The organism is Endozoicomonas sp. SCSIO W0465 (genome assembly GCF_023716865.1).
Taxonomy (GTDB): domain Bacteria; phylum Pseudomonadota; class Gammaproteobacteria; order Pseudomonadales; family Endozoicomonadaceae; genus Endozoicomonas.
Genome location: NZ_CP092417.1, coordinates 40,001 through 97,671, shown reverse-complemented (window position 1 = coordinate 97,671; position 57,671 = coordinate 40,001). Strand labels below are relative to the sequence as shown.

Genomic DNA, 57,671 nt, shown 5'->3' with positions numbered 1-57,671 from the left:
ACCGTAAAATACTTAAGGACGAGTTAAAAACCATTGGTCCCCATGTTTTTAATATGTATCTGGAGCTGGCAAAACAGCGACATACTCAGAATCCCTGTACCAATACCTCATACGACACCAGCATCGGTACGACTGATGAGTCGGCATACTTATCAGAAGAGATGGAAAAGTTGCAAAAAGCCCTCACCGATACAAGGAAAATCGGTATCGACAACCCTGCCTTTACCGATGATTAACCCCTCAGACAGATAAATCGGGTAAGGGCCGGTCTTTCTCCAGCCCTCCCCACAGCACCCGGCATGCGGGTCCGCACCGGGCGGTTCAACGATGATGGTGAAACCTGATCCATAAGTCTTTCAATGAAACAAGCCCAATTTTCGCGAGGTAACTGTTATTCAGTGCCTGTTGTACCGCATAGGTTTTACTCAGACGGTAATACCCTTTGCTGCTGGCTGCGATCTTGGCGGCGTTAATTTTATCAACGCCTAACCTGACCAGATTCTTAAAACGGGTTTTCGGCTTGCGCCATTGCTTCAGAAAGCAGCAACGGATTCGCCGACGTATCCATTGATCCAGCAGGGGAATTGGTCGGTGATATTCCGATAACCGGAAATACCCCATCCAACCCCGGATATATTGTGCCAATTTGCGTAACCGATGTTGCATTGAGACACCCCAGCGACGACTGGTCAACTTGAGTATCCGGTATTTGAATCGGTCCAGACACTTCTGGGCCCAGCGAACTTTCTTCCCTGTGAAGGTGAAACTCAGGAATTCGCTTTCTGTTGCTTTCACAACTTTACTTTTCCGGGAGTTAATCTTCAGTTTCAATTTGCGTTCAATGAATTGGGTAATGCTGTGCATCACCCGATCCCCTGCACGCTGACTTTTGACGAGAATCACAAAATCATCACAGTATCTTGCAAAGCAATGACCCCGATATTCAAGCTCCTTGTCGAGTTCGTCGAGGACCACATTAGACAGCAAGGGTGATAAAGGCCCACCCTGTGGCATGCCAACCCTGGTCGGGTAGACATTGCCCTCAATCATGACACCGGAGCGCAGGTAGCTACCAATCAGTTTCAGAAGGCGTTTGTCGCGGACCTTACGGGAGACCCTCGACATCAAAACGTCGTGATTAACCGTATCAAAGAATTTACTCAGATCAACGTCAACAGCGTAATGAAGCCCCCGGTTGATCAACTGCTTAACCTGACGGACTCCGTCGTGTGCTGACCGTCCCGGTCGGTAGCCGAAGCTGTTTGGAGAGAAACCCGGATCAAAGACAGGGGTCAGCACCTGCACAATGGCCTGCTGTATGACCCTATCCATCACGGTAGGGATTCCCAGCAAACGCTCACCGCCGTCCGGCTTTTCTATAACATGTCGGCGCACGGGTGATGGCTGGTAGGTTCCGTCCAATAAGGCTTGACGCACTGAAGGCCAATGCTGTTTGGCAAAGTCTGGATAAGCTTCAATAGTGACTCCATCAATACCCGGAGCACCCTTGTTGCTTTTGACCTGTTTCCATGCACTTGCCAGATTAGCCGGTTCAAGTACGCAATTTAGTAGATCATGGTTCAAAGCTGGTTAAAGATTCTGTCGCCAAGTACGGTGAGTCGCCGGACGGCTGCATCGCCTTGAGGGAATCAGTCTCCTCTTTGTCGTCGATGTTCGGCCCTTCGCTAACGACTTCCCATCCGTTAATGGCTTCTGTCGTACAGCTACTATGGCCTCTGCTGACTTCTGTCCAATCACCACGCGGAGTTACCTCTGCTGGCGCTATTGGTTGCCATCGGGTTTGCTCGAACAGGATGATGAGACCTGTTCGCCGAGCCTGTTGTAACCAGTGGCTGAGAACTGGGAATTACCAATCGCATGTTGAACAGATCTCCCCGGATAAGGACATGAACTTTCAGTGCACAACCGCCGCATTTACCGTGTCTCACGAACCATAGGGCTTTGTGATCCTTGGCTCACTCGCCCAGAGACTCAGCCTTATATGCGATTTCTGTACGTCGGCTCGCACCTTTGCACTCAGACTGCCTCCGCACAGCCCCTCGCGGGACTGCACTTGCCTTAAGCTAGTGGTTGTCATCAGCAGGCGTCTTTACCGCCAGTCAGATGTAGGTTCTCCCACAGGGGACTTTCACCCCATCAGTTCATGCCCATGCCGGGCGTACCAAGATATCGGCAACAGCATTGCCACTACCCTGAGTCCGTCATGATTAAAGGCCTGCCGCCTTGCGGAGCTGTTCCGCTTTATCGGTTCGCTCCCAGGTAAACTCTGCCTCTTCACGGCCAAAGTGGCCATAGGCTGCAGTAGCCTGATAAATGGGACGCTTAAGGTCCAGCATCCTCACCAGTCCACCGGCGCGCAAATCAAAATATTCACGAACCAGTTCGACGATTCGCTCATCAGACACCCTACCGGTTCCAAATGTATTAATGGAAATAGAGGTAGGCTCAGAAACACCAATGGCGTAGGACACCTGAATTTCACAACGATCAGCCAGACCGGCTGCAACAATGTTCTTGGCGACATAACGGCCAGCGTAGGCAGCAGAACGATCAACCTTGGACGGATCCTTACCGGAAAACGCACCACCACCATGACGGGCCATGCCACCATAGGTGTCTACAATGATCTTGCGTCCGGTCAGTCCGCAGTCACCGACAGGACCACCAATCACAAAAATACCAGTCGGGTTGATATGATATTTGGTATGTTCATGGAGCCAGCCTTCCGGGAATACAGGCTTGATAATCTGCTCCAGCACTTCACGGCGAATGTCATCCAAAGAGACATCCGGGGAATGCTGGGTAGACAGCACAACGGCATCAACACTCTGAACCCTGCCATTCTGGTCATAACGCATCGTCACCTGACTCTTCGCATCAGGACGCAACCAGGGTAACACTCCATTTTTGCGTAACTGAGCCTGGCGCTTAACCAACTCATGGGCATAGTAAATGGGGGCAGGCATCAGTACAGGTGTTTCATTGGTTGCGTAACCAAACATCAGGCCCTGATCACCAGCACCCTGTTCGCGTTCATTGGTTTCATCCACACCAACCGCGATATCCGGTGACTGTTTGCCAATGGCATTCAGAACCGCAACGCATTCACCATCAAAGCCCAGATCACCATGGTTATAACCAATGCTGGTGACTACGTTTCGAACCAGTTCTTCAATGTCAACATACGTTGTAGTTCGTACTTCACCGGCAACAATCACCATGCCGGTTTTCACCATGGTTTCTACAGCAACCCGTGCTTCCGGGTCATCCTTGATGATGGCATCCAGAATGGCATCAGAAATCTGGTCAGCAATTTTGTCTGGATGCCCTTCAGATACCGACTCCGATGTGAATAGCGAATACTCAGACATAGCCGTTTTATCCTCTTGAAAAAATTGAGTACGCCTCTTTATTCCATGAAACCGTCTTTTCATACAATAAACTTACCAACCGAGGCGTTGCCCAGGTCATCGTTTATTCGGATAGAAAGAAACGTCGGACCTGGATCTGAAAACCATTGCGTAACCCCAGATACTGGGATTCACCGCTGATCAATCCTGCTTTATCCGCCCATTGAGCCAACTCTTCTGCACTGAAACCAAGCCACAGGTCTCCGCAGGACTCTCTTACCCAGGCCTGATCATGATGGCTGAGTTCACTGATAAAAAGGCTGCCACCGGACTTCAATAGTCGGGATGACCAGTTAAAAATATCAGCCGGACTGGGGACATGGTGCAGCACCATATTGATGACGATACAGTCAAATGCGCCGGTCATGTTGCTCAGTGACTGGATCTCCCCATGAACAAAGGTGACATTGCCAATGCTTTGCTGTTTAGCCAGCTGCCGGGAGTAACCCAACATTTTTTCCGAGTTATCCAGCGCGTAGACCAGCTTGAACCCACCAGCGAGGGTTGGCAGAAAGTTTCCCTCACCGGGACCCAGCTCAAGGGCAAGGCTCCGTTCAGGAAAATCTGTAGCCGCAATAAGGTCAGCCACCGTTTCAGCATAGAGCTGGTGCTCAGCAATAAGCTCCTGGTGCTGACGAAATTCTTCGGTATTTCGGGCAAAGAATGCCAGAGACAGCTCCGACCGCTGTTGGCGAATAGCCTGAAACCGCCTGGCAAGATTATCGGGCAGCGTTATGCCATCAATGGCCTGAAACAAAGAGCACACTACTCCTTCGAGATGCCCTGCAGATGAGGGCAGGGCACGACGGTAGAATACCGTGTTCCCCTCCTTGCGGGTTGAGACTAACCCTGCCTGGGACAAAACCTTCAAATGATGACTCATGGCTGGCTGGCGCATATCGAACACACTACTCAGTTCCAGCACACCCAGAGAATCTGTGCTCAAGACCCTGAGGATCTGTAATCTCAGAACATCGCCACTGGCTTTGCTCACCACGGCCAGCTGCCCAAAAGCGTCCGTCAACACACGTCATCCTTTCCAATCACTTAACCGTAAATCATTGACTCATTTACCGGATATCCCAGTCGGTCATTTTAGCAAGGGCCAAAATCTACATCAAAATATTTTTATATACAATCAATAGACATAAGAGATCAAATCCCTGCACTATATTTATGTAGCACTCTTTATGTAGCACTCTTTGCACCCAAACTGCACCCAAACTGCACCCAAACTGCACCCAAATCAAAGCAACCTGTCGAACACAGGATTTGTAGGCAACAGCGGGAGGTAGGAAAGTACGCTGCCTATGGCTAACATTTTATCCGGGGACGCTGCTGGCAATTCAAACTTAATGCTTTATCTGCAAATTGCCATGATGTTCTGTTGCATCTTCAACTTTGACATACTCTGGAATCTGAAAGAGTCTTTGTTAATCACCCGGCTGGGCGCAGAAGCCATTCCCTTTATCAAGCTGGGTGTCGTCATGCCCATCGCTTGCATTTTTTTAATAACCTACAGTTTCCTGGCCAACCGGCTCTGCAAGCGCACACTCTTTGTCGTTGCACTGATCCCTTTTCTGGTCTGGATGCCTTTGTTTTCAGTGGTGATTTATCCAAATCTGGAGTCTTTCGCCCCCATGGCAGCGCTTGACCTGCTTTCCCCACTCATCCCTGAACACCTTCAATTTATTGTCGGCATCATCTATTACTGGCCCCTGACGCTGTTCTTTGCGCTGGCGGAACTCTGGGGATCTGCGGTCATCTGTATCCTTTTCTGGACAGCTGTCAATGATTTACACAATACACAGAGCGCTACCCGACAATATCCCCTGATCACGATGGTCGGAAGCAGTGCATCCATTATTTCAGGCCCTCTGCTTTATTACTGCGTTTCCAGAGAAGTCCTGACGCCTGGCTCGGGCTGGCAGGAGAGTTTGAAGACCTTATCATTTCTGTTCATGCTTTCCGGACTGTTGATTCTGCTGCTCAATGAATACTGCTACCGATTAACTCCGGAAAAACCTGCCGATCCTGCCAGCCAGCCAGCCACCACAACCCATCTGCCTTTGATGGCCAGTGCACGATACCTGTTACGCTGCCCATACCTGGCCAGCATTGCACTGGTTATGCTGGCTTATTGTGTCGCCATCAATATGGTTGAACTGGCATGGAAAAGCCAGCTGGTTCAGCAGTACCCAAATGAAGCGGACTATTCGATGTTTATGGGCAAGGTTGCCTTGATCAATGGCATAGGCAGTCTTGTATGCGGCCTGTTAACACCGACCCTGTTAAACATCAGCTGGTGGGCTGCTGCTTTCGCTACCCCGATCATTCTTACCACAACGGCTCTTCCTTTTTTTCTGCTGGCCATGTTTCAGAAATCACAGATCAGCCTTTTCGGCCTGGGTTGTGTTGATCTGCCCATGATCGCTTTGCAGATAGGGATGTACTGTCACGCTCTTGGCAAGTCGGCAAAATATACGCTGTTTGATGCAACCAAGGAGATTACCTTTGTTCCTCTTGATGCCGAGCGAAAATACAAGGGAAAGGCGGCTATTGAGTTAGTGGTTAGCCGTGTTGGCAAGTCAGGCAGCTCGTTTTTTCAGCAGATTTTAATCACCCTTTTCGGCTCACTCAGCCTTGCCATGTCCTGGCTGGCGGGGGCCTTCATACTGGCCATCGCCTTATGGCTGGTTGCAATCAGGCATTTGGGCAGGCATTACCATGATCGAACGGACCCATAAAAACTGCAGCAGGTAAGATTCAACGGCTGATTATTTACACCCAATGACCATTTAACAGCATTGCACCTCCCGGAGTATGACCTAAACAACCTTTCGCAAGACACTGGATATGACCTGACATTCGTGCGCCAGTTGCACTCCAGGACCACTGACCATGCTGCAAGTATAAATGCCTATCCTCTACTATTTCAGTGACATTGGCCTTGGAGCCATTCTGATATCTACCTTCATTATCACATTTTGCACAGTATCCGCCGGGTATTTTTCCATCGGTATTAACAGGTATGGCATTTATTTTATTGCTAACCTTGATACCGTAATTAGGCAACCTTTTCCGTTTAACCTGTTGCAAAGAACGCTTTGATTCTGTCGACATGACTTTCTTTTCGACAGTTTTCTTCACTATTTTATCCACCTTTGATTCTGGCTTTGATTCTGGCAAAGTAAAAATGTCTTTGGAAGGTGGTTGGTTACCAGCCAAGGGACTCATTCAGTTGGGCCTCCGGTATTTTTTTAAAAGCCTTACTCATCCGACTCGGACAGCAACCACCGTCGATAGTTCAGCATGTCAACGATAGGCCAATACCATAGCCATCCTTGTTGACCTGATACTGCAAATCCGACATTGCAAAATATACAGCTGACTTCTCCGGTTTTTGAAGTGGGTTATATAGAAAATCAATAGGGATGAAGAACGCTACAGGTTTCGTTAAAATAGCGCACGAATTTAAACAGACTGGATTCCCCGGAGCAAAGATTCCCATGTCCTCACGTCGTGAGCTTGCCAATGCCATTCGCGCCCTCAGCATGGACGCCGTACAAAAAGCCAAATCCGGTCACCCCGGCGCCCCCATGGGGATGGCAGATATTGCTGAAGTGCTGTGGCGAGACTTTATCAACCACAACCCCGCTAACCCAAAGTGGGTGGACCGTGACCGCTTTATTTTATCCAATGGCCATGGCTCCATGTTGCTCTACTCTCTGCTCCATCTGACCGGTTATGAGCTGAGCATCGATGATCTGAAAAACTTCCGTCAGCTGCACTCGAAAACAGCCGGTCACCCGGAATATGGCTACGCACCCGGGATTGAAACAACCACAGGTCCTCTTGGTCAGGGTATCGCCAACGCGGTAGGTATGGCTGCTGCGGAAAAAGCACTGGCTGCTCAATTCAACAAACCCGGCCACGATATTGTTGACCACTACACCTACGCCTTCATGGGTGATGGTTGCATGATGGAAGGGATCTCCCACGAAGTTTGCTCCCTGGCGGGCACTCTGGGGCTAGGCAAACTGGTAGCATTTTACGACGACAATGGCATCTCCATTGATGGTGAAGTGGAAGGCTGGTTTACCGACAATACCGTCAAACGCTTTGAAGCCTATAACTGGCACGTGATTCCTGCTGTTGATGGCCATGATGCAGAAGCGATCAAGGCAGCAATTGAAGCGGCTCGTGCCGAAAAGGACAAACCGACTCTTATTTGCTGCAAAACCGTTATCGGCTTTGGTTCACCGAACAAGGAAGGTAAAGAGGAGTGCCACGGGGCACCATTGGGCGATGATGAAATCAAGCTGACCCGTGAGCGTCTTGGTTGGCAGTATGCGCCATTTGAAATTCCTGCTGATATCTACCGTCAGTGGAATGCAAAAGAAGCCGGTACCGCCAAAGAAGCGGCGTGGAATGAAAAATTCGCAGCTTACCAGGCCGAATACCCGGAGCTTGCTGCAGAATTTACCCGCCGCCAAAAAGGTGAGCTGCCAGTGGACTTTGCAGAAAAAGCCTCGGCATACATCAAATCCTGCCAGCAGGAAGGTGAAAAAGTTGCCAGCCGTAAGGCCTCCCAAAACACCCTCAACGCTTACGGCCCGACCCTCCCGGAACTGCTGGGTGGTTCGGCAGACCTGGCAGGCTCCAACCTGACCCTGTGGAGTGGTTCCAAAGGTATCAAACGTGAAGATGCCGATGGTAACTATCTGTTCTACGGTGTTCGTGAGTTCGGCATGACGGCCATGATGAATGGTATTGCCCTGCACGGGGGCTTCATCCCTTATGGTGCAACGTTCCTGGTCTTCATGGAATACGCCTGTAATGCCGTTCGTATGGCGGCGCTGATGAAACAGCGTTCAATACTGGTCTACACCCACGATTCCATCGGCCTGGGTGAAGATGGCCCGACCCACCAGCCTATTGAGCAAATCGCCAGCCTGCGCATGACACCGAACGTGAATGCCTGGCGCCCATGCGATACGGTTGAGTCCGCCGTTGCCTGGAAACAGGCCATTGAGCGTACGGATGGGCCAAGTGCTCTCATCTTCTCCCGTCAGGGTCTGCCGTGCATGGCAAGAACCGACGAGCAGATCGCTCAGGTTGAACGTGGCGGCTACATTCTGAAAGCCTGTGAAGGTACGCCTGAACTGATTCTGATTGCCACCGGATCCGAAGTGGAGCTGGCCATGAAAGCCGGGACTGCTCTCTCTGAGCAGGGACGCAAAGTACGTGTGGTATCCATGCCATCGACGGATGTATTCGATGCCCAGGACGCGGAGTACAAACAGTCTGTTCTTCCTCTGGAAGTGCCTGCACGCATTGCCATTGAAGCGGCTGCTGCTGACTTCTGGTACAAGTATGTCGGGCTGGATGGCCGCATCATCGGTATGACCACCTACGGTGAGTCCGCCCCGGCAGAAGACCTGTTCCCATACTTTGGCTTTACCGTTGAGAATATTATCGCTACAGCGGAAGAACTGCTCGGTTAATGCCCTGCAGCCATCCCCGGAAAGGGATGGCTGTCCACTCACGGAACAACAAGACAATCAAACTGCCATCAGACAAATCTGCTCACGCCTGAGCAAATGCCCCACTATCCTGTCGTCATATTTCCCCTGAGATCACCTTGCTGCAGCACGGGATAACCTAAGATTAATTTCCGTGAACAGCCGTTTAACCATGAAGCCTGCCGTCAGTCATTTGGCTAACGGTTCACAGTTCCGCGCATTAGTCGGCATGCAACGAGTATTTGCGGTTCTTTTTATCTATCTACAGGGTTGGCAACAATGTACTGCGAAGAGACCTATCAGGAAACACTGTATTCAGGTTATGGACAGAATTTTTCGATCGACCGACGGTTATTTGAAACTAAAACCGAACACCAGCATCTGATCATCTTTGAGAACCGGTTCTTTGGTCGCATGATGGCCCTGGACGGTGTGATTCAAACCACCGAAAAAGACGAGTTTATCTACCATGAAATGCTGACCCATGTACCCATCCTGGCCCATGGCCAGGTCAAACGCGTCCTGATTATTGGCGGTGGTGATGGCGGTATACTAAGAGAAGTACTGCAACATACTGCCGTTAAAGAGGTCTGCATGGTGGAGATCGACCAGGCTGTAGTAGATCTCTGCCGCCAGTGGCTGCCGAATCACTCTTGCGGAGCCTATGATGATCCGAGAGTCACCCTGGTGATTGATGATGGCGTCCGGTTCGTCAACAATGCCGATACTGCCGGTAATCGCTTCGATGTGATTATCTCTGACTGCACAGACCCTATCGGTCCGGGGGAAGTCTTGTTCTCATCTGAATTTTACCGGGGATGCAAACGACTGTTGACCAATAAAGGCATTTTCGTCGCCCAAAATGGCGTGCCATTCATGCAGCTGGATGAAGTTAAAACTACCGTCCACCGATTGGGCAGCTATGTCTCGGACCTCCATTTTTACAGTGCTGCAGTTCCCACCTACACCTGTGGCATTATGACCTTTGCCTGGGGCACCGATAACCATGAAGCCCGTCACATTCCCCTGGTCGACATCGAAGCAAGGTTTGCCCTCAGCGGCATTACCACTCGCTACTACACGCCCGCGGTTCATCAGGCAGCTTTCGCCCTGCCCCGATACATTGAAACAGCCATCGCAGAATCAATGGGATAAGGATAATAAAGCAACAATGCTTTTTATGCTGAGGGTTAAGGTCGGTGATGGAGAAAAGAAAAGAGTTATCGGAAACATCGAACAAGCGCTGCTTCGGGTCTGAAGAGTTGCCCGCTGTAGATGATCTTCAATACTCTGGCGGTGCTGAGTGGGAACAATGGAACGTTAATGAAGCACGTTCCACCTATAACATCCGTTTCTGGAGCCAGAACCATTTTGACCTGAATGACCAGGGTCATGTAACGGTAAATATCAAGGGGACCCCACCGGTCGAATTGAACGTCATTGCCCGTCAGCTTAACCGCCAGGGTGTATCAATGCCGGTACTGGTTCGCTTTCCACAGGTCATCCATCAGCGGGTAGATAATCTGTGCAACGTGTTTAACCATGCCATCAGTGAGTACGGCTACAACAACCGCTATCTGGCTGTTTACCCGATCAAGGTCAATCAGCAACGGACGGTGGTTGAAGATATTTTAAGCAGCCAGACATCCAGCAAACATCCGCAGTTGGGCCTGGAATCCGGAAGCAAACCGGAGCTTTTGGCGGTTCTGGCCCTGGCGAAACGGGCCAGTTCGGTGATTGTCTGTAACGGCTACAAAGACCGGGAATATATTCGCCTGGCCCTGATCGGGGAAAAGCTGGGTCATCAGGTTTATATCGTTCTGGAAAAACTCACCGAACTGGACATAGTGCTCAGTGAAGCGGCCAGCCTGGGTGTCCGGCCCCGTCTGGGGCTTCGGGTACGCCTGGCTTTTCAGGGCAAAGGAAAGTGGCAGGCCAGTGGTGGAGAAAAATCCAAGTTCGGTCTCTCCGCCAGCCAGGTACTCCATGTCCTGGACCGGTTAAAGCATTTTCAGCAACAGGAGTGTCTGCAGCTACTCCACTTCCACCTGGGGTCCCAGATTGCCAATATCCATGATGTACGCAAGGGCGTCAGTGAATGTGGTCGTATCTATGCCCAACTGCACGGTATGGGAGTTCCGATTCAGTTTGTTGATGTGGGCGGTGGCCTGGCGGTGGACTATGAAGGTACCCGCAGCCAGAACACCTGCTCAATGAATTACAGCCTGCAGGAGTATGCCAACAATATCATCTATACCCTGGGCGATATCTGCCAGCAGTATGATCTGCCGGTTCCGGGTATCATTTCAGAGTCGGGCCGTCATCTGGTAGCTCACCATGCGGTGCTGATTACCGATATCCTGGGCGTCGAAAGCTATGAACCGGAAGTGCTGCAGCCACCCGCCGAGGACGCTCCCCTTCTGCTGCATAATATGTGGAGCTCCCGGCAAGACTTGCGTCACAGCCACAGGGAACGTTCCCTGGTCGAGATTTATCACGATAGCCAGGCCGACCTGGCGGAAGTCCATACCCAATTTGACATGGGACTGCTTGGACTTGAACACCGTGCCTGGGCAGAAAACATCTGCCTGAACATCTACCATGAACTGAAAGCCCAGCTCTCCCCCCGCAACCAGGCCCATCGCCCAGTGATTGATGAACTCAGTGACAAACTGGCAGACAAATTCTATGTAAACTTCTCCCTGTTTCAGTCCCTGCCCGATGCTTGGGGCATCGACCAGATCTTTCCGGTCATGCCGCTGTCCGGCCTGGATCGCCCCCCGGTCTGCCGGGCAGTGATGCTGGATATCACCTGTGACTCCGATGGCGTTATTAATCACTACGTAGACGGCCAAGGCATAGAAACCACCCTGCCAGTACCTCAATGGCAGCCGGAAAATCCATTTTTGATCGGGTTTTTCATGGTGGGCGCCTATCAGGAGATTCTTGGCAATATGCACAACCTGTTCGGTGATACCGATGTCGCTTCGGTACGCATCAACGGGCAGGGCGAAGTGGAAGTCACCGATTACCAGGCTGGCGATACCGTGGAAGATGTGATGCGTTATGTCAACCTGCAGCCAGAAAGCTTTCTTCGTACCTACCGGCAGCTGGTTCGGGAATGCCTGCCACCGGGGCAGCAACGGGCCATACTGGCAGAACTGGAGTCAGGGCTCCGGGGCTATACCTACCTGGAGTTTATCGGCGGGAGCCTGCAGTGATGTTTTTTGAAGGCTCGGAAAAGAAACTGGAGATGGTCATCAACAGGGAGTGGGGCTCGTTGCTGGCCATGGGAAGAAGCTTCTGGTCAAATGTGGTCACCAGGGCCAAAGCAGAGATTCTGGACACGCTCAGTAACGAAGAATGTGATGCCTATCTATTGTCTGAGTCCAGCCTGTTCGTCTGGCATGACCGGGTTGTGATGCTGACCTGTGGAACAACCACCCTCGTGGATGCTGCCCTCTACTTACTTGAACAGGTACCTCTGGAGCATATCCGCTTTGCCAGCTTCCGGCGCAAAAACGAGTACTACGCCCATCTTCAGAAGACCTCCTTTATGGACGATGTTAACCGGCTTGGCTTGCATATGCCCGGTTGCGCCTTTCGCCTGGGCAATCTGGATAGCCACCATAACTATGTCTTCCATCTGGATAAACCCTATGAGCCTGCTGTCGATAACACCACCAGTGAATTGCTGATGTACCATATCCGAGGTGAAAATGCCGACTACCTGTGCAGTGAACATCAGAAGATTAAACACATTCGTCGTTTGCTAAAACTGGAAGAGCTCTTCCCGGGCTTTGCCCTGAGCGACTGGCTGTTTGAACCCTCAGGTTACTCTGTGAATGCCATTCGGGATAACCGCTATGCCACTATCCATATCACACCACAGAAAAACAGCTCATACGTCAGTTTTGAAACTAACCTTGATCTGGTCAACTCGTCGATTGTGCCCACACTGCTGAAGCAGTTGAATCCGGGCTGCTGGGACCTGATCGGTTTTAATCCTCTGCTGCCGAAGAAAGTGCCGAAGAAAGTGCCGAAGAAAGTGCCGAAAAAAGTGCCGCTGCCAGAAAAGACACCATACCAGTGCCTGTCAACCTGTGAAATTCAATTAAGTTGTGGCTACCATATGGTCTTCAATCATTTTCAGCATCCAGATCACAGGAAAGTACAGGCCGAAAACTTATGGCGGGCAGAGTAACCGTTCAATCACTGCTCAAGAGATTCACAGAGAGTAGAAGCCATGCTTTTCCTGGATTTTTAGACAACAACCTTCGCTTAATACCCTTCCCGGGACTCAGTAAACCCCTGATACCGATAACTGAGAACCGGTCATTTTTTTAAAAAAGTCTTCCATTCCTCTGTTGTAAGTTCTTGGTAAGTACTATTTATACAAGTGTACTTATCTATTTATTGCTTAATAGTTTTATGAAAGAATTATTTATAGCCGTATAAACTATAAATCGATGTAGTTACCTTTTCGCTATCAACCATTGCTTTAGCGGACAAGACTCTCCCTCTTAAATGACAAACCAGTGTCGTACACTCCACAAGGCACTACAGCGGTTCGGCTCTTAAGTCAGAAGTACTGGCTATCACGCAACTTTTATGTAAATGCAGTCCCGGCCATTTCGGAACGGATAAAATCTTTCTGAGAGCTGTAACTATTCAGCACTGAGCAAAGGCATATTACAGTAATTCCGAACAGCTCTATGAAGTGATTGATATATGTCCATTCCCTGTTTTCTGGCAGACGACAAATAGCTGCGAATCCGTGCAAACATAGAACCACCGTCTGCACTCCTGAAGCAGCCTGAGATTTTCTGCTTTAACTTGGCCATTCGAACATCCCGCTCACTGCCATTGTTATCGAAGGGAATGGTAAAATCTGACATGAAGCGCAGTGTCTCAGCCTTGAACTCAGTGAGTCGTTTGAAGAGATTGTAAGCTTTAGTATTCTTGACTTTCTTGCGCTTAAGCTCCTCTCGTTGCTTCTCCATATAGACGACTTCTTTCATTAGAGCCCGCTGAAGCAACCGGTCATAAATCTTCTCGATTCGTTCACAGACAACACTTGGCATCTGTAGCATACCTATGGTCTTAAAGCCCTTGCAGTAATGCCAGGAAAGCCTCAGTAGCTTCATCAATCGCAACGCCAGTTGATTGCTGTCCCTATCAACAACACCCAAAAGCTCCCTCAGGTGATGGGCATTGCAAAGTACGTGAGTTGCCGCATATGCAAAATAGGATTTCCAATGATCATGAACCAGAACGCCTGCAAATGTTAGCAGTATGCCCATCGTGTCCATGGCCTCACGACCTCGCTTTTCAGACAAGTAGTAGAGCGTCCATTGTTCATCCCGCATAACGTGTAGCCAGTGCAAAGAGCCCTCGGCCCGCATACCCGTTTCATCGGCTCCGGCAACAGACGATTCCCGCAAGGCGTCACGAATAACCTCTTCAGTAGAAGCCAGATTTTCATAGGTTCTGGCCACAAAATTGGCGACAGTGCCTGCACTTACACTCATTTTATAGAGAGTATTAAAATACTCTGACACGCGCTTAAAAGGCAGGAAATGGTATTGGTTAAGATAGACGGCCATAGCCTGTGTGGCTGAGCCATATTGTGCGGCAGCGGTAACACCTTCCGGGAATTCAGCCTGATTCCGACAACCACAAGTGCAGATTTTTACTTCAGCTCTATGGGCCGTTACTTCAAATTCACCCGGTCTCCCTGGTTCAAACACCTGTCGTTCAATATATTTGACCGGCTCACTATCAAGAAGAGACGCCTGACATTTATTGCATTCTTTAACCGGAAGGTACTCAATATAGTCAGGGATATCGACCTGTTTAAGACAAGTGCCCTGATGCCCTTTCTTTCCACCGGCTTTATTACCAGAAGACTGTCTCAGACTTTTAGGATTGGGTTTTTCATCCGATGGATCGGTACCTTTATCTGCGGAAAGGTCGTCAGAATGATCTGGAGAATTACTGTTTTTACAAGGTTTTTGATAACCATCAGACGATGGCGGCTTGCTGCTGTTTTGACTGTTCTTGCCAACCTTTTCTTCCAATTCTCGACATCGCTCTTCCAGACAGGCAACTCTCATCCGCAGCTCTGCATTCTCTTTCAAGAGAATCTCAGCCGACATAGTTGCGGGTAGTTCTGGAATCATGCTGGCGAATATTGTGGAAAAATGGTGCTTAAGAGGATGGTATAAAAATCAGAAAATTCCAGATTTATGTGGGGGTGCTGAACAGTTACTGAGAGCTAAAGGAAGGCCCTTGGCTGCCCGACATCATGAGCCTGAAAAATGACAACGTTAACTCATCTTGGGAAAAAAAAAGAAGACAGGAGTGAACGTTTATTCCTGATTCTTACCCTGGGGGCACTAACAGCCCTTGGACCGCTGGCCATTGACCTTTACTTGCCCGCCTTGCCCGCCATCGCAAAAAGTATGGGTGAGCCATTAAACCGAATACAGTACACATTGAGTGCCTATACCATTGGCTTTGCCGTCAGCCAACTGGTGTGTGGCCCGTTATCGGATCGATTTGGCCGAAGAAAGGTCATGTTCCCGGGAATCATTTTTTATATATTGACCAAGGCTCTATTTTGATTACGAACTGCTCTACAGTGAAAACTGACTGTAGGTCACGAAAAACAAGGATTGGGCAACATTACCGGACAATATGCTGACAACCTTTGTAGATAAAGGGCTTCAGCAATGTTCAACCCAGTAGCAGTCTGAAATCCTACAAGAGCCTTGACCAATATTCTTGCCGCTCTCTGCACCAGTGCCACCCAGCTGATTATTGTGCGGGTACTTCAGGCCATGGCCGGAGCAGCCATCATGGTGACTATTCCAGCCATGATTCGGGACCTGTTCCCCAGGGAACAGATTGCCAAAGCACTGTCATCCATTCTCATGGTTATGACCGTGGCGCCATTGGCTGCGCCGCTTATGGGCGGACAGATTCTCAAGTTCTTTGGCTGGCAGAGCCTGTTTATCTTTCTGGCCATTGCCGCTGGTCTGTCGCTGATTCTGGCTTTTGTCCGGGTTAAGGAGACACTGCCAGAGGAAAACCGACTGATGGTGTCTCCAGTACAGCTGGTATTGAATTACTCCAACATCCTGAAAAACCGGGAAGCGATTGGCTGTATCCTCTGCCATTCCTTTTTCTTTGGTGGCATGTTTGCATTTATTTCCGGCTCTCCCTTCGTCTACATCGAGCTGTTTGGCATCCCCGCTGAACAGTACGGGCTTCTGTTCGCCATCAATATCCTGGCCATGGGAATCGCCAATATGGTGAATATCCGCCTGGTTGAGCGGTTCAAACTGTTTACGATTCTTCGTGGCGGCAGCCTGACCGCATCAGTCTGTGCAGCTCTGCTCTTGCTCAACACCGTCACCGGCTTTGGCAGCCTGCCCGGGCTGATGATCCCAATTGCCTGCTATATCGCCTGTATTGGCTTTACTGGTCCTAACTCCAATGCCCTGGCCCTGTCCCACTTTCCAAAATCGGCAGGTACGGCAAATGCTCTGGCAGGTGCGCTGCGTTTTACCTCGGGGGGTATTGCCTCAGTATTAGTCGGTTATTTTCATGATGGTACAGCCATTCCCATGGCCGCCGTGATGGCTGGTTGTGGAATACTTTCTGTTGCTTCACTGCTGCTGGTGAAGAAAGAAGGAGAGATGGAGACACCTGTTCCAGTAGGCTGAGCAGTAATATCAAGGCGCAAAAAGCAAGGAGGCTCAGTTATTAATTTCAACAGGGCTATTTCAGAGTTCAAGGTTCAGGGGCTCTGAAATAGCTCACTTCACCCATATTTTTTCAATCAGTTCTGTTTAAATTATTTTGACATTCCTTAATCGCTTCATCATTGTTACTTTCGCCAGATAGCAGGGAAAATACGGTTAAAACGAAAATCGACCCATAGAGCGCCGCTGCAAAAGGAAAGCCAGCAGCCAATGCAGACACAAAAGCAACGCCTGACAGAAAACAGGTCACCCCTTTGAGCACCTGGATAACGCGGCCAAGCCACTTGCCGGGACCAACAGATAAAGAAATCGAGTCTTCCTGAGCGGCTCCCACACCATTTTGGGCAGGTATTGGGTTTCCAGAAATCATCAATCATTCTCCGTTATTTTTCGGTACAATGCCTGACGCCAACAACAGCTGGAATCATCAAGCAATGACCTACAGGATAGCCATTAACGGGTATGGACGAATCGGCCAGTGTGTGCTGCGCGCACTTTATGAAAACGGTTATCGTGACAATCCTGTTCACGGGATGGAAGTGGTTGCCATCAATGAGCTGGCCAATATCGACACGCTGACCTACCTGACGCGATACGATACAACCCACGGCCGTTTTCCGGGCCAGGTGTCTGCAGACGAGACCCACCTGTTTATCGGCGATGACCGCATTCGGGTTTTGAACGAGCCGGATCCCCGGGAAATCAACTGGCAAGACCTGAACATTGACCTGCTACTGGAATGCTCAGGTTCATTTAATGATCGGGCAACCGCAAACCTCCACATTGAAAAAGGCGCTTCCCGCCTGCTCTTTTCCCAGCCAGCAAAACCCGACGTGGATGCAACCATCGTTTATGGTATCAATGAGGAACAGCTAAGCCCTGAGCACCGTATCGTTTCCAGTGCATCCTGCACCACCAATTGCATTGTACCGGTTCTCAAAACATTGAATGACGCCCTGGGCATTGAATACGGCACCATGACCACCATCCATTCAGCCATGAATGATCAGCCGGTTATTGATGCCTATCATCAGAACGATTTGCGTCTGACCCGCAGCGCATTGCAATCAATCATTCCGATTGACACGGGTCTTGGCAAAGGGATTAACCGTTTGCTGCCTGAACTCAAGGGACGATTTAAAACCAGTGCCATCCGGGTTCCCACGATCAATGTTTCCTGTATTGACCTTACCGTTCAAGTCAGCAAAAACACGTCAATAGTCGAAATCAATCGTGTCCTGCAGCAGGCAACCTATGGTCGCCTGGAAGGCATACTGGGCTTTACCAATGAGCCTCATGCTTCTGTCGATTTCAACCACGACACCCGGTCCTGTATTGTTGACGGCACTCAAACCCGGGTATCAGCCAACCGTCTCGTCAGGCTACTTTGCTGGTTTGATAACGAATGGGGGTTTGCCAACCGAATGCTTGATGTTGCCGGTTGCTGGTTAGGAACAACTGTTGCTACTTAAAGCATGACCGATTATTCAAATACCATTAACGTTTTTAAACAACATCCACCATAATAGTTGTGACCCTTCGAAAACCCTTGAAACACCGCTTGATTCAAGTCATTAGAGCGTATCAATGAATACCTGAGGCGTAATTTATATGCTATTGTCCCGACGTTTTTTCGTTGTTCCCTGATTTTTTGGACTTCGGTTATCCCCGGCAAATTTCTTCAGGGTAAGCATTAATACACAGTGCTTGCCACTGAGAAACTCAGCCATGAGTGAATATCAAGAGGGCTCCCCATGAACGTTTTAAAAATGACCGATCTGGACCTGGCAGGCAAACGCGTACTGATCCGCGAAGACCTCAATGTTCCGGTAAAAGACGGCAAGGTGACCAGTGACGCCCGTATTCTGGCGTCCCTGCCAACCATCAAACAGGCTCTGGAAGCCGGTGCTCACGTTATGGTGACCTCTCACCTCGGCCGCCCTACTGAAGGTGAGTATGAAGAGCAATTTTCACTGAAACCCGTCGCCGATTACATTGGTAATCTGCTGGGCAAAGAAGTTCGCCTGGTGAAAGACTGGGTAGATGGTGGCTTTGACGTGGCCGCCGGAGAGCTGGTTATTCTGGAAAACTGCCGTTTCAACGTCGGTGAAAAGAAAGATGACGAAGCCCTGTCCCGGAAAATGGCGGCCCTTTGTGATATCTATGTTATGGACGCCTTTGGCACCGCACACCGTGCCCAGGCATCCACTCATGGTGTTGGCAAGTTTGCCGCTGTTGCCTGCGCTGGTCCACTGCTGGCGGCTGAGCTGGAAGCACTTGGCAAGGCCATGGATAAACCGCAACGTCCAATGACGGCGATTGTTGGTGGCTCCAAGGTTTCCACCAAGCTGACGGTTCTTGAGTCTCTGTCTGGCGTTTGTGACCAGCTGATCGTTGGTGGCGGTATCGCCAATACCTTCCTGGCGGCTGCCGGCAAAAATGTTGGTCAGTCGCTCTATGAAGCAGACCTGATCCCCCAGGCCAAAGCCCTGATGGATAAGTGTGACATCCCGATGCCTATCGATGTGATCTGCGGCAAGAAGTTCGATGAGAACGAGCCAGCCATCAAGTCGGTTGACGACGTTGAAGATGACGACATGATCTTTGACGTGGGCCCTGAAACCCAGAAACTGTTTGCCAACGTTCTGACCGCTGCCAAGACCATCCTGTGGAATGGTCCGGTGGGTGTTTTCGAGTTTGATCAGTTTGGTGAAGGTACACGTTCACTGTCCATGGCCATTGCCAACTCTGACGCTTTCTCTATTGCTGGCGGTGGCGATACTCTGGCCGCTATCGACAAGTACGGAATTAAAGACAAAGTGTCGTACATATCTACCGGTGGCGGTGCCTTCCTTGAGTTTGTCGAAGGTAAGGTTCTGCCTGCGGTAGCCATGCTCGAAGAAGCAGCCAAACGTTAATCAATCGATGAAAAAGGCCGGAAGCAATTTATTTTCTTCCGGTACCTCCCCTCCTCCCATTGTTTACTTGCTTCCCTGATAAAATAGTCTTTCCTTACAGGACACTGCTGCTCATTGAGTATTGTCTGAAGCATTGAGTCCTGTAGAATGATTCCGTTAAACAACTGTAGATCGGATGATCCTATTGGTTACAGAAACTTCACCAAAAGGATTGAATATGTCATCTAAGGAAACCGTTTTGAAACACGGATGGTATCTGCTGAAAACCAAACACCGGGAAGAGATTCGCGCCCAGGATAACCTTGAGCACCAGGGCTTTGAGGCTTATTGTCCGCTTATTCAGGAAAAAAGTGCTCGCGCTCCCTTGTTTCCGGGCTATTTGTTCATCAGGTTAGGCAAGAAAGACCTTCCCTCTTATCACAAAATCCGTTCAACCCGGGGAATCATTCAAGTTGTCCATTTCAACAGGATCAGTCAAAAGCTCTATAATGAAGGGCGACTTCCCCAAGGGGATCTGGGGCAGCTACTACCCAGGCCGATACCGGATGGTGATCAGCTGATCGACCAGATTGAGGCATTTGTCTGGAAACACAATGGCTGCATTCCTGATGAAAAGCCAACCTCCATCCGCTTCAAACAAGGTGAGTCGGTACTTTATGACAACCCTCTGTTCCGACACCTTGAAAGTACGTTTGTAAAAGGTGTAAACATGGATCGCGGCATTATTCTCATCCAATTCATTGAAAGCCTGCGTACTGACGATGGCATTAAGGAACAGGTTGTCGCCATTAAAGAGATAGAAGTTCCTTTGAAAGACCTGCAGAAAGTTGCTGAAGAGGGTTAATGGACAAACTGAAGCTTATCTCTGATATGCGCCCGCTCTCGTATGGTCTGATGTCCCCACAACCTCACGAACAAGCGTACTTTAAGTATTACAACATTGATCTGGAAAACAGCATCGCTGATATCCAGCATTACCTGGGGTATATAAACAGCACGGATTACCGCATTGCCTGCCACTTATACACCAGGGCTAAAGCCAAAGGCTCTGTATTTCTGCTCCATGGCTACTATGACCATGTCGGCCTGTTTGAGCATATTCTCCGCTTCTTTCTGGAAGAAGGTTACAACGTTCTGGCCTACGATCTTCCCGGACACGGGCTTTCCAGTGGACAACCGGCCACCATTGAAGACTTTGAACACTATCGCCTGGTTCTGGAAGAGGTAATGCATCACACCGGGTCAACACTCCCCGGGCCATGGCTGGCGTATGGTCAAAGCACGGGCTGCGCCATTATCACAGAGCTGCTGAATCACTGCACCAGGCAAGGCATGCCCATGCCTTTTGAGCAAGTGATTTTCTCTGCACCACTGGTTCGGCCCTGGTTATGGCAGCTCAGCCGACTCCAGCTGTATCTGGTCAGGCCATTTATTCGCCAGATTCCCAGGAAGATCAAAGATAACTGCCGGGATAAAAACTTCCTGAATAAAGCACACAATGATCCACTGGCGCCAACCGTGTTACCCACACAGTGGGTCTCTGCTTTGGATCGCTGGATTCGAAAAATTGAGTCATCTGCCGAGCAAATCCCGTTAAGCCCGCTGATCCTGCAAGGCACAAATGACACCACCGTGGATGGACCCTACAATATTCAGGTTTTAGGGCAGCTGTATCGCACTCCCAGAGTACTCTGGCTGGAAGATGCCCGACACCACCTGCCCAATGAACTCACAGAAACCCGGATTCATTATATGCAATGGTTAGCAAAAGAGTTGAATGCAAGGAAGGCAGAGAATTGAAGATAAAAATTCCAATCAGATTGAGTGTATTGTTGATGGTGCCCGTTGTTGCACTAATTGCATAGAACCCACAGGAAGTCCCGATCAATGAAATACATTGGAGCACACGTCAGTGCCGCCGGAGGTGTCGAAAATGCCCCGGTAAATGCCCATGAATTAGGTGCAACCGCCTTTGCCCTGTTCACCAAGAATCAGCGACAGTGGCACGCCAAACCGCTCTCAATGAAAAGCATCGAGTTATTCAGAGAGCGTTGTGAGCAATACCATTTCACACCGCAACAAATTCTTCCCCACGACAGTTATCTGATCAACCTGGGCCATCCGGAGCCCGAAGCACTGGAAAAGTCCCGGCTGGCATTTATTGATGAGATGGAACGCTGCATGCAGCTTGGTCTTGACCGGCTTAACTTTCACCCGGGCAGCCACCTGAGAAAAATTGAGGTATCGGACTGCCTGAGCAAAATTGCCCAGTCCATCAATATGGCGCTTGAGCAAACTCAGGGCGTCATTGCGGTGATCGAGAATACCGCAGGCCAGGGCAGCAACCTGGGGTGGCAGTTTGAAGAAATCGCCGAAATCATTGATCAGGTTGACGACAAAAGCCGTGTTGGTGTCTGTCTGGATACCTGCCACACTTTTGCTGCCGGTTACGACCTTCGCACTCAGGAGGCCTGCCAGAAAACATTTGCCAAGTTCGACCAAGTCATTGGTTTTCACTACCTCAAAGGCATGCACCTGAACGACTCCAAAGGCGCGCTGGGCTCACGAAAAGACCGGCACCACAGCCTGGGTCAGGGCGAGATTGGCTGGGAAGTATTCCGCTATATCATGTCAGACAGTCGTTTTGATGGCATTCCCATGGTTCTCGAAACCATTGATGAAACGATCTGGGCTGATGAAATAAACGCTTTGAAAATGATGTCTGCATAGATGTCTGCAGTTATAGTGCCGGTAGCGAGCGATAAGCTTACTACCGGAGTTCTATCGCTTTGCGGAACAACCTTTAAAGCTCTTGAACTATTCCAGAAATTATCTGTCCAATCAGTCATAGAATAGATAATTTTTTGGAGCAAATATTGATGAATACTGCCCCCCTGCCGATTTGCATCGGCATTAACAGATTGGCACACCCGCTTAGCAGGCTGGCTTCGCACAATTTACGCAATGTAGAAGGTGCCTTTGGTTGTCGCTCGGTTATTACATGCAATGCCCGGCACTATAGCAACAAGCTTTCACGCGGTGACGAAACCACGGACCGAAAAAACACCATACGAAAAATAGGTAAAATCGGTGGGCAACAAAACCTGGTGCGTCTGCTAAGTGATGACCTGCTTAAACAAAAAGGATCAGCACTGGGTGCTTCATCACTCTCATTGGTGAACATCACTAATATCTTTGAATTCTCACATTGCCCGATAGTATTTTCTGCCTCCTTAGGGCTTTTGGTTGCGGGAAAATTCATCCAGGGGGTCAATACATCGATCAAACCAGAGTTTGATAACATGTCATCATCTGAGCTGGAGCAGGAGCTGGCACTTAAACAAGCCTGTCTGAAGGCACAAGTTAGAAAAGCCCTGGATAAATGGTTCTTTGATGACGAAGGTAATGCTGATATCGAGCTTAAGATCGAGCTTAATATTGATACCACCTCATATTACTTCGATAGCAATGATTATGGATTTGTAGAGCACTCTAGCTTCAAAAAGTTAGGCATTGATTTTGAGTCTTCATTAGGCAGGCAAGACGTATTGGATGCATTAGCAAATGATCAGGATGGTTTCGATGCCAAAAAGCGTCTTCTTGGTGAACTGCAATGAGTGAGGGTTAATTAAACGCTGTTACACGGCAACATGTCTTTAATGTTACTTCAGCTTGCAGACGCTAATACCTGAATCCGTCAGTTCTCAACTGGGAAATTAGCCTGAAAAGGCTACTGACGAAGGATCTTTATACAAAAGCTATTGATCCTGATTCAGGTTTTAATAACCTTCTATTCATAAAATCATCATTCAATTGCTTATCGATGACGTTTCAATCATTACACTTTGCAACCTCTATCCCATTAGTAAAGTGAATCGGTCTTTCACAAAACAGTCAAAAATTAAAATGAACGTTTTTATAAAAAAAATGTCTAATTTGTATCAAATTAGATTTTACCAACCATTTCAACAAATCATCAAAAACAAATTAGTTGATTTTATTAATTGGAATCAAACGGTTATTAAACATAGGGAACTGAAAAGACATGGATCGGGAAGCAATATCAAGCGGGCATAAACTCTATACGAGTGAATTGGTAAATAAAGTACTGCCTGAAATAACTGTATCCGATGAATTAGAGAGTAACAGGAAAAGCTTCAGTAAAGAACGAACACCTCGGACAGGCAAACCTCTGGATCATCACACACTCAAAGTAGTCTATGTTGGCATGGGCCCTAATGCCCTTTGGAATGCCTTGCAGACGAAAGCAAAGTGTTCTGATACGTATATAGAAATGTTTGAAAAGAGAACGGAATACGCTCGAAATCATACGGTTAACATCGATGATCAATGCTTCAGATCACTAAATTGTTATGACAATCAAGTCTTAAAAGAGGGAATGAATCAGCTCAGAAACAAAATACAGAGTCAGCATGGCCATATCAGTTGCCAGGAGTTTGAAACTGACCTGAAGTTAATTGCCCAAAAAATGGGCATAACAATGCATACTGGCAGTCATTACGAAGTGATTGCCATTGGTGACGGTAAAATAAAGTATCAATCAGGAGAAGCCCTGTTTGACGCCCTTGTCTGTGCCGATGGAGCGCATTCAAAAAGTAGAAAAGCGTTACTGAAAATGGCAGATCATCCCAACGACCAGGGAGAAGAGATTGCTTTCTCGCAATTGTCATCAATCGATGAAGACAGCGAGTTTCAAACTAAAAAAGACCTTCAATATCGAGTCAGAGTCAAATACCAGGTCCAGGGTCCGACCCGGAAACTGGTCAGTGGCTGGCTTATTTTTTTCCGCTATGCATATGCAACGTTCAAAGTGATGTTATCACCGGTTGAAGAGAGAATTCGCAAGCTCAATGAACAGACTAACGAAGTCACCATCGACTTTTTTATTTCAAAAAAAGAGTATGACAGCTTGTCTGGCTATAACCTTGGTCATGCAGCGACGCTTTCCGACAGTAAGGTGAGTGAAGCCCTGAAAGAAAAAATAAAAAACTGGCAAGTGATAAAACAGCAATTCTGTCAGGAGACCATTATCGCTGACACTGAGGAGTTAACTCCCTATACCCTGTCTATTTTCCATGCCAGAAAAGTTCACCATGTAACGCCATCAGGACAACTTATCTGCATTGTCGGAGATGCAGCCACATCGCTCCCCTATAACCGCTCGTTGAATAACTTTCTGGTTGTTGGTGCAAAACTTGGCAGAAAACTGGGATCTGCAACAAGGGCAGATCTTGCCATAACAGGAAAAGCCTATGCGCAATACGCTGGCCAAAGGGCTCGTTGGGAAGGCTTTAAGGCCATACTCAAAAATTTCATTATCAATGCAACGAGACTCTATCTAGAGGTAAGCAATAAGGTATGCTGGCAAACCAATGCATGGGACCCAAAGATGCTTAAGGAGCTGAGAAAAAAATTACCTGAACGGGAAACTCACTGGAATCACCCCACTACTGTGTTCAAGCTTGACGGAAACACTGGCTGACAGCATGAGCTGACAGCCAGACAGGAAGGGGATCAGAACTGTTTAAGAATCTTTTCCACACTGTCGGTCGCATCACCAAACAGCATGCGGCTATTCTCACGGAAAAAGAGTGGGTTCGAAACACCCGCATAGCCGGTGGCCATCGAACGTTTGAAGATGATCACTTCGCCAGCTTCCCAAACCCGCAGTACCGGCATGCCGGCAATCGGGCTGCCAGGATCTTCGGCAGCCGGGTTCACCGTATCGTTGGCACCAATCACCAGAACCGTGTCGGTATCGGCAAAGTCATCGTTGATCTCATCCATCTCTTCAACGATATCATAAGGCACTTTTGCCTCTGCCAGCAGTACATTCATATGCCCCGGCAGACGACCGGCAACCGGGTGAATACCAAAACGAACCTTGATACCGCGATCCCGCAGCTTATTAACCAGATCACGAACCGGGTGCTGTGCCTGGGCAACGGCCATGCCATAGCCGGGAGTGATAATGACACTGGAGGAGCTCTTCAGACGCTCCGCAACCTCTTCTGCGCTGACTTCAGTGTACTCACCCTGATCACCACCTTCGACAATCGTGCCTTCCTCGGTACCAAAGCCACCCAGAATCACCGAAATAAATGAGCGGTTCATGGCCGCGCACATCAGGTAAGAGAGAATGGCACCGGAAGAACCCACCATGGCGCCGGTAATAATCAGCAGGTTGTTGCCCAACATAAAACCGGTCATGGCCGCCGCCAGACCTGAGTAGGCATTAAGCATCGACACCACGACCGGCATATCGGCACCACCAATTCCCAGCACCAGAGTAACACCAAAGGCAAAGGCCAGGATGGTCACCAGTAACAGAGCCAGAATACTGTGCTGTTGAACATAGACAACACCCATCAAAACCGCCAGGCCAAGAATCACCAGGTTGGTCCAGTGCTTACCTGGAAGTGATACAGGACGGCTGGAAATCTTGCCATGAAGCTTGAGCGCTGCCACAACCGAACCACTGAACGTCAACGCACCAATGATAATCCCGATAAAAATTTCAGAGCTGTGAATCAGCTGCTCAGTGGACATGACCAGGTCTTTAAACTGTACGGCCAGGGAATCGTTTACTTCCAGCGCACTGGCAAAGCCAATCAGTACTGCCGCCAGACCACCAAAGCCGTTCAGTATGGCAACCAACTGTGGCATCTCCGTCATCTGGACTTTCATCGCCAGATAAAGGCCAACACCCGAACCGACAATCATGCAGAGCGTGACCAGGGTCATCCCGGCAATATGGGCATGGGCAAGGGTTGCCAGAACCGCAACCACCATACCGATGATGCCGTATATATTACCGTTTTTTGCGGTATCCTGTCGGCTAAGCCCGGCAAGGCTCATAACAAACATTAATGCAGCGACCAGATAAGCCGCTACCAGTAATCCTTCAGACATTGCAAGCGACTCCTGTTAATCCAGACGGAACATCTTGAGCATCCGCTGGGTAACAGCGAATCCACCCACGATATTGATGACAGCAACCGTGATGGCAATGCCCGACAGTGCAAGTACGATATTATTGTCACTGCCCAGCTGAACAAGACCACCAACAACCACAATACCACTGATGGCATTGGTGACACTCATCAACGGAGTATGCAGCGCAGACTTCACATTCCAGATGACGTAATAACCGACGATGGAAGCGAGTACGAAAACGGTGAAATGTTCCAGGAAATTACTTGGGGCAGAATTAGCCAGACAACCAAAGAGAACAGCGCCGACAGCCATCAGCAACGGCTTCAGCCAGGGTCTGGACTTTTCCTTTTTCTCAGGCTCCCTGGCCATAACCGGTTCAGGCTGTGCCGTCGGCGCAGCGCTGACTTTCACCGGAGGGGGTGGCCAGGTGATACTTCCGTCACGGATAACGGTTAAGCCCCGGATAACTTCATCATCAAAGTTGATATCAATCTGCCCATCCTTGTTTGGACAGAGCAGTTTCAGCAGATTGACCAGGTTAGTGCCGTACAGTTGCGACGCCTGGGTAGGCAGACGGCTTGGCAGATCAGTATAACCGATAACTTTTACGCCATGAGCGACCGTGATCTGGTCCTTGACGGTGCATGCACAGTTACCACCGGTCTGGGCAGCAAGATCGACAATAACACTGCCGGGCTTCATCGCCTTGACCATGTCTTCGGTGATCAGCCTGGGTGACGGTTTGCCGGGAATAAGTGCAGTCGTGATGATGATATCAACTTCTCGAGCCTGCTCCATAAAGAGCGCCATCTCAGCATCAATAAATGCCTGACTCATCTCTTTCGCATAACCATCGGCAGCGTCCTGTTCCTCCTCATCTTCCGATGAAAAGACCAGCTCAAGGAACTCGGCCCCCATACTCTCAACCTGCTCTTTTACTTCAGGCCGGGTATCGAACGCTCGCACAATGGCCCCCATGCTGCCAGCGGCACCAAGGGCAGCCAGACCAGCAACACCGGCACCAATGACCAGTACCTTGGCTGGCGGAATTTTACCAGCCGCCGTGATCTGCCCATTAAAAAAGCGGCCAAACTCATGAGATGCTTCAACCACCGCACGGTAGCCACCGATATTGGCCATGGAACTCAGAGCATCCAGAGACTGGGAGCGAGACAGGCGCGGTACGCTGTCCATCGCCAGAATGTTCACTTTACGCTGACTGAGCTTGTTCATCAGCTCTTCATTCTGGGCAGGCCAGACGAAGCTGGCCAAGGTGGAACCATTCTTAAGCAGGGCAATTTCATCATCAATTGGCGCGTTAACCTTCAGAATGATATCTGAATTCCAGACTTCATCACGATCAACGATCCGGGCACCAGCCAGAGTATATGCTTCATCCTCAAAGCTCGCTTTTACCCCTGCACCACGTTCTACGACGATGTTAAAACCGAGCTTCTGCAACTTATCCACGGTATCGGGCGTTGCAGCAACACGATTCTCATTTTCCTGGACCTCTCCAGGGATCCCTATGCGCATAACGGTCACCTAATAATGACTTACACTGTACGATGATATAAAAAAATATTACTTTATCATCAATCGCTTAACATCAAACTGAGACAAAACTTGCTTATCTGTATCACGCCATTTCCCCCCTGACACCTACGCATCGAACCAAGCAAAACAGTTCATGGAAACAATATTTGTCAAATCCAGCTACAACCATTATTTGCAGGGCCGTAGCTCCTATACGACAAAGGGCGGGGTAAGTATTGTACCCGCTCATCTTACCTGCGCAACCACCTGCGCATTAGTCTGTATGGACGATAGAAACGGTATAAAAGTTCATAAAAATCAAAAACGTCAGAGGTAAAAGACAATGAGAGAACAATCACAGAACAATCACAGAACAATCACAGAACAATGGCAAAACACAGAAAGAAAAGCAGAAGCACCAGAAAAGCCACTCCACAAAACGACAACTTTCACTCAAACGTTGGGCAACTTTAATAATCCACAACTAATCTTCCACAAGAGCCATCTAAAAGGGTTGAGTGATGAAACGTGTAGTTACTCTTGCTGGTATAGGGTTACTGGCAATCAGTCTTTCTACTACGGGCATGGGAAATAAGCCCGATTCAGACATCATGGCGTTAATGAGTAACCAGATCACCAACGGCAAATCCTTCCAGAGCCAGCAAATTTACAACCAATGGGGGTGTACAGGAAAAAACAGATCACCAGAACTGAGGTGGAACAATATACCCGAAGGAACCAAAAGCTTTGCCGTAACCATGTACGATCCGGATGTACCTACCAGCAGCGGTTGGTGGCACTGGGTGGTGATCAATATTCCCGGCAATGTCCAAAGCCTGCCGTTAAATGCAGGTTCGGAAGGTGGAAAGAACCTTCCCGAAGGGGCAAGCATGCTGAAAAATGATTATGGATTTAAAGGCTATGGTGGTGCTTGCCCTCCACCAAACTCTGCACCGCATAACTACCGTATTACCGTTTACGCTCTGGATATCCCTAACCTGGATATAAACAGCAATGCCACACCAGCAATGGCTGACTTTTATATTCTACAGCACACATTGGCTAAAGCGGTGCTCACAGCACCCACCAATGCCAGATGAGGTGATACATTACGGCAGACCGCCAGTGCTTAAAGTACAAATACGACCTAAGCCTGAACCTGAGCACTCCGGCCTTTATTCGTGATCTTCCCATTTCAGGCTGCGTTCTACAGCTTTCTTCCAGCCTTGGTACAGCCCTGTTCGCTGCTCATCATCCATCACCGGACGATAGACACGATCAACGCCGACTTTGTCCTTAAGCTCATCAATGCTCCTCCAGAAACCAACGGCAAGACCTGCCAGGTAAGCGGAACCTGCGGCTGTTGACTCGGTTACCGTTGGGCGAACGACTTCTTTATTCAGAATGTCCGACTGGAACTGCATCAGGAAGTTGTTGGTCACGGCACCACCATCCACACGAAGCTGCTTCATTTCGATACCGGCATCCTGCTGCATCGCTTCAATCAGGTCCCGGGACTGGTAAGCAATAGCCTCCAGTGTCGCACGGACGATATGGTTGCGGTTAGCGCCACGGGTCAGGCCAAAGATTGCACCACGGGCATAAGGGTCCCAGTATGGAGCTCCGAGACCGACAAAACCCGGCACCACATAAACACCATTGGTGTCTTGTACTTTACTGGCAAAATATTCGGTATCCGCCGCGTCACGGACCAGACCCAGTTCATCACGAAGCCACTGAACACAAGCCCCTCCCATAAAGACAGAACCTTCCAGTGCGTAGTGCACCTTATCATCAATACCAAAGGCGATGGTGGTTAACAGGCCATTTTCAGACTTGACAGGCGCCTCTCCGGTATTCATCAACAGGAAGCACCCCGTGCCATAGGTGTTCTTGGCCATACCTTTTTCATGGCACATCTGGCCAAACAGTGCAGCCTGCTGATCACCGGCCATACCTGCAACCGGAATCCGCGTTCCACCTTTACCGCCAATGTTGGTCTTGCCATAAATTTCTGAGCTGGACTTTACTTCAGGTAGCATGCTGCGGGGAATATCCAGTGCCTGCAGAATAGTGTCATTCCACTCAAGACGATTGATATCAAAAAGCATGGTCCGTGAAGCGTTGGTTACATCGGTAACATGGGCACGGCCATCGGTGAGCTTCCAGGTCAGCCAGGTATCCACTGTACCAAATAACAGATCACCTTTTCCGGCGCTTTCACGGGCACCCTCTACGTTATCAAGAATCCACTTGATTTTCGTGCCAGAGAAATAAGCATCCAGAACCAGACCGGTGGTTTCACGGATATGACATTCCAGACCCGCTTTTTTTAATTGTTCGCAGATGTCCGTTGTACGACGGCATTGCCATACAATGGCGTTATAGACAGGCTGACCGGTATTTTTATCCCAGACAACGGTAGTTTCACGCTGATTGGTAATACCAAGAGCAGCCACCTCATCAGGTCGAATATTGGTTTTTGCCAGCACTTCGGTCAGCACCGAACTCTGGGTCGCCCAAATCTCCATCGGGTTGTGCTCAACCCAGCCTGGTCGGGGATAGTACTGGGTAAACTCTCGCTGAGAAGTCCCTACGACATCGCCATCATGGTTAAAAATGATGGCACGTGAACTGGTTGTACCCTGGTCGAGAGAAACAATGTATTTCTTTTCAGTGGTCATTCTTCTGTCCTTAATTCCTTAACCGGCAGAATGCCTTAAGGTGTTTTCGAAGACCAGCTAACGATACGAGATCATAATGTTCCCCAGATTGGTAAAGCAGTTGTTACTGCATCCCAACCTGACGGACTCAGCAAGGTTTTTTATCGATAGGGACTTGTGCCAATGCCTCCCCCATCTTGATGGACAAGCCTGGCTGCCAGTTTTCCAGCCAATCTATCTGATTCTTGCCAAAGAGAACAATCGCGGTCGAGCCCAGCTTGAAACGACCCATTTCATCACCACGATCCAATTCAATGGACTGACTGGCCTCACCGTAGGTGGTGGTGGCAACCTGCCCTCTTTGTGGTGTTACCAGACCGGCCCAAACGGTTTCAATGCTGGCTACATTGATTGCACCAACCATGATAACCGCCATTGGGCCGTATTGCGTATCAAAAATACTGACTACCCGTTCGTTTCGGGCAAAGAGATTGGGGACGTTCTCAACTGTCCCCTGATTTACAGAGAAAAGGCGTCCGGGCACATGGATCATCTTATGCAGGGACCCTGCCGCAGGTATATGAACACGGTGATAGTCTCTTGGAGAGAGATAAATGGTGGCAAACTTACCCCCCATAAACTCTTGTCCAAGTTCCAGGTCACCACCGAGCAGTTCGACCAGACTGTAGTCATGGCCTTTGGCCTGAAACACTCTGCCGTAATTGATGTCCCCTATCTGACTGATGACACCATCAGCCGGACTGACAATCATCTGTGGATCTTCCGGTAAAGGTCGGGCTCCATCCTTTAATGACCGGGTAAAGAAGTCATTGAAGTGAATGTACTCTTCAGCGTCTTCTCGTTTAGCCTCACCCATATTGACGTGGTAGTGATCAATTGCCCAGCGAATCAGGCCATTTTTGAACCACGGAACCCGGCATTCGACAAAATAGTACACAGCTCTGGAGATCAGGTGATGGGGCAACACAAACTGAACAGCTGCAAACAGTTTCTCTTTCACGATGGTGGAGTATCCTGTAGTTAAAATACGTGTCTGATCAAAATCGGGGCAATAATGCTCGGAAAACAGGAAAGTGGCTGCCATTGTAATCCATGGCATGACGGCCTGCACCTGCGGTGATTATATCGGTGATAGCTAAGTTTGCTTATTGAGCTACCGGTGTATGAGGCAGATTCCCCCACTCAGACCAGGAGCCGTCATAGGCTCTGACCGATTTAAAGCCAAGGGTTTTGGCAACAAGATAGGTAAACCCTGAGCGGTGATGGGCCTGACAGTGGGTAATGATTTGCTGATCTCTTGTCAGACCAAGAGCCTCAAGCTCTGCAACCAGCCCTTCTTTGATTCGATAGTTCTTTTCCGGGTCCATGGCTCGGGTCCACTCAAAATTAACCGCCCCGGGGATATGACCGGCTTTCTGTGCCATGACCTTTTCTCCGAAGTATTCTTGCGGAGAACGTGCATCCCAGATAGTAAACTCCGGGCTGTCCAATGTCGCAAGAATGAAGTCACAGCTGGCAATAACACGGTCATCAATAGTGAGCGATACTTTTGTACTAGCTCTTTCGTTTGGCCTGGACTCTCCCGGATGCCCTTCTTTCAACCAGGCATGGATACCACCATTGAGATAAGAGTATTTCCGGTGACCAATCACATCGAGCGTCCAGATAAAGCGACCTGCCCAGCCACCGCCTTCATCATCGTAAACAATAAAGTGTTCTTCACCGGTAAAGCCCAGTTCACTGAATAATGATTCCAATTGGCTGAGTGCCGGAAGTTTACCGCGGGCAGGCGGTGTTCCTGCAACCAGTCGATGTGGCTGTACACTAATGGCTCCGGGAACATGAGCCTGCTGATATAACCGGGGATTACAAAGATCAATAATCACCAGGCGATTTTTTACTGACGCATTGTCTTCAGAAGTGAATATGTACTCCAGTTCTTCTGGTTCCAGGATAAGTGGCAGCTTGTTATTGTCAGTCATATCAGGTCCAGAGCGGTAAATTCAACATTCTATTGTCAAGGGTTAAATATTACTATCCTGGAAAAATCCCTTACACAAATGAGTCACTCTCATGGTGGCTTTCTAAATTTCAGTCCGGTAAACCGGCACGCCGGATCATTTTGCCTGAAAAGCCTTATCGACTACCAGCCCCTTTTCCCTTGCACCACTATCTCCCCTAAACCGCGATGGTCCATCCCTTAATGTGCCAGTACCATCGGTGCCCGTTAGCTTGGCTGATTCCGTCCATTAATGCAGGCCTTCGCTGTTGTCCTCACTGGCATTGCCGACTCGACCGATGCAACGAGTGCTTTTTTTTGCAGGTACCTTTCGGCTTTGGCAAGTGCCCGGAGACGATATCAAGAACGGAGTTATTGCCGGTCATTTTATATCTCCTTGTAAACAGCCAGCCTATGAATTGGGGGTTATTCTGAGAAAGCCATAAAAATTTCAAATATGGAACTTTTTCAGAAATTTGAACTCCAAACTATAGGACTAGAAATTTAATGAACTAAAACACTGAAGGGAGCCATCACTATGTTTAATATTGGTAATTTTGTTGCTACAAATCCCGGTTGTCATTCAACATTCACATCGACCAATGGCACTACTGTTGTTTCTAGTTCTGCTGGATCTGAGCAAAAAACGTACACCCATATAAATGATACATCTGTAAAAAGAGACGATGTCAATATTGCAGGTAATGTTCATTCTGAATCTCAAGTAATTCTTAATAGATCTCAGGTAGGAGGTTTTATTGAAGCAGGAATGTGTGTAGAACTGGATCAATCCCAAGTGAAAGGCAATATTAAAGCAGGAACGCATGTATCGCTGGATCGATCCCAAGTGGAAGGCAGTATTGAAGCCATGACATATGTGGCAGTAAGGAGATCCCAAGTGCAAGGTAGTGTCAGTGCTCAAAGTCCAATAACAATTGATCGTTCACAAATATCTCATAATGTAACTTCTCCTCATAAATTGACTATTAACAGTTCAAGAGTGGAAGGTTTTTTAAAAACAGGTGGTTCTTTTACCAAAATAGATCAAAATTCATATATAAATGAAGTGATTATCGAACCACACATACAGGAAATGATATTCAGTACTCAGCCAATTAAGCAAACAATTGAAATCAATCATCAATCGACAGTCGGTAACATCACTTTTAAAAGTGGAAATGGAGAAGTCCTGGTAAAAAATGGGTCAAAAGTTACCGGTAAGGTAACTGGTGGTCACATCAAATATGAGCAAGATGAAGCACAGCGTTATTCTTCTACACCATATGGATATGGCAGTATCTTCGTTGAACCAGGGGGAACAGTTCGTTTCACTTCGGTTTCTTCAGGTGGTCGATTTACCTTTACAGCGGGAGGAAGCTATAAGCCTAAAGAACCTAGAGAAAGAAGCCATAAGCCTAGAGAAAGAAGCCATAAGCCTCAAGAAAACCATAAGCCTCAAGAAAGCCATAAGCCTCAAGAAAACCATAAGCCTAAAGAAAGTCATAAATCAGAAGTCAAAAAGTACACACGTCAAAGTATTGCTAAAGAAATTGGTTATGATTTAAAAAATGCTCCAGCCACAGATTACAGAATCATGGCATTTAAGGCTCACCCCGATAGAGGAGGTTCTACTGAACTAATGCAAGAGTTAAACAGGCTCTACAATAAATAAAGTGGTTTTCATTCTGGCTCTGCCTGACATACTTAGCCAGGCAGTGATTATGGCAAGGGCTACCTTGGCTAAATCAAAATCTGGATAATGATATTAAGAACGGTTTTTGTGCTGCCAGGATTTGGATTCCTGTAGGATACCCGGTCAGCATGGAGAAATGCTAGTTTTTTGCAGGCAGAAAATTTCCGTAGATGGAACTTTTGTAATTTCTCAAAAAGTGCTGGAAGCAGGATAATTTCGGTCAGTCGTCTATCCTCTCACCATGGCTTTTCTAGAACACCAGCAGTTACAACCTGAAGATCTACTGAGATTCATCACTCAGCAGCAAGAGCAGATCATTCAGCTCAAAGAGCAGATAGAATTGCTTGAAGCAGAGATTCGTCGTCTAAAAAAACTGCCCGCAAAGCCTGACATCAAACCAAACACCAAACCTCCCGATGATGACACCGGCAGCCCTGATGGAGATCCATCCGCTCCTGAGGGTAACGATGGAGCCAGCCCAGACACCTCGTCAAAGCAGAAGGTTAAGAAGCCCAACGAGAAAACCAGAAAGCAGCGTAAACAGCCCCGAAAGCCATCGGCGGAAAAATCCATACCCATTGCTGCCACTGATGTTCCGGAGGGATCAATCAGGAATGGAACCACCCCTTTTCATGTTCAGGAACTGACAATACAAACATCCAGTATTGAATATCTTTTAGAGCAATGGGTGACACCCGATGGACAAACCATTACGGCCAAACCGCCAGCCAGCCTTCATGGACATCATTACGGGCCAATGCTGCAGGCCTACGTTCTGCACCAGTATCATGGTTGCTCCGTTACCCAGCCAGAACTGCTGGACTGGCTATGGGACATTGGAATCTCTATTTCCAGCGGGGAACTCAGCCAGCTTCTGACGAAAGGACACGAGCAGTTCCATGCTGAGAAAGATGAGCTGTTGACTACAGGTATTCGCTGTTCAAGTTATATCCAGACAGACGACACGGGAACAAGGCATAAGGGGAAGAACGGTTACTGCACCATCATCAATAACGAGTCCTTTGCCTGGTTCGAGAGCACAGACAGCAAAAGCCGGGAAAATTTCGTAAGCCTACTGCACCGCCCATGGTCAACTTACACGTTCACCGACGATGCCTTGATCTATCTGGAAAAACTGGATTACCCCAAAAAGTGGCTACGCGTTCTTAATCCATACAGAGGCGTCACCTTCCTGAGCCATGAAGCCTGGGAAGAATGTATGAAAGACCTGAGACTAACTGGTAGACGGCGCCAGCAGGCCAGTGAAGCCATGATTTATGGCAGCCTGATACAGCATGGAGCAGGACATCTTACCACCTTCAGTGATGGGGCAAGGCAGTTCGACGTTTTCAAACACAGCCAGTGCTGGATACATGCAGAGCGAGGGCTGGCAAAAGTTCATCCGGTCAATGATCAGCAGGCCATGGCTCAGAAATGGCTTCGGACATGGTTCTGGGCCATTTACGATGACCTTAAAGACTTCAAGACAGAGCCAACTGAAAAAAAGGCAATAAAAGTACGACAGGGGTTCCAGGCGCTGATCCAAACCCAAACGTGCAGTGGGCTTCTTCAGGATGCTCTGTCAGGGTTGGCTGTAATCAAGGAAGAGCTATTACTGGTTCTGGATGACCCGAGCTTACCGCTGCACAACAACCTGAGCGAGAGTCAGATACGAGAATATGTTAAACGACGAAAGATCAGTAGTGGGACGCGAAGCGATTTGGGGCGGCAATGTCGCGACACCTTTGCCAGCCTGAAAAAAACGTGTCGCCTGTATGGTCTCTCTTTTTGGGATTATCTGAAAAGCCGACGTAACTATTCAGCACTGAGCAAAGGCATATTACAGTAATTCCGAACAGCTCTATGAAGTGATTGATATATGTCCATTCCCTGTTTTCTGGCAGACGACAAATAGCTGCGAATCCGTGCAAACATAGAACCACCGTCTGCACTCCTGAAGCAGCCTGAGATTTTCTGCTTTAACTTGGCCATTCGAACATCCCGCTCACTGCCATTGTTATCGAAGGGAATGGTAAAATCTGACATGAAGCGCAGTGTCTCAGCCTTGAACTCAGTGAGTCGTTTGAAGAGATTGTAAGCTTTAGTATTCTTGACTTTCTTGCGCTTAAGCTCCTCTCGTTGCTTCTCCATATAGACGACTTCTTTCATTAGAGCCCGCTGAAGCAACCGGTCATAAATCTTCTCGATTCGTTCACAGACAACACTTGGCATCTGTAGCATACCTATGGTCTTAAAGCCCTTGCAGTAATGCCAGGAAAGCCTCAGTAGCTTCATCAATCGCAACGCCAGTTGATTGCTGTCCCTATCAACAACACCCAAAAGCTCCCTCAGGTGATGGGCATTGCAAAGTACGTGAGTTGCCGCATATGCAAAATAGGATTTCCAATGATCATGAACCAGAACGCCTGCAAATGTTAGCAGTATGCCCATCGTGTCCATGGCCTCACGACCTCGCTTTTCAGACAAGTAGTAGAGCGTCCATTGTTCATCCCGCATAACGTGTAGCCAGTGCAAAGAGCCCTCGGCCCGCATACCCGTTTCATCGGCTCCGGCAACAGACGATTCCCGCAAGGCGTCACGAATAACCTCTTCAGTAGAAGCCAGATTTTCATAGGTTCTGGCCACAAAATTGGCGACAGTGCCTGCACTTACACTCATTTTATAGAGAGTATTAAAATACTCTGACACGCGCTTAAAAGGCAGGAAATGGTATTGGTTAAGATAGACGGCCATAGCCTGTGTGGCTGAGCCATATTGTGCGGCAGCGGTAACACCTTCCGGGAATTCAGCCTGATTCCGACAACCACAAGTGCAGATTTTTACTTCAGCTCTATGGGCCGTTACTTCAAATTCACCCGGTCTCCCTGGTTCAAACACCTGTCGTTCAATATATTTGACCGGCTCACTATCAAGAAGAGACGCCTGACATTTATTGCATTCTTTAACCGGAAGGTACTCAATATAGTCAGGGATATCGACCTGTTTAAGACAAGTGCCCTGATGCCCTTTCTTTCCACCGGCTTTATTACCAGAAGACTGTCTCAGACTTTTAGGATTGGGTTTTTCATCCGATGGATCGGTACCTTTATCTGCGGAAAGGTCGTCAGAATGATCTGGAGAATTACTGTTTTTACAAGGTTTTTGATAACCATCAGACGATGGCGGCTTGCTGCTGTTTTGACTGTTCTTGCCAACCTTTTCTTCCAATTCTCGACATCGCTCTTCCAGACAGGCAACTCTCATCCGCAGCTCTGCATTCTCTTTCAAGAGAATCTCAGCCGACATAGTTGCGGGTAGTTCTGGAATCATGCTGGCGAATATTGTGGAAAAATGGTGCTTAAGAGGATGGTATAAAAATCAGAAAATTCCAGATTTATGTGGGGGTGCTGAACAGTTACAAGCCGACTAATGGGCGATGGGTTATTTCCGAGATTGAGTAACCTGATTGAGGAGGCTTCACGTCATCTTCCGTGTGGTGCTGCCAGCAGTTTTTGAGAAATTACGAACTTTTTTCAAAATTAAAGAACTATCTTATGCTACCCAATATTGCGATTAATAACACAAGACCATTAGAAGATAGACCACTACCCAAAGCAGTAGAATCTGCACAAAATCAAGCAGAACAACCCGGCTATTTCAACTTTTTCCCTGTTGAATTGATACAGGCTATTGCTAGACACCTCACCCTTCCCGATGCTCTACGACTCAAGCAGGCATGCCGTAGAACCAATGAGGCTATCGATCAAAGGACTATCAGACCCTTAATGAGTCAAATTCAATTTAAGAATATGGAAACTTTACCACGTGGGAGTAAATATGATGATATGATACCATGGTACAATTTTTGTATAAATCATAACTATTATAAACACTATGCATACAACCAAAACACAGGTCTTATTGAAAACCCAGAATCAGTAAATATAGAAAATTTCTTCTCAATTTTGAAGTTGAGTAACGCAAGCACTAAGTACAAAGATAAAATGTATACAATGTGCACTGGGTTATTTGAAAATGGGCATGTTTTTTTGATTGCACCTCGTTATACCAATAGCATTGAAGAAGATGCAAATAACCCCAGCAAAGTGTTATTTACAGGAGATCCAAGTAAATTTGATATTAATGCCATCTATTCAGGTAGATCTTTTCAAGAAGTAAAGAAACTAATAAATATAATTCACCAGAATGATCCGATATGGAGTCACATTGATCATATTCTTGATCACCAATATAAGTAAGGTGCCCGTGGCAGGGATATGAATACCGTTTAAATATTATCGATGGCACTGATTCCAGTGCTGCAGGCGGGTATAATAAGGCATTCTGATGGATAATCATGTGCACCTAGGAGGCTGTCCGAGAATAGCCTGATTAAGTATAATCAGGCATCTTCTGCCCACTTTGTTGTTGCCGAAACGGATGTCATCAATCAAATTCAAAGATAACCCTGCTGATTTTGACCAGCACCTGATGTTCCCATCGAACATCTTCGACCTGCTGCCACCAGATCATGATTGCTTCGTTTTTGAAGATATCTTCAAGCATATCGACACCTCTGAAGTGGAAAAGCAGTATCACCATCTTGGCCAGAATGCCTACCACCCACGACTGATTATATCGATCCTGATCTATGCCTATAGCCATGGTGTGTTCAGCTCCAGGGAGATTGAACGGCGCTGCAATCAGGACTTGGCTTTCATGTATATCGCCAAACAGCACTGCCCAAATTTCCGGGTGCTCAGTGACTTTCGTAAAAACCAGGCCACCTTTTTTAAAAGCAGTTTCAAACAGAGCGTGCTGCTCGCCCGGGAACTACAGATGGCCTCGCTGGGCCACATCGCTCTTGATGGTTCCAAATTCAAAGCCGACTCATCAAAGCATAAGGCCATGAGCTACGCACGACTTAAGGCCAAAGAAGCTGAATTAATGGCTGAAGTTGAGGCCCTGATTAAAAAAGCCGAAACCAGTGACAGTGAAGAGGACGATGCTTATCAGCAGGAGACTGGCTACAGCATTCCTGAAGACTTGCAATTCAAGCAGGAACGGTTAGAGAAAATCCAGGAGGCCAAAAAAGCGCTTGAAGAACGGGAACAGGCCCTGAATCCCGATAAGCCGATAGACGACAAAAAGCAAATCAGCTTTGCTGATCATGATGCCAGGATCATGGGTAAAAAAGGCAGTGGCTATCAGTACAGTTATAACGCCCAGATCAGCGTCGACAGCGATAATGGTATCATTGTTGGCCAGCACATCAGCCAGCATGCCAATGACAAGCAGGAAGTAAAGCCTGCACTTGAAGCCATTGCAGAAGCAACAGATAACGCGTCCATTGGCAAAATGAGTGAGGATAATGGCTATTACTCAGGGCCCAACCTGCAAGCGTTTGATGATGCGAACATTGACGCTTACATGGCTACGGATCGACAGGAGAAGCCTGCAACAGAGGGACTGGAAGACTCTGACAGAAAGTTTGTCAAAGCGGATTTTATTTACCATGAAGCAGACGACAGCTTTACCTGCCCTGCCGGTGAGAAGCTGATTTATAACACGGCTAGCAAAGCAAAACACAAAAGCTACCGCGTCAGTAAAGATATCTGCCGGGATTGCCCGTTACGTAAAAGGTGCAGTGGTGACAACAAAGACCCGGGGAAAGTGATTCGCACAGACCGCCACGAAGCCATACGCCAGGCGATGAACCGCAAAATGGAAACCAAAGAGGCCAAAGCGGTTTATGAGCGTCGCAAGGTGATTGCGGAACCGCCTTTTGGCCAAATCAAGAACTCAGGATTCAGAGGGTTCAGTGTCCGGGGTAAGGAAAAAGTGGCTGGAGAATTTTCACTGGTCTGCAGTGCTTATAATTTCAAAAAAATTGTCAAATCGGTTTCAACGGGATCAATCCGTCTTGAAGAAGCAAAAAGGCTTAAAATGGCAGCATAAAGGCAAGCAAAAGGGTAAAAAACGCAATTTTTACCCCAAAACAGGCTAAATTTAGGTCAATATTTGATCAGCCAAGAAAATGCTGAAGCTTTCGTTTTTTCAATAGCTAGTTCTCGTCCAAAAACGCATCAGGCAATCATAATTAGATTGTACGTGCGTTTTTATATTTCCTGAAATTCCAGAGAGCCGCAAAAACTCTTCCCTTTTTTTCTCTAATCTGGGACGGATATTGGAGAAAAACGCGAAAAGCAGGCAGAAAACATCCTCCCACCATGCTGGAAAGGTACTTTCATGTAGCGTGGAGGTGGCTATCAGGATGGTGCCGGGTGTCTGGCCAGAATCACCAGGTTGTAACAGACCACCGATAACCAGCAATGAGAATCAAAACGCTCAGAACCCTTGCAGTGGCAACGTGATAGCCCAAAACATCTCTTTAGCCACGAAATTCCCGCTTCAATACCTGCCCGGAAGCGAAAGAGCGTTTTATACACATACTGACTTTTAGTCATCTCTTCGACTTCAAGTCCGCGCTTCTTATTAAAAGCTACATCGCTGATTCCCATGGCCTTGGCTTTTTCCAAATTAGCGCGACACGCGTATCCGCCGTCACCGCTTGTCTGGCGAGGTACACGACCATAAATTTCTTTTTGTCTTTCCATCATCGGAATGAATTGGTCCGAATCCGCTGGGTTACCTTCCTCAATAACCAGGTCCAGGATCAATCGACTTTTTCCCTGAACCAGGTTCAGTTTATGGCCATACTGTACTTGCCGCCTGTCTTTTACGATGATATCCGTATGGGGTTCATACAGGCTAACCACTTTTTCCTGGGCTGGCACCTTTTCACCCTTAAAGACCCTGCGCTCTGTCTGGGAGACTATTGCATCCACCAGGGGTAACAGGTGATCCACATCGGCCTGCCACTTGTCGGCATCATCAGCCAGGAGACACTGCCCCTGCTGACGGGCGTTTGCTAGCGTGACAGTAGCTTCGATAAGTACCTTCCGGGATTTTCGGGTCAACTGCAGCAGTTTTTTATAATGCTGATGCCGCTCTTCTTTGCCAGCGTAGATGCATTTTCTGGCCGCATCTTTTACGGCTCGGTTGTGATGGGTATATTCATAAAGCGGTGTCGCTGTCAGTGTTTGTCCCCGTTCCAGCAGCCGACAAATTTCTTTAACGGAACTGGCTAAAAGATCACTGTCGCAAGGAGGTTTGATATCCGATTCGGTGACTGTGCTGTCAATAGCCACAGTGCGCCCTTTTTCAATACCCTGATCTTTAGCGGTCATTAGCTGACAGTTATTAATCCGTTCCCATGTAGATGCAGTAAGAAGGCTGATGAGCCCATGCAAACTGGAGCGACTGGGGCGCTGGTTTGGTTCGAGGCGACAAAAGTCTCGAAAGAGCATGGAGTCCATCAAAACAAACGACAAGTAGTCATAATCACAATTCAAATACTGTTTCAGGAGTGCCGCACGAAGAACGGATTCTGCTGATAGTCCGTTCCGCCCAGTGTTCTGTTTATCACCAGAACTTAAGTCCTCATAAATCCAGTCATTGAACTGTGGATGGGCGTCAAGCCATTGCGAGATACCGGAAAGCTGGGAGCAGATTTCATGAGGTACGTAATGGAGTTCCATACTACACTGCGGGTTGCGTTTTTTGCGCATTTGGAGTCCTCTGTTTTTGGCAATCCCTTATGTTTCTTGCTCTTGGGAAGTTTAGTCGCCAGATAGCAGTAGGGCTCCACTTAATTTTTCAGGATAAAATCTACAGTTTTCAATTGGTTGTGTTTTTGGACGAGAACTAGCTAGTTCTCGGACAGCCTCCTAGTGTCATTCGGCACAAATCAATGTGAGAGAGCGTAATCCCCAACTCTTCCAGTTTGCCTTTAAAGGTACTGGACGTTATCGGCGCTCCATCATCTGAGTGCAATATTACCATTGTTTTAATACCCTTTCGGCAAAAGCTGTCCGGTTAATCAGACCGCCGGTAGGCGTTAGTCATGAGCACAACATTGTGCAGATCTGAATTGTGCAGACCTGATACAATGGCATTTTTCACTGGTATTCATGACCTATGCTATTAAAAATTATTCGTAATGTATTAGGCTGCGGTATTGTTGTTGCCGATAAGCTTACCCGCCCTAAGGCTATAGTTCGCTCACCGGAACAACAAGCCCGGGTGGATGCACAAACCGCCAATATGAGTCTCTACCAATTCAAGGCCTGTCCTTTCTGTGTCAAAACCCGCCGAGCCATTCATAAACTGGGTCTGAATATCCAGACGATGGATGCCATGAATGACGCTCAGGCCCGTAACGAGCTACAACAGATGGGCGGCAAAATACAGGTACCCTGCCTGCGTATTCAGGAAGCGGACAAAGACGATACCTGGATGTATGAATCCGACGATATTATCCTGTATCTTCACAAGCAATTTGGCTAATTAATGGTCTACCAGCTCCGACCTTACCAAAAAGATGCCGTTCAGCGGGTGATACGGCATTTTCGCAAATCCGATGCCCCAGCCCTGCTTGTACTGCCCACAGGTGCAGGGAAGAGCTTGGTTATTTCTGAACTGGCCCGTATCGCCCGAGGTCGTGTTCTGGTCCTCGCTCATGTCAAGGAACTGGTCGAGCAGAACCATGCCAAATACGAAAGCTATGGATTGAAGGCCTCTGTCTTTAGTGCAGGACTTGGGAAGAAAGAAGCCTCTGAACAGGTAATTTTTGGCAGTGTGCAAAGCGTTGTCAGAAATCTTGAACAGTTTCAGAACTCACCGGATCAGAAAACATTCACTCTGCTGGTCATTGATGAGTGCCACCGGGTATCTTTGGAGAAAAATTCCAGTTACCACCAGGTCATTGCCCATTTTAAAAGCCTGAATCCTAACCTTAAGGTTCTCGGTTTAACAGCAACCCCTTATCGCCTGGGGATGGGTTGGTTGTATCAGTATTATCAAAGCTCTGAGAATAAAGGGTCGGTCAGAACAGAAGCACCCCGTTTTTTCAAAAAGTGCCTGTTTGAGCTGCCACTCTCCTACATGGTCGACAATGGTTACCTTACGACACCAGAGGTGGTTGATGCCCCCATTGTCTTCTATGACTTCAGTCAACTATCCAAAGACAGCTTTGGACGTTATGGCGAGCAGGAACTGAACCAGTTATTAAAAGGAAAAACCCGGGCTACCCGTGAAATCATTGAGCAGGTAAAAAGAGCAGCAGCTACCCGTAAAGGTGTCATGGTGTTTGCATCGACAGTAGACCATGCCCGCGAAATCATGGGCTACCTTCCAGAGGGAGATAGCGCTCTGATTATTGGTGATACCCCATCAAAAGAACGGGATCGGCTGATTGAAGCCTTCAAACAGCAGCAACTTAAATTCCTCGTGAATGTCTCCGTACTCACCACCGGTTTTGATGCACCTCATGTTGACCTGATTGCCATACTAAGACCAACAGAATCTGTCAGCCTTTATCAGCAGATAGCTGGCCGGGGGCTGCGTCTCGCACCCGGCAAGCAAGACTGCCTGATTATTGATTATGCGGGTAACCGCTTCAGTTTATACAGCCCCGAAGTCGGTGAGCCAAAACCGGATTCACAATCGGTACCGGTCACGGTTCCCTGTCCTGCCTGTGGCAACGAGAATCATTTCTGGGGAGTCGTTGATAGTGATGGTGACCTGGTTGAACACTATGGACGACGCTGTCAGGGCTTTGAGGTGTTTTTGGATGACAACGGCAAAGAAGTCAAGGAACAATGTGAGTTCCGCTACCGTTTTAAAGAGTGTGACCAGTGTGGTGCTGAAAACGATATCGCGGCCAGAAAGTGTCACAGCTGCCAGAACGGACTGGTCGATCCGGATAAAAAACTTCGAGAGGCGCTTAACCTGAAAAACTGTATGGTGATGCGGTGCTCTGGCATGGAAATGAGTGCTGACAAAGACGCTCAAGGCAAACAACGCCTGAAGATCACCTACCATGATGAAGATGGCGCTGAAGTAAATGAGTTCTTCAGGCTGGATACTCCATCCCGGCAAGGTGCGTTCTATCATCATTTTGGCAAGCATGCCCTGATTAACCGTGCTGAGCCATTCAGGGCGTCAACGGTGGATAATGTTATCCACAGCAGAAAGAAATTTCGTCAACCTGACTTTGTCATTGCCCGGAAAGAAAAGTATTACTGGAAGATCATTGATAAGCTGTTCGACTACGATGGCAAATACCGCAAGGCCGAAGCACTCTGATGCACATCACGTATCACATTACCGGGCAAGCCCAGAATCGTATCAACCAATTAATGGTTAAATACAGCCCGAAGCATACGAGGGTGATCTGGGTTGCCTCACTGGCCTGTTTGCTGGTTCCGCTTCTGGTTTTTCGGAATAGCCTGAGTAACATTCTGCTTTCCGGTCTGTTCGGCTCAGCCTTCATTACTTTCTGGATACTGAATCTTGGCCTGAAGTATGCCGTTCATAAGCGCTTTAACCTCCACTACCAACCTGACCTTGATTTGGAAACCCGCACCCTGCTCCTTGAGGAGAATGGTATCGAAATCCACTCCTCACTACTGAAACCGGCATTTCGCTCCTATAAGCAAGTAAAGATGATCACAGTAGAAGACAATATTATTGTGGTAGCAGGAAAAAGCGGGTGGATCGAGATGGTCCCCCGTGAACAGGTCACTGAAGGAAATTGCGGTTTATTATTGGATATTCTCTGCCAGAGAACGGGGAAAAAAATTAAACATTTCAACTAACATGATTCTTTACTAAACCATTCCCGGCAAGAAACTGAACGATGACTGTTCCGGCCTGAACCCGGTCGTCAGGTAATCCAACTTCACCCAGTGCCTGATCAATTAATTGATCAGGTGCCATTGTCCGCAGCCTTGCACACACATCCTTAAAAAAGCCATCCACAAATTCGGGGTGCGCCTGCCAGGTCAGGATTGAAGTCCCCCTTCGGGTAATGGCGTTTTCACAAAAATCCGATGCTGCCAGCACGGAAAAGCCCGGAGCCAACTGAATAACCTGATCCTGATGAACCGCCAGAACCCGAATAGTGCTACCCGACTTAAACCCACCAAAATCAGACAATGCTTTAACCGGATAAGCACCTACTCCCCAGCCTCCGGGAAACTTTTGAACTCTGCCTCCCAGGGATTGATGAATAATCTGATGACCAAAACAGATACCAACCAACAATGCATCGCTCCTGGCAAGGTCGATAATCAAAAGCCTGAGTGTCAAAATCCAGGGCTTTGAATCATAGGCAGAAGACTTGCTGCCACTGATGATCCATGCATCACACTGGTCAACGGACGATGGAAAACGACCTTCATAACAGCGCCACACAGCATACTCCCATTGACCAGGCATCACCCGATCAACCATTATTTTGTAATCATTATCATAAGTTCCAAAGCACTTAACAGAGTCTGGATGATGTTCATCGCATAATAAAATACCCAGTCGCTTCTTCAATTCCAGCTTCCCCGAAACCTGATTTCCTGTTGTCCACTTAATTCAGTCTACATCAACAAGTAGCAGGGTGAAGTGACAGCCCGGAACAAACCTCTCAGCGCTTGCTATGCAAGAAACCCATACTTGTTGTCTTCATGATGAGATCAGCACAAACTTTAACTAATTATTTGTAACTATTCAGCACTGAGCAAAGGCATATTACAGTAATTCCGAACAGCTCTATGAAGTGATTGATATATGTCCATTCCCTGTTTTCTGGCAGACGACAAATAGCTGCGAATCCGTGCAAACATAGAACCACCGTCTGCACTCCTGAAGCAGCCTGAGATTTTCTGCTTTAACTTGGCCATTCGAACATCCCGCTCACTGCCATTGTTATCGAAGGGAATGGTAAAATCTGACATGAAGCGCAGTGTCTCAGCCTTGAACTCAGTGAGTCGTTTGAAGAGATTGTAAGCTTTAGTATTCTTGACTTTCTTGCGCTTAAGCTCCTCTCGTTGCTTCTCCATATAGACGACTTCTTTCATTAGAGCCCGCTGAAGCAACCGGTCATAAATCTTCTCGATTCGTTCACAGACAACACTTGGCATCTGTAGCATACCTATGGTCTTAAAGCCCTTGCAGTAATGCCAGGAAAGCCTCAGTAGCTTCATCAATCGCAACGCCAGTTGATTGCTGTCCCTATCAACAACACCCAAAAGCTCCCTCAGGTGATGGGCATTGCAAAGTACGTGAGTTGCCGCATATGCAAAATAGGATTTCCAATGATCATGAACCAGAACGCCTGCAAATGTTAGCAGTATGCCCATCGTGTCCATGGCCTCACGACCTCGCTTTTCAGACAAGTAGTAGAGCGTCCATTGTTCATCCCGCATAACGTGTAGCCAGTGCAAAGAGCCCTCGGCCCGCATACCCGTTTCATCGGCTCCGGCAACAGACGATTCCCGCAAGGCGTCACGAATAACCTCTTCAGTAGAAGCCAGATTTTCATAGGTTCTGGCCACAAAATTGGCGACAGTGCCTGCACTTACACTCATTTTATAGAGAGTATTAAAATACTCTGACACGCGCTTAAAAGGCAGGAAATGGTATTGGTTAAGATAGACGGCCATAGCCTGTGTGGCTGAGCCATATTGTGCGGCAGCGGTAACACCTTCCGGGAATTCAGCCTGATTCCGACAACCACAAGTGCAGATTTTTACTTCAGCTCTATGGGCCGTTACTTCAAATTCACCCGGTCTCCCTGGTTCAAACACCTGTCGTTCAATATATTTGACCGGCTCACTATCAAGAAGAGACGCCTGACATTTATGTAATTTCTCAAAAAGTGCTGGAAGCAGGATAATTTCGGTCAGTCGTCTATCCTCTCACCATGGCTTTTCTAGAACACCAGCAGTTACAACCTGAAGATCTACTGAGATTCATCACTCAGCAGCAAGAGCAGATCATTCAGCTCAAAGAGCAGATAGAATTGCTTGAAGCAGAGATTCGTCGTCTAAAAAAACTGCCCGCAAAGCCTGACATCAAACCAAACACCAAACCTCCCGATGATGACACCGGCAGCCCTGATGGAGATCCATCCGCTCCTGAGGGTAACGATGGAGCCAGCCCAGACACCTCGTCAAAGCAGAAGGTTAAGAAGCCCAACGAGAAAACCAGAAAGCAGCGTAAACAGCCCCGAAAGCCATCGGCGGAAAAATCCATACCCATTGCTGCCACTGATGTTCCGGAGGGATCAATCAGGAATGGAACCACCCCTTTTCATGTTCAGGAACTGACAATACAAACATCCAGTATTGAATATCTTTTAGAGCAATGGGTGACACCCGATGGACAAACCATTACGGCCAAACCGCCAGCCAGCCTTCATGGACATCATTACGGGCCAATGCTGCAGGCCTACGTTCTGCACCAGTATCATGGTTGCTCCGTTACCCAGCCAGAACTGCTGGACTGGCTATGGGACATTGGAATCTCTATTTCCAGCGGGGAACTCAGCCAGCTTCTGACGAAAGGACACGAGCAGTTCCATGCTGAGAAAGATGAGCTGTTGACTACAGGTATTCGCTGTTCAAGTTATATCCAGACAGACGACACGGGAACAAGGCATAAGGGGAAGAACGGTTACTGCACCATCATCAATAACGAGTCCTTTGCCTGGTTCGAGAGCACAGACAGCAAAAGCCGGGAAAATTTCGTAAGCCTACTGCACCGCCCATGGTCAACTTACACGTTCACCGACGATGCCTTGATCTATCTGGAAAAACTGGATTACCCCAAAAAGTGGCTACGCGTTCTTAATCCATACAGAGGCGTCACCTTCCTGAGCCATGAAGCCTGGGAAGAATGTATGAAAGACCTGAGACTAACTGGTAGACGGCGCCAGCAGGCCAGTGAAGCCATGATTTATGGCAGCCTGATACAGCATGGAGCAGGACATCTTACCACCTTCAGTGATGGGGCAAGGCAGTTCGACGTTTTCAAACACAGCCAGTGCTGGATACATGCAGAGCGAGGGCTGGCAAAAGTTCATCCGGTCAATGATCAGCAGGCCATGGCTCAGAAATGGCTTCGGACATGGTTCTGGGCCATTTACGATGACCTTAAAGACTTCAAGACAGAGCCAACTGAAAAAAAGGCAATAAAAGTACGACAGGGGTTCCAGGCGCTGATCCAAACCCAAACGTGCAGTGGGCTTCTTCAGGATGCTCTGTCAGGGTTGGCTGTAATCAAGGAAGAGCTATTACTGGTTCTGGATGACCCGAGCTTACCGCTGCACAACAACCTGAGCGAGAGTCAGATACGAGAATATGTTAAACGACGAAAGATCAGTAGTGGGACGCGAAGCGATTTGGGGCGGCAATGTCGCGACACCTTTGCCAGCCTGAAAAAAACGTGTCGCCTGTATGGTCTCTCTTTTTGGGATTATCTGAAAAGCCGACTAATGGGCGATGGGTTATTTCCGAGATTGAGTAACCTGATTGAGGAGGCTTCACGTCATCTTCCGTGTGGTGCTGCCAGCAGTTTTTGAGAAATTACACATTTATTGCATTCTTTAACCGGAAGGTACTCAATATAGTCAGGGATATCGACCTGTTTAAGACAAGTGCCCTGATGCCCTTTCTTTCCACCGGCTTTATTACCAGAAGACTGTCTCAGACTTTTAGGATTGGGTTTTTCATCCGATGGATCGGTACCTTTATCTGCGGAAAGGTCGTCAGAATGATCTGGAGAATTACTGTTTTTACAAGGTTTTTGATAACCATCAGACGATGGCGGCTTGCTGCTGTTTTGACTGTTCTTGCCAACCTTTTCTTCCAATTCTCGACATCGCTCTTCCAGACAGGCAACTCTCATCCGCAGCTCTGCATTCTCTTTCAAGAGAATCTCAGCCGACATAGTTGCGGGTAGTTCTGGAATCATGCTGGCGAATATTGTGGAAAAATGGTGCTTAAGAGGATGGTATAAAAATCAGAAAATTCCAGATTTATGTGGGGGTGCTGAACAGTTACAATTATTTAATATTTTTGCATTCATGACTTGCATTGAGTGTCAACCTGCCATTAGAATGATAACCATTCTCATTTAAAGACAAGACGATCTACATCCCGGCTCAACCTGACTCTCCCCAAGCCCTTGTTGAGCTATTCCCAGGCACTTGACTGTTGACACATGGAGGGACTGCCATCGAACGAAATTTCAGACCTGACTAACTGGCCAATGCCAGTGATTCGCAAATCCTCATCTTTACGGCCTAAATTTCTGGCCGTTTTTTTATTGTTTCTTGACCCGATCCTGTCCATTATTGGTAGTCTGAAAATCGCTTATTGGTATGCAGCACCGTATTAGCTGTCCGATATTTTTCTTGTATGGCCACGTTGCTGCATTGGTCTAATCAGAAAAAGAGCCGCTACCGAGGTTCAACCATGGAACTACAGAAGTACAGAATGCCATTGCTTAGCGGGGAAATGAAAGAACTCGCTGACTATGCGAACAAGGTCGTTTTAATTGTCAATACTGCCAGTAAATGTGGCTTCACTCCCCAGTATCAAACCCTTGAGGAGCTGTATCACAAATACAAGGATCAGGGGCTGGTTATTCTTGGCTTTCCCTGTAATCAATTTGGCCATCAGGAACCCGGAGACAGTGAGGAGATTGGCGCTTTCTGTCAGAAGAATTACGGGGTCACCTTTCCCATCTTTGAGAAAATTGATGTTAATGGTGATCATGCAGCTCCGATCTATAAAGATTTAAAATCTGAAGCTCCCGGATTACTCGGCACTCAAAGAATAAAATGGAACTTTACCAAATTTCTGGTCAGTCGTAAGGGCGAGATTATTGATCGATATGCTCCTACAACCAAACCGGAAGATATAGAAGAAGATATCTGCCAAGCTTTAAGAGATAACTGAACGTGCCGATAAAATAAGAGTTTTAACAACTTGAAACTCTTATATTGTGGATATCAACAAAGCGCTCTCCTTATTGGCTGATCGTAACGGTTCAGAACTGTTTTTAACGGTCGGCTATCCCCCCTGTCTGAAAGTCAATGGCCAATTGGTGCCTATCGCCAAGACCGCTCTTACCAGCGAGCAGGCACATGATATTTTTGAAAAAATGATGGGTGAAGAGCGCTTTAAGGAATTCTGTGAGACTCGTGAGAGTAATTATGCTATGCAGAATCCGGACTCGGGTCGTTTTCGTATCAGTGCATTCTTCCAAAGAGGGGAGCCCGGAATGGTGATCCGCCGCATTCACCATCATATTCCTTCCCCACAGGAGCTCGGCCTACCCGATATTTTTTGTGACCTGATTCTTCAGGAAAGAGGTTTAATTCTGATTACCGGGCCAGCAGGAGCGGGAAAATCAACCGCTATGGCATCACTGGTTAATTATCGAAACCATGTGGGTAAAGGTCATATCATCACCATTGAAGACCCTGTTGAATTTATCCACAGCCATAATCAGTGTATCGTCACCCAGCGAGAAGTTGGACTGGATACCCAATCTTATGAAGAGGGTCTGTCAAACGCTCTACGTCAGGCACCGGACCTGGTGGTTATTGGCGAGATCCGTACCCCCGAGGTCATGAGGCATACCATTGAATTTGTTCAAACGGGTCACCTTTGTATCGCAACCCTTCATGCCAATACAGCCTATCAAGCGCTGGAACGGATCATTCACTTTTTTCCACAAGAACAACATGAAGAGATTCTTCTTGATTTGTCACTGAGCCTGCAGGGTGTTATGGGGCAGCAGTTAATCAGCTCTGAAGATGGTACGGCCGCCTACCCATCCCATGAAATCCTGTTAAATACCCCCGCGCTGGCAGATCTGATCAAAAAGGGTAAAGTGGATGAAATTCATGACCTGATGGAGCGCTCTAAAGACTCGGGTATGCAAACCATTGATCAATCTATCTTCAAACTTTTCAAAGCTGGAAAAATTACCCCCCAGCAAGCTATACAGCATGCTGACTCCTCGAATAACATGCGCTTGTTAATAAAGATGCATGGGCATCAAGTAGGAGGAGATGATTCTTTTGATCACTTAACCATCTCCACGGATTAATTCTACCTCGTCATAAAAAGCACTATCATACTTAACGAGGTATGCTAAGTGATTAAACCACTTCATCTTCAGACTGGTTGGGATTTAAACCTGTGTCTCAGTATCTGAAACTCGTTCGTACTTAATCTTCTCTTTATGATCACCAGACTTAGAGTAAACACAATAAAGTGCTGTCACAGCACCCACCAGTGCAGCTCCACCAACTAAACCCCCTATTGCCAATGTGCTCATCGCTGGAATTTCAGCAACATCTACAACATTAACGGATGAATTTTGTGTTGTTGGAGGCAGATGAGAAGAGGGTGAGCGGATATCGCCGTTACCAACAGTGGTAAACGGGGTATTTGTAGAGGAGGTAACCGAGGAGGTATTAAACTTCACATAATCGCATGTCTGATCGAAGTGGATACCTGTGGCGTTACTCCCGATGTTACTAACAGATGTCCAGCAAATATTCGAGCATTCCGGTGCATTAGGGTATCGGTAAAATCCATAGCGATCGGTGTGGGAGGATTCGCAGGCAGTACCAGAAATACGCTTATCTGCAGGCATCCCAAAATGGCCCAGACGTACTCCTCCTATTGCTGCAGCAGCATCATTACCATCACCCCTGCTGATACTCAATGAGCAGTTCCTGGCCAAGGTGTTTTTTGGGCCATCCCCAGCCCAGACCCTGCCAGCACCGATTCCTGCATACTGAGCCACATGACCATTGGTAGCAATTTGGCAATGGACCCCTTCAGTGTTCTCAACAATGGCTTCTTTGCGCATATCGCCAGTTCCGATGGCAGCAAAAGTATCACCACCATAAATGGGAGATTTTACATGGAACCGGCTACCCAACGCAGTGGTATTGGAGACCTTGCTTTTGCCCATAGCTATACCAACGCCAGCAGCAGCCCACGCATTAGGTAATACAGCCCGGGTTTTTAGGCTTGAACGGGGGGTCGTTTCTACCGAATTGTCACACAACACAGCCAGGGTGTTTTCAATTCGTGCCTCATTCCATGCCTCACCAGCCCCAATGGCAGAAGCCACAGAGCCACCTGTGGAATGCAATTGGCAATCCACTGCACTTACTCCGCTGACGACGGCACGCCCAGCCGCATATCCAGTGCCAACACCGATACTCGATCCCCACTCAGTTGAAGATACCTGACAATTTAATGCCTTTAAATCCTCTATCCTCGTATCGTCATTCATTAAGCCTGAACCGACAGCAGCTCTTGATTTATAACCGTGGCTGGAGACACTGGAATTCACCACATCAAGCGAAGTGATTTTGGCGTTGCCCTCCATGCGCCCCGTTCCGATGGCCACATTGGCATAATTCTGCAGTGTTTCAGCCTTGCTGTTTTCTACCAGAGCATTAGTGATCAGTGAGTTTTCTCCCATGCTACAGGTGATGACACCAACAGGCCGACCCAAATCCTCTGAGGTAATATCGGCATGGCTTATCCGGATATTTTTGACCGTGCTATTACCCCCCATCTTTTCAAACAAGCAGTGTTTCGTACCAATGATTTTACGTCCATTGCCATCATAATACCCTTGGAATGGATCCAAACGACAACCGATGGGGTTGATATTCGAGGCATCTATGTCGCTGGTTTGTTGATAATTACCGTCCAACGGTAAGTTCGGATCCCTGCCAATTTTACTCAGCGTTTCAGCATCAGCAACAGGAATCACGGCAGCAGAAACCAACTGAAAAGATGAATAGAAAGTGCCCACTGCGGTTGCCAGTTTGCCTAACATCGAACTCCCCGGAAGAGCTTGTGCCACAAGGTGACCACCAAGGCTGATAATACCCGGTAAGTCAGAGACACTGGGCATGGACATTACCAACATTGGCTCAGGATTCACCGGTGAAGTACCTTCAGATGATCCATAAGAATGAAACGGAGAAAGAGAAGTACAAAATAATTTGGCCAATTCAACGTACTTCACCGAAGAAAACCTCTGCCAACAACCCTCAGGCTCCTGATACTCACTGACCAGATTTTCAAAAGACGTAGTGCCTTGATGGTTAACGGAATGAATATTCATTGTATACATTGGCTGCTTTCCTCGAGCGGTTATAGTAATTGTTTTGTTGAATTTGTTTATTATGAAAATTCAGGTAATCCGATAACACTGTCATTAGCAACTGTAATGATTAATGCATTCGGCGTATTGATATCAACACTTTTAAAAACAAAAAACTAATATAGTTCAATTATGGCGTGGACATATTAGATTTTTTAAAAAAAATAATCACAAGACGTAAATCGGAATCAACCTTAAATGGTTTGAAGAGTGTTGCCGTGAACCGGAAGGAAAGGCCAATAAAAACAAAAACAGTCAGAACAAGTAGTAAACATTCATTGTCTGGGGCTATCAAAAGCCAGGAAGAAGCCGATCAGAGGACGATTTACCCGCTGACTCAGATTCAAGCACATAAACAGAAACGTCTAATCCCAAGGTCCTAAAGCAACCTTCCAGTAAAAAAATAGCGATCAAAAAAGTGATCAGGGCATTAATGTCACTGCTAAAAAACGGGGAAATAAAATATATCAGTCAACTCTGACTCACTTTCTGTAGAAAAGAGGGGATGTCGCGCTATTTCCCACATCTGTACCTACCGACCTGCCGAATCAGATTAGGTTCTCTTACGTGTTTACTTCTGACTTCCTATGGCTTGCTTCAGCCTTACAGGATTTCATTGTGAAAACGAAATAAGCCTAGTTGATTACTCAACTGGGCTATTCGATTTAGTGCCTGGCGATGACCTACTCTCACATGGGGAAACCCCACACTACCATCGGCGATAAGTCATTTCACTGCTGAGTTCGGGATGGGATCAGGTGGTTCTAACTCTCTATGGTCGCCAGGCTAAGCTGGTTGCTTGTGTCAAAAAACAAGTTTCAAGACACTAGCTGGAATCCAGTAATAAGCTGCTTTCTTGCTGCACACTCTTGCGTATGGCTCCAACTGACAACTGGTCACTGACCACTGTCAACTGATTCGCAAATCGCTTTGGCGTTATATGGTCAAGCCGCACGAGTCATTAGTATTGGTTAGCTCAATGCCTCACAGCACTTACACACCCAACCTATCAACGTCATAGTCTTTAACGGCTCTTCAGGGAGATCATGTCTCCAGGGAAGTCTCATCTTGAAGGGGGCTTCCCGCTTAGATGCTTTCAGCGGTTATCCCGTCCGAACATAGCTACCGGGCAATGCGTCTGGCGACACAACCCGAACACCAGTGGTCCGTCCACTCCGGTCCTCTCGTACTAGGAGCAGCTCTTCTCAAACTTCCAACGTCCACGGCAGATAGGGACCGAACTGTCTCACGACGTTCTAAACCCAGCTCGCGTACCACTTTAAATGGCGAACAGCCATACCCTTGGGACCGGCTTCAGCCCCAGGATGTGATGAGCCGACATCGAGGTGCCAAACACCGCCGTCGATGTGAACTCTTGGGCGGTATCAGCCTGTTATCCCCGGAGTACCTTTTATCCGTTGAGCGATGGCCCTTCCATGCAGAACCACCGGATCACTAAGACCTACTTTCGTACCTGCTCGAGATGTACCTCTCGCAGTCAAGCGTGCTTGTGCCTTTACACTAACCGTACGATGTCCGACCGTACTTAGCACACCTTCGTGCTCCTCCGTTACTCTTTGGGAGGAGACCGCCCCAGTCAAACTACCCACCACACAATGTCCCCGATCCCGTTTCGGGACCCGGGTTAGAACCTCAATATTGCCAGGGTGGTATTTCAAGGTTGGCTCCACGATGACTGGCGTCACCGCTTCAAAGCCTCCCACCTATCCTACACAAGCAACATCAAGATCCACTGTGAAGCTGTAGTAAAGGTTCACGGGGTCTTTCCGTCTAGCCGCGGATACGCTGCATCTTAACAGCGATTTCAATTTCACTGAGTCTCGGGTGGAGACAGCGTGGCCATCGTTACGCCATTCGTGCAGGTCGGAACTTACCCGACAAGGAATTTCGCTACCTTAGGACCGTTATAGTTACGGCCGCCGTTTACCGGGGCTTCGATCAAGAGCTTCTCCCACCTCCAAATTTTTCTTGCTGACTGCGTTAAACGTCTTCGCTCGTTCAGTCATTTACTTGTATGTAAACTCCTTCACTCGCTCAGCCGTTTGCCTTGCAGCAAAAAAAATTTGGGGGTGGGATAACCCCATCAATTAACCTTCCGGCACCGGGCAGGCGTCACACCGTATACGTCCACTTTCGTGTTGGCACAGTGCTGTGTTTTTAATAAACAGTCGCAGCCACCTGGTATCTTCGACCAGCCTCAGCTTACGGAGCAAGTCCGATCACCAAAGCCGGCGCACCTTCTCCCGAAGTTACGGTGCCATTTTGCCTAGTTCCTTCACCCGAGTTCTCTCAAGCGCCTTGGTATTCTCTACCTGACCACCTGTGTCGGTTTGGGGTACGGTCCCTTCTGACCTGATGCTTAGACGTTTTTCCTGGAAGCATGGCATCAATCACTTCAGTTCCGTAGAACCTCGTCATCAATTCTCGGCATTCTCAATTAAGAGAGCGATCCGGATTTGCCTGGATCCCTTGCCTACTATCTTAAACGCAGACAACCAACGCTGCGCTGACCTAGCCTTCTCCGTCACTCCGTCGCAGTCAGAAGGGGTACAGGAATATTGACCTGTTTCCCATCGATTACGTCTTTCGACCTCACCTTAGGGGCCGACTCACCCTGCGCCGATTAGCGTTGCGCAGGAACCCTTGGTCTTCCGGCGGGGGAGCTTCTCACTCCCCTTGTCGTTACTCATGTCAGCATTCGCACTTCTGATACCTCCAGCACACCTCCCGATGCACCTTCAACGGCTTACAGAACGCTCCTCTACCGGTTCAGTAGACAGTTGACAGTAGACGGTGGACGGTTTTGCCTTGAGTCATTGGTGACTTTTGTGCAAATTCGTTAGCATTTTGGCAATTGTCTGGTATTCAGTTTTCAGGTGTTCCCACTGATTTTTCTCGATGTATCCGAGATCCAGTGAGTATCTGATCCATACTCGCATTTCGTCGGCTGATCCGATGGCCATTAATAAGAACCTTCGAAATTCAGCTTTTGAAATACTCATTTTGCCATAGCCTTCAGCAACATTTGCGCATATGCCTTTACTGGCTCTGCGCATTTGATCAGCAAGCCCACGCACTTGTTCATGCTTTGGAAAGTCAAATGTTAGCTTATGAACTTCAAGTGAAGTCCGATACGCTTTTTTGAAAACTTCCAATTGCTCAAAACCTTGCATGACTTACTCAACAAACTGTGTACTGTCCACTGTCAACTGCCCACTGAACCCCGTAGCTTCGGTGAACAGTTTGAGCCCCGTTAAATCTTCCGCGCGAGCCGACTCGACCAGTGAGCTATTACGCTTTCTTTAAAGGGTGGCTGCTTCTAAGCCAACCTCCTGGCTGTCTGGGCCTTCTCACATCGTTTCCCACTTAACTGTTACTTTGGGACCTTAGCTGACGGTCTGGGTTGTTTCCCTTTCCACGACGGACGTTAGCACCCGCCGTGTGTCTCCCGTGATTGCACTCATCGGTATTCGGAGTTTGCATGGGGTTGGTAAGTCGGGATGACCCCCTAGCCCAAACAGTGCTCTACCCCCGATGGTGAGACACGAGGCGCTACCTAAATAGCTTTCGAGGAGAACCAGCTATCTCCGGGCTTGATTAGCCTTTCACTCCTATCCACAGGTCATCCGCTAGCTTTTCAACGATAGTCGGTTCGGTCCTCCAGTTGATGTTACTCAACCTTCAACCTGCCCATGGATAGATCGCCCGGTTTCGGGTCTACTCCCAGCGACTGTTGTTCCTAAGAACGCGCCCTATTAAGACTCGGTTTCCCTACGGCTCCCCTATGCGGTTAACCTTGCCACTGAAAGTAAGTCGCTGACCCATTATACAAAAGGTACGCAGTCATCAGTGGACAGTTGACAGTAGACGGTGAACGGTTCAGGAAGTGCCTGTTTCTGGCTCCCTGTTCCATTCCGACGTTCTATCATCCAGCGACGGTGTTTCAGCCTTGCAGTCAACCGTGCTTTTGCACATTAACTGTCTACTGTCCACTGTCAACTGTCCACCGACTCCCACTGCTTGTACGTACA

45 protein-coding genes and 2 rRNA genes (2 of these 47 running past the window's edge) are annotated in these 57,671 nt (G+C 48.0%); 28 read left to right on the top strand and 19 right to left on the bottom strand.

The genetic code is table 11. From position 1 onward, the window contains the following. Positions 1 to 236: the 3' end of a hypothetical protein gene (locus MJO57_RS00390; protein ID WP_252022001.1), read on the top strand. The gene continues 652 nt to the left of window position 1, outside the view; the window shows 236 of its 888 coding nt (coding positions 653-888); the start codon falls outside the window, past its left edge; it ends in the stop codon at positions 234 to 236. Between the two features lie 85 nt (positions 237 to 321). Here the strand turns inward: MJO57_RS00390 and ltrA are convergent, their stop codons facing one another. The 3 genes from ltrA to MJO57_RS00375 form a co-directional block, all read right to left on the bottom strand. Continuing rightward, complete coding sequence (ltrA, locus tag MJO57_RS00385) at positions 322 to 1,584, bottom strand: group II intron reverse transcriptase/maturase (protein WP_252017357.1); 1,263 nt, start codon at positions 1,582 to 1,584, stop codon at positions 322 to 324. Between the two features lie 644 nt (positions 1,585 to 2,228). Next, a complete protein-coding gene (metK, locus tag MJO57_RS00380) occupies positions 2,229 to 3,392 on the bottom strand; it encodes a methionine adenosyltransferase (protein WP_252021999.1) in 1,164 nt (387 codons plus the stop codon). A gap of 103 nt (positions 3,393 to 3,495) precedes the next feature. Next, positions 3,496 to 4,458 (bottom strand): metalloregulator ArsR/SmtB family transcription factor, encoded by a 963-nt coding sequence (locus MJO57_RS00375; protein WP_252021998.1) that lies wholly within the window; start codon positions 4,456 to 4,458, stop codon positions 3,496 to 3,498. 328 nt (positions 4,459 to 4,786) lie between these two features. On the opposite strand from MJO57_RS00375, the gene MJO57_RS00370 reads away from it, so the two are divergent. After that, entirely contained in the window at positions 4,787 to 6,178 is a 1,392-nt protein-coding gene (locus tag MJO57_RS00370) for an NTP/NDP exchange transporter (protein WP_252021996.1), read from the top strand. 34 nt (positions 6,179 to 6,212) lie between these two features. Here the strand turns inward: MJO57_RS00370 and MJO57_RS00365 are convergent, their stop codons facing one another. Continuing rightward, complete coding sequence (locus MJO57_RS00365; protein WP_252021994.1) at positions 6,213 to 6,668, bottom strand: hypothetical protein; 456 nt, start codon at positions 6,666 to 6,668, stop codon at positions 6,213 to 6,215. 272 nt (positions 6,669 to 6,940) lie between these two features. Here MJO57_RS00365 and tkt point away from each other — a divergent pair, with 272 nt between their 5' ends. The 4 genes from tkt to MJO57_RS00345 all read left to right on the top strand — a co-directional run bounded on the left by tkt (position 6,941) and on the right by MJO57_RS00345 (position 13,160). Further along, positions 6,941 to 8,938: a transketolase gene (tkt, locus tag MJO57_RS00360; RefSeq protein WP_252026870.1), complete on the top strand. Its 1,998-nt coding sequence runs from the start codon at positions 6,941 to 6,943 to the stop codon at positions 8,936 to 8,938. A gap of 297 nt (positions 8,939 to 9,235) precedes the next feature. After that, the gene (gene speE / locus MJO57_RS00355) at positions 9,236 to 10,111 is read left to right on the top strand and encodes a polyamine aminopropyltransferase (RefSeq protein ID WP_252021992.1); all 876 of its coding nucleotides are present in this window, start codon (positions 9,236 to 9,238) and stop codon (positions 10,109 to 10,111) included. A 47-nt stretch (positions 10,112 to 10,158) separates the two neighbouring features. Further along, the gene (speA, locus tag MJO57_RS00350; protein WP_252021990.1) at positions 10,159 to 12,177 is read left to right on the top strand and encodes a biosynthetic arginine decarboxylase; all 2,019 of its coding nucleotides are present in this window, start codon (positions 10,159 to 10,161) and stop codon (positions 12,175 to 12,177) included. After that, on the top strand, positions 12,177 to 13,160 hold the full coding sequence (locus tag MJO57_RS00345) for an S-adenosylmethionine decarboxylase proenzyme (protein ID WP_252021988.1): 984 nt from the start codon (positions 12,177 to 12,179) through the stop codon (positions 13,158 to 13,160). Before speA ends, MJO57_RS00345 begins: the two co-directional genes overlap by 1 nt. A 463-nt stretch (positions 13,161 to 13,623) precedes the next feature. On the opposite strand, the gene MJO57_RS00340 is transcribed toward MJO57_RS00345, so the two are convergent. Continuing rightward, complete coding sequence (locus MJO57_RS00340; protein WP_252017330.1) at positions 13,624 to 15,138, bottom strand: IS66 family transposase; 1,515 nt, start codon at positions 15,136 to 15,138, stop codon at positions 13,624 to 13,626. On the opposite strand from MJO57_RS00340, the gene MJO57_RS00335 reads away from it, so the two are divergent. The 3 genes from MJO57_RS00335 (at position 15,137) to MJO57_RS00325 (ending at position 16,686) form a co-directional block, all read left to right on the top strand. Next, entirely contained in the window at positions 15,137 to 15,280 is a 144-nt protein-coding gene (locus tag MJO57_RS00335) for a hypothetical protein (RefSeq protein ID WP_252021986.1), read from the top strand. The genes MJO57_RS00340 and MJO57_RS00335 overlap by 2 nt on opposite strands. Further along, entirely contained in the window at positions 15,277 to 15,582 is a 306-nt protein-coding gene (locus MJO57_RS00330) for an MFS transporter (protein WP_252021984.1), read from the top strand. Before MJO57_RS00335 ends, MJO57_RS00330 begins: the two co-directional genes overlap by 4 nt. A gap of 147 nt (positions 15,583 to 15,729) precedes the next feature. Next, a complete protein-coding gene (locus MJO57_RS00325; protein WP_252021982.1) occupies positions 15,730 to 16,686 on the top strand; it encodes a Bcr/CflA family efflux MFS transporter in 957 nt (318 codons plus the stop codon). Between the two features lie 112 nt (positions 16,687 to 16,798). Here MJO57_RS00325 and MJO57_RS00320 read toward each other — a convergent pair whose 3' ends face one another. Next, positions 16,799 to 17,095, bottom strand: coding sequence for a hypothetical protein (locus MJO57_RS00320; protein ID WP_252021980.1), 297 nt, complete (start codon positions 17,093 to 17,095; stop codon positions 16,799 to 16,801). Between the two features lie 64 nt (positions 17,096 to 17,159). On the opposite strand from MJO57_RS00320, the gene MJO57_RS00315 reads away from it, so the two are divergent. From MJO57_RS00315 to MJO57_RS00285, 7 genes are all read left to right on the top strand, one after another. Further along, on the top strand, positions 17,160 to 18,197 hold the full coding sequence (locus MJO57_RS00315) for a type I glyceraldehyde-3-phosphate dehydrogenase (RefSeq protein WP_252021978.1): 1,038 nt from the start codon (positions 17,160 to 17,162) through the stop codon (positions 18,195 to 18,197). Positions 18,198 to 18,479: 282 nt separating this feature from the next. Next, on the top strand, positions 18,480 to 19,643 hold the full coding sequence (locus MJO57_RS00310) for a phosphoglycerate kinase (protein WP_252021976.1): 1,164 nt from the start codon (positions 18,480 to 18,482) through the stop codon (positions 19,641 to 19,643). Positions 19,644 to 19,860: 217 nt separating this feature from the next. Then, entirely contained in the window at positions 19,861 to 20,487 is a 627-nt protein-coding gene (locus MJO57_RS00305) for a transcription termination/antitermination NusG family protein (RefSeq protein WP_252021974.1), read from the top strand. Next, positions 20,487 to 21,443, top strand: a complete 957-nt coding sequence (locus MJO57_RS00300; protein ID WP_252021972.1) for an alpha/beta hydrolase — start codon at positions 20,487 to 20,489, stop codon at positions 21,441 to 21,443. Before MJO57_RS00305 ends, MJO57_RS00300 begins: the two co-directional genes overlap by 1 nt. Positions 21,444 to 21,530: 87 nt before the next feature. Then, positions 21,531 to 22,373, top strand: coding sequence for a deoxyribonuclease IV (gene nfo, locus MJO57_RS00295; RefSeq protein WP_252021970.1), 843 nt, complete (start codon positions 21,531 to 21,533; stop codon positions 22,371 to 22,373). A 149-nt stretch (positions 22,374 to 22,522) separates the two neighbouring features. After that, positions 22,523 to 23,260, top strand: a complete 738-nt coding sequence (locus MJO57_RS00290; RefSeq protein ID WP_252021968.1) for a hypothetical protein — start codon at positions 22,523 to 22,525, stop codon at positions 23,258 to 23,260. 428 nt (positions 23,261 to 23,688) lie between these two features. Further along, positions 23,689 to 25,146 carry a hypothetical protein gene (locus tag MJO57_RS00285; RefSeq protein ID WP_252021966.1) on the top strand — a complete coding sequence of 486 codons (1,458 nt, stop codon included), beginning with the start codon at positions 23,689 to 23,691 and terminating at the stop codon, positions 25,144 to 25,146. A 32-nt stretch (positions 25,147 to 25,178) separates the two neighbouring features. On the opposite strand, the gene pntB is transcribed toward MJO57_RS00285, so the two are convergent. Then, complete coding sequence (gene pntB / locus MJO57_RS00280) at positions 25,179 to 26,576, bottom strand: Re/Si-specific NAD(P)(+) transhydrogenase subunit beta (protein WP_252021964.1); 1,398 nt, start codon at positions 26,574 to 26,576, stop codon at positions 25,179 to 25,181. Positions 26,577 to 26,591: 15 nt separating this feature from the next. Continuing rightward, complete coding sequence (locus MJO57_RS00275; RefSeq protein WP_252021962.1) at positions 26,592 to 28,136, bottom strand: Re/Si-specific NAD(P)(+) transhydrogenase subunit alpha; 1,545 nt, start codon at positions 28,134 to 28,136, stop codon at positions 26,592 to 26,594. A 521-nt stretch (positions 28,137 to 28,657) separates the two neighbouring features. On the opposite strand from MJO57_RS00275, the gene MJO57_RS00270 reads away from it, so the two are divergent. After that, the gene (locus tag MJO57_RS00270) at positions 28,658 to 29,236 is read left to right on the top strand and encodes a YbhB/YbcL family Raf kinase inhibitor-like protein (RefSeq protein WP_252021960.1); all 579 of its coding nucleotides are present in this window, start codon (positions 28,658 to 28,660) and stop codon (positions 29,234 to 29,236) included. Between the two features lie 75 nt (positions 29,237 to 29,311). Here the strand turns inward: MJO57_RS00270 and glpK are convergent, their stop codons facing one another. The 3 genes from glpK to MJO57_RS00255 all read right to left on the bottom strand — a co-directional run bounded on the left by glpK (position 29,312) and on the right by MJO57_RS00255 (position 32,802). Then, complete coding sequence (gene glpK / locus MJO57_RS00265; protein WP_252021958.1) at positions 29,312 to 30,820, bottom strand: glycerol kinase GlpK; 1,509 nt, start codon at positions 30,818 to 30,820, stop codon at positions 29,312 to 29,314. A 127-nt stretch (positions 30,821 to 30,947) separates the two neighbouring features. Continuing rightward, positions 30,948 to 31,820, bottom strand: coding sequence for an archaetidylserine decarboxylase (gene asd, locus MJO57_RS00260; RefSeq protein ID WP_252021956.1), 873 nt, complete (start codon positions 31,818 to 31,820; stop codon positions 30,948 to 30,950). Between the two features lie 145 nt (positions 31,821 to 31,965). Then, positions 31,966 to 32,802 (bottom strand): sulfurtransferase, encoded by an 837-nt coding sequence (locus MJO57_RS00255; RefSeq protein ID WP_252021954.1) that lies wholly within the window; start codon positions 32,800 to 32,802, stop codon positions 31,966 to 31,968. 555 nt (positions 32,803 to 33,357) lie between these two features. On the opposite strand from MJO57_RS00255, the gene MJO57_RS00250 reads away from it, so the two are divergent. Both MJO57_RS00250 and MJO57_RS00245 read left to right on the top strand, forming a co-directional pair. Beyond that, positions 33,358 to 34,491: a hypothetical protein gene (locus tag MJO57_RS00250; protein ID WP_252021952.1), complete on the top strand. Its 1,134-nt coding sequence runs from the start codon at positions 33,358 to 33,360 to the stop codon at positions 34,489 to 34,491. 262 nt (positions 34,492 to 34,753) lie between these two features. Further along, positions 34,754 to 36,361, top strand: a complete 1,608-nt coding sequence (locus tag MJO57_RS00245; protein ID WP_252021950.1) for a transposase — start codon at positions 34,754 to 34,756, stop codon at positions 36,359 to 36,361. On the opposite strand, the gene MJO57_RS00240 is transcribed toward MJO57_RS00245, so the two are convergent. Next, positions 36,328 to 37,842: an IS66 family transposase gene (locus tag MJO57_RS00240; RefSeq protein ID WP_252017330.1), complete on the bottom strand. Its 1,515-nt coding sequence runs from the start codon at positions 37,840 to 37,842 to the stop codon at positions 36,328 to 36,330. The two genes, MJO57_RS00245 and MJO57_RS00240, sit on opposite strands and share 34 nt — an antisense overlap. Positions 37,843 to 38,066: 224 nt before the next feature. Between MJO57_RS00240 and MJO57_RS00235 the strand changes: the two genes are divergently transcribed. After that, complete coding sequence (locus tag MJO57_RS00235) at positions 38,067 to 38,771, top strand: hypothetical protein (RefSeq protein WP_252021948.1); 705 nt, start codon at positions 38,067 to 38,069, stop codon at positions 38,769 to 38,771. Positions 38,772 to 38,952: 181 nt separating this feature from the next. Next, complete coding sequence (locus MJO57_RS00230) at positions 38,953 to 40,470, top strand: IS1182 family transposase (RefSeq protein WP_252017502.1); 1,518 nt, start codon at positions 38,953 to 38,955, stop codon at positions 40,468 to 40,470. A gap of 311 nt (positions 40,471 to 40,781) precedes the next feature. On the opposite strand, the gene MJO57_RS00225 is transcribed toward MJO57_RS00230, so the two are convergent. Further along, positions 40,782 to 42,143 carry an ISNCY family transposase gene (locus tag MJO57_RS00225; protein ID WP_252017318.1) on the bottom strand — a complete coding sequence of 454 codons (1,362 nt, stop codon included), beginning with the start codon at positions 42,141 to 42,143 and terminating at the stop codon, positions 40,782 to 40,784. A 409-nt stretch (positions 42,144 to 42,552) separates the two neighbouring features. On the opposite strand from MJO57_RS00225, the gene MJO57_RS00220 reads away from it, so the two are divergent. From MJO57_RS00220 to MJO57_RS00210, 3 genes are read left to right on the top strand one after another with little or no spacing between them, the layout of a single operon-like run. After that, positions 42,553 to 42,921, top strand: a complete 369-nt coding sequence (locus tag MJO57_RS00220; protein ID WP_252021946.1) for a glutaredoxin — start codon at positions 42,553 to 42,555, stop codon at positions 42,919 to 42,921. 3 nt (positions 42,922 to 42,924) lie between these two features. Further along, complete coding sequence (locus MJO57_RS00215; protein WP_252021945.1) at positions 42,925 to 44,721, top strand: DEAD/DEAH box helicase; 1,797 nt, start codon at positions 42,925 to 42,927, stop codon at positions 44,719 to 44,721. Then, the gene (locus tag MJO57_RS00210; RefSeq protein WP_252021943.1) at positions 44,721 to 45,233 is read left to right on the top strand and encodes a hypothetical protein; all 513 of its coding nucleotides are present in this window, start codon (positions 44,721 to 44,723) and stop codon (positions 45,231 to 45,233) included. The genes MJO57_RS00215 and MJO57_RS00210 overlap by 1 nt, the downstream gene beginning before the upstream one ends. Here the strand turns inward: MJO57_RS00210 and MJO57_RS00205 are convergent. Together MJO57_RS00205 and MJO57_RS00200 are read right to left on the bottom strand one after the other, a co-directional pair. Next, entirely contained in the window at positions 45,226 to 45,831 is a 606-nt protein-coding gene (locus tag MJO57_RS00205) for a type 1 glutamine amidotransferase (RefSeq protein ID WP_252021941.1), read from the bottom strand. The two genes, MJO57_RS00210 and MJO57_RS00205, sit on opposite strands and share 8 nt — an antisense overlap. 302 nt (positions 45,832 to 46,133) lie before the next feature. Then, entirely contained in the window at positions 46,134 to 47,300 is a 1,167-nt protein-coding gene (locus MJO57_RS00200) for an IS66 family transposase (protein WP_256493311.1), read from the bottom strand. Positions 47,301 to 47,332: 32 nt separating this feature from the next. Between MJO57_RS00200 and MJO57_RS00195 the strand changes: the two genes are divergently transcribed. Beyond that, the gene (locus MJO57_RS00195; protein ID WP_252017470.1) at positions 47,333 to 48,991 is read left to right on the top strand and encodes a transposase; all 1,659 of its coding nucleotides are present in this window, start codon (positions 47,333 to 47,335) and stop codon (positions 48,989 to 48,991) included. On the opposite strand, the gene MJO57_RS00190 is transcribed toward MJO57_RS00195, so the two are convergent. Continuing rightward, positions 48,958 to 49,383 (bottom strand): DUF6444 domain-containing protein, encoded by a 426-nt coding sequence (locus MJO57_RS00190; RefSeq protein WP_252021939.1) that lies wholly within the window; start codon positions 49,381 to 49,383, stop codon positions 48,958 to 48,960. The genes MJO57_RS00195 and MJO57_RS00190 overlap by 34 nt on opposite strands. Between MJO57_RS00190 and MJO57_RS00185 the strand changes: the two genes are divergently transcribed. The 3 genes from MJO57_RS00185 (at position 49,382) to MJO57_RS00175 (ending at position 51,531) form a co-directional block, all read left to right on the top strand. After that, a complete protein-coding gene (locus tag MJO57_RS00185) occupies positions 49,382 to 49,549 on the top strand; it encodes a hypothetical protein (protein WP_252021937.1) in 168 nt (55 codons plus the stop codon). The genes MJO57_RS00190 and MJO57_RS00185 overlap by 2 nt on opposite strands. A gap of 337 nt (positions 49,550 to 49,886) precedes the next feature. After that, on the top strand, positions 49,887 to 50,372 hold the full coding sequence (locus MJO57_RS00180) for a glutathione peroxidase (protein ID WP_252021935.1): 486 nt from the start codon (positions 49,887 to 49,889) through the stop codon (positions 50,370 to 50,372). Positions 50,373 to 50,418: 46 nt separating this feature from the next. After that, positions 50,419 to 51,531, top strand: coding sequence for a PilT/PilU family type 4a pilus ATPase (locus MJO57_RS00175; RefSeq protein WP_252021933.1), 1,113 nt, complete (start codon positions 50,419 to 50,421; stop codon positions 51,529 to 51,531). Positions 51,532 to 51,615: 84 nt separating this feature from the next. On the opposite strand, the gene MJO57_RS00170 is transcribed toward MJO57_RS00175, so the two are convergent. The 3 genes from MJO57_RS00170 to MJO57_RS00160 form a co-directional block, all read right to left on the bottom strand. Next, the gene (locus tag MJO57_RS00170; RefSeq protein ID WP_252021931.1) at positions 51,616 to 53,580 is read right to left on the bottom strand and encodes a hypothetical protein; all 1,965 of its coding nucleotides are present in this window, start codon (positions 53,578 to 53,580) and stop codon (positions 51,616 to 51,618) included. 709 nt (positions 53,581 to 54,289) lie between these two features. Beyond that, positions 54,290 to 54,405: ribosomal RNA gene (gene rrf, locus MJO57_RS00165) — 5S ribosomal RNA — on the bottom strand. A 154-nt stretch (positions 54,406 to 54,559) separates the two neighbouring features. Continuing rightward, positions 54,560 to 57,671 (bottom strand): 23S ribosomal RNA (locus tag MJO57_RS00160) (it continues 509 nt past the right edge of the window).

Bases quoted from the DNA above. Each gene is read 5' to 3' on its own strand.
- MJO57_RS00340 (WP_252017330.1), bottom strand. From the start codon at position 15,138: ATGATTCCAGAACTACCCGCAACTATGTCGGCTGAGATTCTCTTGAAA.
- MJO57_RS00285 (WP_252021966.1), top strand. From the start codon at position 23,689: ATGGATCGGGAAGCAATATCAAGCGGGCATAAACTCTATACGAGTGAA.
- MJO57_RS00290 (WP_252021968.1), top strand. From the start codon at position 22,523: ATGAATACTGCCCCCCTGCCGATTTGCATCGGCATTAACAGATTGGCA.
- MJO57_RS00365 (WP_252021994.1), bottom strand. From the start codon at position 6,668: ATGAGTCCCTTGGCTGGTAACCAACCACCTTCCAAAGACATTTTTACT.
- MJO57_RS00190 (WP_252021939.1), bottom strand. From the start codon at position 49,383: ATGATTCCAGAACTACCCGCAACTATGTCGGCTGAGATTCTCTTGAAA.
- MJO57_RS00170 (WP_252021931.1), bottom strand. From the start codon at position 53,580: ATGAATATTCATTCCGTTAACCATCAAGGCACTACGTCTTTTGAAAAT.
- MJO57_RS00225 (WP_252017318.1), bottom strand. From the start codon at position 42,143: ATGCGCAAAAAACGCAACCCGCAGTGTAGTATGGAACTCCATTACGTA.
- MJO57_RS00195 (WP_252017470.1), top strand. From the start codon at position 47,333: ATGGCTTTTCTAGAACACCAGCAGTTACAACCTGAAGATCTACTGAGA.
- MJO57_RS00180 (WP_252021935.1), top strand. From the start codon at position 49,887: ATGGAACTACAGAAGTACAGAATGCCATTGCTTAGCGGGGAAATGAAA.
- pntB (WP_252021964.1), bottom strand. From the start codon at position 26,576: ATGTCTGAAGGATTACTGGTAGCGGCTTATCTGGTCGCTGCATTAATG.
- MJO57_RS00315 (WP_252021978.1), top strand. From the start codon at position 17,160: ATGACCTACAGGATAGCCATTAACGGGTATGGACGAATCGGCCAGTGT.
- metK (WP_252021999.1), bottom strand. From the start codon at position 3,392: ATGTCTGAGTATTCGCTATTCACATCGGAGTCGGTATCTGAAGGGCAT.
- MJO57_RS00270 (WP_252021960.1), top strand. From the start codon at position 28,658: ATGAAACGTGTAGTTACTCTTGCTGGTATAGGGTTACTGGCAATCAGT.
- nfo (WP_252021970.1), top strand. From the start codon at position 21,531: ATGAAATACATTGGAGCACACGTCAGTGCCGCCGGAGGTGTCGAAAAT.
- MJO57_RS00305 (WP_252021974.1), top strand. From the start codon at position 19,861: ATGTCATCTAAGGAAACCGTTTTGAAACACGGATGGTATCTGCTGAAA.
- MJO57_RS00345 (WP_252021988.1), top strand. From the start codon at position 12,177: ATGTTTTTTGAAGGCTCGGAAAAGAAACTGGAGATGGTCATCAACAGG.
- MJO57_RS00320 (WP_252021980.1), bottom strand. From the start codon at position 17,095: ATGATTTCTGGAAACCCAATACCTGCCCAAAATGGTGTGGGAGCCGCT.
- MJO57_RS00230 (WP_252017502.1), top strand. From the start codon at position 38,953: ATGTCATCAATCAAATTCAAAGATAACCCTGCTGATTTTGACCAGCAC.
- MJO57_RS00250 (WP_252021952.1), top strand. From the start codon at position 33,358: ATGTTTAATATTGGTAATTTTGTTGCTACAAATCCCGGTTGTCATTCA.
- MJO57_RS00240 (WP_252017330.1), bottom strand. From the start codon at position 37,842: ATGATTCCAGAACTACCCGCAACTATGTCGGCTGAGATTCTCTTGAAA.
- speA (WP_252021990.1), top strand. From the start codon at position 10,159: ATGGAGAAAAGAAAAGAGTTATCGGAAACATCGAACAAGCGCTGCTTC.
- MJO57_RS00215 (WP_252021945.1), top strand. From the start codon at position 42,925: ATGGTCTACCAGCTCCGACCTTACCAAAAAGATGCCGTTCAGCGGGTG.
- tkt (WP_252026870.1), top strand. From the start codon at position 6,941: ATGTCCTCACGTCGTGAGCTTGCCAATGCCATTCGCGCCCTCAGCATG.
- MJO57_RS00235 (WP_252021948.1), top strand. From the start codon at position 38,067: ATGCTACCCAATATTGCGATTAATAACACAAGACCATTAGAAGATAGA.
- speE (WP_252021992.1), top strand. From the start codon at position 9,236: ATGTACTGCGAAGAGACCTATCAGGAAACACTGTATTCAGGTTATGGA.
- MJO57_RS00210 (WP_252021943.1), top strand. From the start codon at position 44,721: ATGCACATCACGTATCACATTACCGGGCAAGCCCAGAATCGTATCAAC.
- glpK (WP_252021958.1), bottom strand. From the start codon at position 30,820: ATGACCACTGAAAAGAAATACATTGTTTCTCTCGACCAGGGTACAACC.
- MJO57_RS00185 (WP_252021937.1), top strand. From the start codon at position 49,382: ATGCTGGCGAATATTGTGGAAAAATGGTGCTTAAGAGGATGGTATAAA.
- MJO57_RS00310 (WP_252021976.1), top strand. From the start codon at position 18,480: ATGAACGTTTTAAAAATGACCGATCTGGACCTGGCAGGCAAACGCGTA.
- MJO57_RS00330 (WP_252021984.1), top strand. From the start codon at position 15,277: ATGACAACGTTAACTCATCTTGGGAAAAAAAAAGAAGACAGGAGTGAA.
- MJO57_RS00335 (WP_252021986.1), top strand. From the start codon at position 15,137: ATGCTGGCGAATATTGTGGAAAAATGGTGCTTAAGAGGATGGTATAAA.
- MJO57_RS00255 (WP_252021954.1), bottom strand. From the start codon at position 32,802: ATGACTGACAATAACAAGCTGCCACTTATCCTGGAACCAGAAGAACTG.
- MJO57_RS00245 (WP_252021950.1), top strand. From the start codon at position 34,754: ATGGCTTTTCTAGAACACCAGCAGTTACAACCTGAAGATCTACTGAGA.
- MJO57_RS00370 (WP_252021996.1), top strand. From the start codon at position 4,787: ATGCTTTATCTGCAAATTGCCATGATGTTCTGTTGCATCTTCAACTTT.
- MJO57_RS00220 (WP_252021946.1), top strand. From the start codon at position 42,553: ATGCTATTAAAAATTATTCGTAATGTATTAGGCTGCGGTATTGTTGTT.
- MJO57_RS00275 (WP_252021962.1), bottom strand. From the start codon at position 28,136: ATGCGCATAGGGATCCCTGGAGAGGTCCAGGAAAATGAGAATCGTGTT.
- MJO57_RS00300 (WP_252021972.1), top strand. From the start codon at position 20,487: ATGGACAAACTGAAGCTTATCTCTGATATGCGCCCGCTCTCGTATGGT.